Origin of the sequence: Streptomyces lateritius, from assembly GCF_014649715.1 — a bacterium.
GTDB classification, from domain to species: domain Bacteria; phylum Actinomycetota; class Actinomycetes; order Streptomycetales; family Streptomycetaceae; genus Streptomyces; species Streptomyces lateritius.
Window position 1 is genome coordinate 445525 of sequence record NZ_BMTO01000003.1, and the last position, 57671, is coordinate 503195.

General features: G+C 72.1%; 43 protein-coding genes, 1 pseudogene and 1 riboswitch (1 of these 45 running past the window's edge). Of the genes and pseudogenes, 22 read left to right on the forward strand and 22 right to left on the reverse strand.

The features are described 5' to 3' along the window. Positions 1-686: cation transporting ATPase C-terminal domain-containing protein (locus IE136_RS35460; RefSeq protein ID WP_229818714.1), on the forward strand; the 686-nt coding region annotated here is incomplete at its 5' end. 613 nt (positions 687-1299) lie between these two features. Here IE136_RS35460 and IE136_RS08390 read toward each other — a convergent pair. After that, entirely contained in the window at positions 1300-2097 is a 798-nt protein-coding gene (locus tag IE136_RS08390; RefSeq protein WP_158992874.1) for a VOC family protein, read from the reverse strand. A 100-nt stretch (positions 2098-2197) separates the two neighbouring features. Further along, positions 2198-3163, reverse strand: coding sequence for an RNA polymerase sigma factor SigJ (sigJ, locus tag IE136_RS08395; protein WP_189599963.1), 966 nt, complete (start codon positions 3161-3163; stop codon positions 2198-2200). Between the two features lie 495 nt (positions 3164-3658). Here sigJ and IE136_RS08400 point away from each other — a divergent pair, with 495 nt between their 5' ends. The 3 genes from IE136_RS08400 to IE136_RS08410 all read left to right on the forward strand — a co-directional run bounded on the left by IE136_RS08400 (position 3659) and on the right by IE136_RS08410 (position 7677). Then, positions 3659-4348, forward strand: a complete 690-nt coding sequence (locus tag IE136_RS08400) for a helix-turn-helix transcriptional regulator (protein WP_189599964.1) — start codon at positions 3659-3661, stop codon at positions 4346-4348. A gap of 32 nt (positions 4349-4380) precedes the next feature. Then, positions 4381-4890 (forward strand): DUF3291 domain-containing protein, encoded by a 510-nt coding sequence (locus IE136_RS08405; RefSeq protein ID WP_158992880.1) that lies wholly within the window; start codon positions 4381-4383, stop codon positions 4888-4890. A gap of 933 nt (positions 4891-5823) precedes the next feature. Continuing rightward, entirely contained in the window at positions 5824-7677 is a 1854-nt protein-coding gene (locus IE136_RS08410) for an ATP-binding SpoIIE family protein phosphatase (RefSeq protein ID WP_189599965.1), read from the forward strand. Positions 7678-7692: 15 nt separating this feature from the next. Here IE136_RS08410 and IE136_RS08415 read toward each other — a convergent pair whose 3' ends face one another. Further along, a complete protein-coding gene (locus IE136_RS08415; protein ID WP_158992884.1) occupies positions 7693-7998 on the reverse strand; it encodes a YkvA family protein in 306 nt (101 codons plus the stop codon). Positions 7999-8153: 155 nt separating this feature from the next. Between IE136_RS08415 and IE136_RS08420 the strand changes: the two genes are divergently transcribed. The 3 genes and pseudogenes from IE136_RS08420 to IE136_RS36960 all read left to right on the forward strand — a co-directional run. Then, positions 8154-8837: a DUF4230 domain-containing protein gene (locus IE136_RS08420; RefSeq protein ID WP_158992886.1), complete on the forward strand. Its 684-nt coding sequence runs from the start codon at positions 8154-8156 to the stop codon at positions 8835-8837. Positions 8838-9031: 194 nt separating this feature from the next. Continuing rightward, the gene (locus tag IE136_RS08425) at positions 9032-10090 is read left to right on the forward strand and encodes a hypothetical protein (RefSeq protein ID WP_158992888.1); all 1059 of its coding nucleotides are present in this window, start codon (positions 9032-9034) and stop codon (positions 10088-10090) included. A gap of 324 nt (positions 10091-10414) precedes the next feature. Continuing rightward, positions 10415-10597, forward strand: a pseudogene (locus IE136_RS36960) (IS5/IS1182 family transposase); the annotation flags it as partial. Positions 10598-10662: 65 nt separating this feature from the next. Here IE136_RS36960 and IE136_RS08435 read toward each other — a convergent pair. The 3 genes from IE136_RS08435 to IE136_RS08445 all read right to left on the reverse strand — a co-directional run bounded on the left by IE136_RS08435 (position 10663) and on the right by IE136_RS08445 (position 13557). Further along, a complete protein-coding gene (locus tag IE136_RS08435) occupies positions 10663-11403 on the reverse strand; it encodes a class I SAM-dependent methyltransferase (RefSeq protein WP_158992890.1) in 741 nt (246 codons plus the stop codon). 112 nt (positions 11404-11515) lie between these two features. After that, positions 11516-11920, reverse strand: a complete 405-nt coding sequence (locus IE136_RS08440) for an FKBP-type peptidyl-prolyl cis-trans isomerase (protein WP_158992892.1) — start codon at positions 11918-11920, stop codon at positions 11516-11518. A gap of 287 nt (positions 11921-12207) precedes the next feature. Next, positions 12208-13557 (reverse strand): M64 family metallopeptidase, encoded by a 1350-nt coding sequence (locus IE136_RS08445; RefSeq protein ID WP_189599966.1) that lies wholly within the window; start codon positions 13555-13557, stop codon positions 12208-12210. 137 nt (positions 13558-13694) lie between these two features. On the opposite strand from IE136_RS08445, the gene IE136_RS08450 reads away from it, so the two are divergent. Both IE136_RS08450 and IE136_RS08455 read left to right on the forward strand, forming a co-directional pair. After that, positions 13695-15035, forward strand: coding sequence for a helix-turn-helix domain-containing protein (locus IE136_RS08450; RefSeq protein WP_158992894.1), 1341 nt, complete (start codon positions 13695-13697; stop codon positions 15033-15035). 997 nt (positions 15036-16032) lie between these two features. Next, a complete protein-coding gene (locus IE136_RS08455) occupies positions 16033-17115 on the forward strand; it encodes a ferritin-like domain-containing protein (RefSeq protein WP_158992896.1) in 1083 nt (360 codons plus the stop codon). A gap of 190 nt (positions 17116-17305) precedes the next feature. On the opposite strand, the gene IE136_RS08460 is transcribed toward IE136_RS08455, so the two are convergent. The 6 genes from IE136_RS08460 to IE136_RS08485 are packed head-to-tail and all read right to left on the reverse strand — an operon-like array spanning position 17306 to position 32289. After that, positions 17306-18619, reverse strand: a complete 1314-nt coding sequence (locus IE136_RS08460) for an Ig-like domain-containing protein (RefSeq protein WP_189599967.1) — start codon at positions 18617-18619, stop codon at positions 17306-17308. 47 nt (positions 18620-18666) lie between these two features. Then, positions 18667-19746 (reverse strand): WD40 repeat domain-containing protein, encoded by a 1080-nt coding sequence (locus IE136_RS08465; RefSeq protein ID WP_229818715.1) that lies wholly within the window; start codon positions 19744-19746, stop codon positions 18667-18669. Further along, the gene (locus IE136_RS08470) at positions 19743-21467 is read right to left on the reverse strand and encodes a hypothetical protein (RefSeq protein WP_158992898.1); all 1725 of its coding nucleotides are present in this window, start codon (positions 21465-21467) and stop codon (positions 19743-19745) included. The genes IE136_RS08465 and IE136_RS08470 overlap by 4 nt, the downstream gene beginning before the upstream one ends. Before the next feature lie 2 nt (positions 21468-21469). After that, positions 21470-26077, reverse strand: a complete 4608-nt coding sequence (locus IE136_RS08475) for a hypothetical protein (protein WP_189599968.1) — start codon at positions 26075-26077, stop codon at positions 21470-21472. Between the two features lie 12 nt (positions 26078-26089). Continuing rightward, positions 26090-29620: a hypothetical protein gene (locus IE136_RS08480; RefSeq protein ID WP_189599969.1), complete on the reverse strand. Its 3531-nt coding sequence runs from the start codon at positions 29618-29620 to the stop codon at positions 26090-26092. Next, positions 29617-32289, reverse strand: a complete 2673-nt coding sequence (locus tag IE136_RS08485; RefSeq protein ID WP_158992904.1) for a DUF6603 domain-containing protein — start codon at positions 32287-32289, stop codon at positions 29617-29619. The genes IE136_RS08480 and IE136_RS08485 overlap by 4 nt, the downstream gene beginning before the upstream one ends. 393 nt (positions 32290-32682) lie before the next feature. Between IE136_RS08485 and IE136_RS08490 the strand changes: the two genes are divergently transcribed. The 3 genes from IE136_RS08490 (at position 32683) to IE136_RS35470 (ending at position 34225) form a co-directional block, all read left to right on the forward strand. Next, positions 32683-33384: a trypsin-like serine peptidase gene (locus tag IE136_RS08490; protein ID WP_189599970.1), complete on the forward strand. Its 702-nt coding sequence runs from the start codon at positions 32683-32685 to the stop codon at positions 33382-33384. After that, a complete protein-coding gene (locus IE136_RS08495; RefSeq protein ID WP_189599971.1) occupies positions 33381-33929 on the forward strand; it encodes a hypothetical protein in 549 nt (182 codons plus the stop codon). Before IE136_RS08490 ends, IE136_RS08495 begins: the two co-directional genes overlap by 4 nt. Before the next feature lie 62 nt (positions 33930-33991). Next, entirely contained in the window at positions 33992-34225 is a 234-nt protein-coding gene (locus IE136_RS35470) for an alpha/beta hydrolase-fold protein (protein WP_229818716.1), read from the forward strand. A gap of 9 nt (positions 34226-34234) precedes the next feature. Here the strand turns inward: IE136_RS35470 and IE136_RS08505 are convergent, their stop codons facing one another. The 4 genes from IE136_RS08505 to IE136_RS08520 all read right to left on the reverse strand — a co-directional run bounded on the left by IE136_RS08505 (position 34235) and on the right by IE136_RS08520 (position 39883). Beyond that, the gene (locus IE136_RS08505; protein WP_158992906.1) at positions 34235-35317 is read right to left on the reverse strand and encodes a hypothetical protein; all 1083 of its coding nucleotides are present in this window, start codon (positions 35315-35317) and stop codon (positions 34235-34237) included. A 215-nt stretch (positions 35318-35532) separates the two neighbouring features. Further along, positions 35533-36138 (reverse strand): hypothetical protein, encoded by a 606-nt coding sequence (locus IE136_RS08510; protein WP_158992908.1) that lies wholly within the window; start codon positions 36136-36138, stop codon positions 35533-35535. An 871-nt stretch (positions 36139-37009) separates the two neighbouring features. Next, on the reverse strand, positions 37010-38533 hold the full coding sequence (exaC, locus tag IE136_RS08515; RefSeq protein ID WP_189599973.1) for an acetaldehyde dehydrogenase ExaC: 1524 nt from the start codon (positions 38531-38533) through the stop codon (positions 37010-37012). Between the two features lie 45 nt (positions 38534-38578). Next, entirely contained in the window at positions 38579-39883 is a 1305-nt protein-coding gene (locus IE136_RS08520; RefSeq protein ID WP_189599974.1) for a GAF domain-containing protein, read from the reverse strand. 202 nt (positions 39884-40085) lie between these two features. Then, a riboswitch (ZMP/ZTP riboswitch) is annotated at positions 40086-40191 on the forward strand. 29 nt (positions 40192-40220) lie between these two features. On the opposite strand from IE136_RS08520, the gene IE136_RS08525 reads away from it, so the two are divergent. Together IE136_RS08525 and IE136_RS08530 are read left to right on the forward strand one after the other, a co-directional pair. Then, the gene (locus IE136_RS08525) at positions 40221-41075 is read left to right on the forward strand and encodes a bifunctional 5,10-methylenetetrahydrofolate dehydrogenase/5,10-methenyltetrahydrofolate cyclohydrolase (protein WP_158992914.1); all 855 of its coding nucleotides are present in this window, start codon (positions 40221-40223) and stop codon (positions 41073-41075) included. Positions 41076-41209: 134 nt separating this feature from the next. Beyond that, complete coding sequence (locus IE136_RS08530; protein WP_158992916.1) at positions 41210-41971, forward strand: hypothetical protein; 762 nt, start codon at positions 41210-41212, stop codon at positions 41969-41971. Here IE136_RS08530 and IE136_RS08535 read toward each other — a convergent pair. After that, positions 41952-43370: an SWF or SNF family helicase gene (locus IE136_RS08535; protein WP_373309025.1), complete on the reverse strand. Its 1419-nt coding sequence runs from the start codon at positions 43368-43370 to the stop codon at positions 41952-41954. The two genes, IE136_RS08530 and IE136_RS08535, sit on opposite strands and share 20 nt — an antisense overlap. Continuing rightward, complete coding sequence (locus IE136_RS08540; RefSeq protein WP_229818717.1) at positions 43367-46330, reverse strand: SCO1167/SCO6262 family helicase; 2964 nt, start codon at positions 46328-46330, stop codon at positions 43367-43369. The genes IE136_RS08535 and IE136_RS08540 overlap by 4 nt, the downstream gene beginning before the upstream one ends. A gap of 277 nt (positions 46331-46607) precedes the next feature. Here IE136_RS08540 and IE136_RS08545 point away from each other — a divergent pair, with 277 nt between their 5' ends. The 3 genes from IE136_RS08545 (at position 46608) to IE136_RS08555 (ending at position 48548) form a co-directional block, all read left to right on the forward strand. Further along, the gene (locus tag IE136_RS08545) at positions 46608-47687 is read left to right on the forward strand and encodes a fatty acid desaturase family protein (protein WP_189599976.1); all 1080 of its coding nucleotides are present in this window, start codon (positions 46608-46610) and stop codon (positions 47685-47687) included. A gap of 37 nt (positions 47688-47724) precedes the next feature. Next, complete coding sequence (locus IE136_RS08550; RefSeq protein WP_189599977.1) at positions 47725-47907, forward strand: tail-anchor membrane protein; 183 nt, start codon at positions 47725-47727, stop codon at positions 47905-47907. 80 nt (positions 47908-47987) lie between these two features. After that, positions 47988-48548, forward strand: coding sequence for an MOSC domain-containing protein (locus IE136_RS08555; protein ID WP_189599978.1), 561 nt, complete (start codon positions 47988-47990; stop codon positions 48546-48548). A gap of 49 nt (positions 48549-48597) precedes the next feature. On the opposite strand, the gene IE136_RS08560 is transcribed toward IE136_RS08555, so the two are convergent. From IE136_RS08560 to IE136_RS08575, 4 genes are all read right to left on the reverse strand, one after another. After that, positions 48598-49980, reverse strand: a complete 1383-nt coding sequence (locus IE136_RS08560) for a tannase/feruloyl esterase family alpha/beta hydrolase (protein WP_189599979.1) — start codon at positions 49978-49980, stop codon at positions 48598-48600. Between the two features lie 181 nt (positions 49981-50161). Further along, on the reverse strand, positions 50162-51058 hold the full coding sequence (locus tag IE136_RS08565; protein WP_158992928.1) for a hypothetical protein: 897 nt from the start codon (positions 51056-51058) through the stop codon (positions 50162-50164). A 97-nt stretch (positions 51059-51155) separates the two neighbouring features. Beyond that, entirely contained in the window at positions 51156-51500 is a 345-nt protein-coding gene (locus tag IE136_RS08570; RefSeq protein WP_373309026.1) for a hypothetical protein, read from the reverse strand. A gap of 105 nt (positions 51501-51605) precedes the next feature. Continuing rightward, positions 51606-52205: a class I SAM-dependent methyltransferase gene (locus tag IE136_RS08575; RefSeq protein ID WP_158992930.1), complete on the reverse strand. Its 600-nt coding sequence runs from the start codon at positions 52203-52205 to the stop codon at positions 51606-51608. Positions 52206-52356: 151 nt separating this feature from the next. Here IE136_RS08575 and IE136_RS08580 point away from each other — a divergent pair, with 151 nt between their 5' ends. From IE136_RS08580 to IE136_RS08600, 5 genes are all read left to right on the forward strand, one after another. Beyond that, positions 52357-53205 carry an MHYT domain-containing protein gene (locus IE136_RS08580; RefSeq protein WP_189599980.1) on the forward strand — a complete coding sequence of 283 codons (849 nt, stop codon included), beginning with the start codon at positions 52357-52359 and terminating at the stop codon, positions 53203-53205. A 299-nt stretch (positions 53206-53504) separates the two neighbouring features. Next, on the forward strand, positions 53505-56252 hold the full coding sequence (locus IE136_RS08585) for a sensor histidine kinase (protein WP_189599981.1): 2748 nt from the start codon (positions 53505-53507) through the stop codon (positions 56250-56252). Further along, positions 56249-56683, forward strand: coding sequence for a roadblock/LC7 domain-containing protein (locus IE136_RS08590; RefSeq protein WP_158992936.1), 435 nt, complete (start codon positions 56249-56251; stop codon positions 56681-56683). The genes IE136_RS08585 and IE136_RS08590 overlap by 4 nt, the downstream gene beginning before the upstream one ends. 21 nt (positions 56684-56704) lie before the next feature. Then, complete coding sequence (locus tag IE136_RS08595; RefSeq protein WP_158994967.1) at positions 56705-57121, forward strand: DUF742 domain-containing protein; 417 nt, start codon at positions 56705-56707, stop codon at positions 57119-57121. Further along, positions 57102-57671 carry the 5' portion of a GTP-binding protein gene (locus tag IE136_RS08600; protein WP_158992938.1) on the forward strand. 48 nt of this gene lie beyond the right edge of the window, so only the first 570 of its 618 coding nucleotides appear in the window; it begins with the start codon at positions 57102-57104; its stop codon lies off the right edge, out of view. Before IE136_RS08595 ends, IE136_RS08600 begins: the two co-directional genes overlap by 20 nt.

The following is a 57671-nucleotide window of genomic DNA, read 5'->3' on the forward strand; positions in this document are numbered from 1 at the left end:
CCGCCCTCATGGAGGGGCGCGCCATGTGGGCGTCCGTGCGGGCCGCACTCGCGATCCTCATCGGCGGCAACCTCGGCGAGGTCACCTTCAGCGTCCTGGCCGCCGGCATCACCGGCACCACGCCCCTGAACGCCCGTCAGATCATGCTGGTCAACCTCCTCACCGACCTCGCCCCCTCCCTCGCCATCGCCATCCGCGAACCCTCCAGCCAGACGGGCGAACGCCTCCTCCAGGAAGGCCCGCACCGCTCCCTGGGCACCGCACTCACCGACGAGATGCTCCTGCGCGGCCTCATCACCGCGCTGGGCGCCGTCCTGGCCTGGGCCGCCGCCCGGCTGACCGGTCGCGGACGCCGGGCCGGCACGGTCGCCCTGGCCGCCGTCGTCGGCACGCAGCTCGCCCAGACGCTGACCGCCGGCGGTCTCGACCGAAACGTCCTGATCGCGGGACTCGGCTCCGCGGCCGTCCTCGTCGCCATCATCCAGACCCCCGGCGTCAGCCAGTTCTTCGGCTGCACCCCGCTCGGCCCCGTGGCCTGGGGCATCACGCTCGGCGCCATGGCCACCGCACTCCTCCTCGGACACTCCCTGGCGCCTCTCCTCACCGCCCTCACCCGCGCGAAGGGCGAAGCCGGTGCGGACGCCGAGCCGCGCGCGGACGCCGAGTCCCCCGCCGGTCAGGCGTAGTGGGGCGGACCGGCCTACTTCGCCACGCAGGCCGGCTTGGGGCTGCCTTCCGCCTCCACGGTGAAGGCCGGCTCCATCTGGCACGGGGCGCCGTCGGGGGTGCGGCGGCAGGCAGGAGGTCCCAGCGGGTGTCTTCGTAAGGCGTGGTGGGCGGCCCGTCCGGCCCGTCCGGCAGAGGAAGAGGCGGCCGGAGGCCGGTGCCGGGGCGGGCGTCTTCCCGGCCGCGTTCCTTCGCGCCACCGTGATCACCAGGACGTCGAGGTCGGCGCCCGCCAAGGCACAGCCGGAGACATGGGGTGCGGGCGCGTCGACGGCGGTGGCGAGGCTGCCGTCCGGTGTGTACGCGCGGACCGGACCGGTGCCCGGGCCGCGACCCGTACCCGACCGCCCGCGTCGACGGTCAGGCCGTGGGGTTCGGCCTCGTCGAAGTGGCCGAAGGCCCGGGCGGTCGGCCGCCGGCCGGCAGTCTCCCGCTCGGGGCGGCCTTCGCCCGGTTGCGCTTCCCCCGCACGGGCACCAACAGCGCCATCTGGACGATCGGCCAGGTCATTCTCGCGTTCCGGACCCCGAGGGCATCCGGGGCCCCGGAGGGAACACGATGGCTCCCGGGCCCTCAGGTTCGGGCGGGAGTGAGGACCACGAAGTCGGCGTTCGACGGGTCGAGGCAGACGGCGAGCCGGCCGACGCCTTCCACATCCTCCGGTCCCATCTGTGCGCTGCCGCCGTTCCCGGTGACCTTGGCGACCGCGGCGTCGCAGTCGTCCACCGCGAAGACGGGGTGCCAGTACGGCCGCCCGTTCGTCAGCGTGAGGTCCTCCTCACGCAGCTGCATGAGACCGCCGTGCATCCGCTCCTCCGGAAGCCCGGCGGGAGTGATGAGGGAGTACGCGCCCCCGCCGCCGGGCAACTCCATGTCGCCGAACTGCCAGCCGAAGACGGAGCCGTAGAACTCCTTCGCGGCCGCGGCGTCGCTCGTGTACAGCTCGGTCCAGGACAGTGAGCCCGGGTCGTCCACCAGCTCGACACCCTTGTTCGTTCCCGGCTGCCAGACGGCGAACTGTCCCCCCAGAGGGTCGCTGTACTGCGCCATCCGGCCCCACTCGTCCAGGTCCATCGGCGCCACCCGCACCGTGCCGCCCGCGCGCTCCACCGCCTGGGTGGTGGCCTCCGCGTCGGGGACGCAGTAGTAGATCATCCAGGCGGAGCGCGCGCCTTCCTCGGTGAGCTTGCCGAGCCCGGCGACGATCTTTCCGTCCTTCCGGAACATCCCGCCTTCCATGTCCTGTCCCTCGCCCATGGGCTCGTACTCCCAGCCGAGCACGGTGCCGTAGAAGGCGGCGGCGGCCCGGACGTCGGGGGCGCCGAGGTCCAGCCAACAGGGGGAGCCCGGTACGAAGTCGGTGGTGATCATGGTGATTGCCTTTCGCAGATCCTGTACGACTTCAGCCTGGCACCGGCCATTGGCCCCCGCCCGTCGACCGCTCGCGGTCAGGTCCCCCCGTCGCGCCGGTTCAGCTCCGTCCGTTCTCGTTCCACGGACGGAGCTTCTCCGGGTTGCGGACCGCCCAGATGCGGGTGATGCGGTCGTCGGCGAGGCTGAACGCCGCCACGGTCACGGTGACGCCGGTGTGCTGGGCGACCAGTCCGGGCCGGCCGTTGACCGTCCGCTCCAGGAGGGTCAGCCCCGGGGCTCTGCTCGCGATGTGGATGAGGTACTCGGCGATGCGCTCGCTGCCCTCGACCGGGTGGAGGACGGTGCCGACCAGGCCGCCGCCGTCGGCGATCATCGTGGCGTCGGGGTCGAGGAGGCCGACGAGGGCTTCGATGTCCCTGGCCTCCCACGCCTCCTTGAAGTCACGTACCAGCCCGGCCTGTCCGGCCGCCGCAACCGCCGGAGCGTGGGTGGCGCGCATGCGCCGACGGGCCGAGGACGCCAGCTGCCGGCAGGCCGCGGGCGTACGGCCGACGATCTCGGCGACCTCGGCGAAGGGGTACCGGAAGACGTCGTGCAGGATGAACGCCACGCGTTCGGCCGGCGTCATCGACTCCAGTACGACGAGGAAGGCCATGTTCACCGACTCGTCGAGGGTCACCCGGTCGGCGGGGTCGGCCGACTCGGCACCGCTGCCGCCGATCTGTCCGGTGAACCACTCGGTACGGTCGGGCAGTGGCTCGGGTATCCATGTTCCGACGTAGCGCTCGCGCCGGACCCGTGCCGAGCCGAGCATGTCGAGGCAGACGCGGCCGGCGACCGTCGTCAGCCAGGCGCCCGGCGACTCGATCGCCTTCTGCTGTTGCCGGGACATCGCGTACCAGCGGGTGTACGTCTCCTGAACGGCGTCCTCGGCCTCGGCAAGCGAACCGAGCAGCCGGTAGGCGAGGTTGATCAACCGGCGCCGCTCGCCGACGACCGCGCTCAGCTCCGGCTCGGACCGGCCAGACCCCGACTGGTGCCCCGGCAGGGACGGCGTGCTCATGTTCGCGACCGCTCCTCATCATTCTCGTCCGCTTCCGCTCTCCACGTGTCGACGAAACACCGCGTCGAAGTGTGAGGTCGGCGCTTCACGCACATCTCCCGGGCCTTCGTCCGTCGTCGGACTGCCGAGACCCTACCGATCCGTCGCCGGGGAGCAGATGAGAGGACCACGTCATGGCTCTGCGGGTGGCGATCGCCCCCAGGCCTTGACCCGCGAGAGCCACGCCCATCACGAGCGAACGGCAGGGTGTAGCGCGTGGGCCCCATGGCGAAGATGAACCCGGCGGCGTCTTCCGCGTCGGCGCCGAAGGCCATGGGCGCCTCGGCGGAGGCGATGTCGATGCCGGTGAAGCCGGCGGCGATCAATTGTCGACCGAAGACACGCGCTGAGGCGCACGCGCGGTCGGTGGGCGCTCCGTCGTTCACGACGTTACCGAAGGGCGCCGTAGGGCCCGCGTGTTCTATCTCCGACCTGTGTTGTTCCTAGAATGGCCAGGTGAAGGACATCGACGTGATCGCACTGCTGCAGGATCCGATGCGGCGCCGCCTCTACGAGTATGTGGCGGCGCAGGGCCGCGAGGTCGGCCGCAATGAGGCCGCCGAGGCGGTCGGCGTGGCGCGCACGCTCGCCGCGCACCACCTGGACAGGCTGGCCGAAGCCGGGCTGCTGGAGAGCGGTAGTCGCCGCCTGACGGGCCGCTCGGGGCCGGGTGCCGGCCGCCCCGCCAAGGTGTACACGCGTGCGCCGGTCGAGCGGTCGGTGTCGCTGCCCGCCCGCGATTACCGTACCGTCGCCGAGCTGCTGGCCGAGGCCGCCGAGCAGGCTGGTCTGGACGCCGGGCTCTGCGCCGCCGCGCGTCGGCGGGGCGAGGCCCTGCGCGGCCCGGCCGCGCCCTGTGGCGGCCTCGAAGAGGCCATGGAGATGCTGGCCGCGCGCGGTTACGAACCGCACCTGGAGGGTGCCGAAGGCGCCGAGGGTTCGGCCGCACCCGTCGTCCGTATGCGCAACTGTCCCTTTCACGCCGTCGCCGAGCGATTCCCACCGCTCGTCTGCGGCATGAATCTCGCGCTGCTGGAGGGGCTGCTCGGCGCGGACGGTCCTGTCCGCGCTCGCATGGACGCCCGGCCGGGGGAGTGCTGCGTAGTGGTCGAACCTTCTAAACCTTCTAAAAACGATGAGCATTGACATAGAAGCAGGGGCCGTGTTGGGATGAGGCCATGACCGCATCCGCGCGCGCCGCCCACCTCGCCCAACTCAACGTCGCCACGCTCCGTCACCCCCTCGACGACCCGCGCGTGGCGCCGTTCGTCGAGATGCTCGATCCGGTCAACGCCGCCGCCGACGCCGCGCCCGGCTTCGTGTGGCGGCTCGTGGAAGAGGGAGCGGCCGACGCCACCGGCCTGCGCCCGGCGGGCGAGGATGTCATCGTCAACCTGTCGGTGTGGGAGACCCAGGAGGCTCTGTGGGACTTCGCCTACCGCAGCGGCCACTTGGAGGTGATGCGGCGGCGCCGCGAGTGGTTCGAACGGCACGTCGAGGCGCACCTGGTGCTCTGGTGGGTCCCCGCCGGGCACCTCCCGACCGTCGCCGAGGCATTGGAGCGCCTGGCGGACCTGCGGGAGCAGGGGCCCTCCCCGCGCGCGTTCACCTTCGCCTCCTCCTACACAGCCGCCGAGGCCGCCCTGCACCCTCAGGCCGTGCCGCAGGGGGCTACTCGCCCGGCTTGACCTTCACGACCTCGGCGTCTGTCGCTCCGTCACCCGCGGCCCGGCAGCGTTCAGAACGCTGCTCCATCAGGATTCGCCAGACCCCCCTCCGACGGGGCGTGAGCCGGCCACGTCTGTGACCCGTCCGACGGAACCGCCTTTTCCCTGTGCCTCATCGGTAACGGAACTGTCAGGCCACGTGCGTTGATATCGATCGCTGGTCAAGACTCTGCCTGAAGACGAGAGTCGAGAACGGGCCACGTACGGCCGACCAGGGGCGACACACCATGAATACTCCTGCCTGCCAGAACCGGAAGAGCCCAAGGGGCTGGAAGTCCCCCGGTGAAACCGGCAGCGGAAGACGAGTCCGCGTCGGTGGGACGTTCCATGGCATGTGCTCAGTGCTCTCGGTTCCGACGGGACGGCACCTCTGTGAACGTGACAAGGAGGTGACGGGGCGGGGAGTGACGGCGCCCGCCCGCCGGCGCTGAGGGCCACCGACCGCACCGGCCTCCACGAGACCGGCTCCGGGAGCGGGCCGAGTGGGCCGGGGGAGGCGTCGGACGCAGGTGCCGGTCCGGGGGGGCGGGGCGCGGCGTCCTCGAGGAAGACCCGGGCGGTGGCGTCGGCGACCCCTACGTGTCGTTGGAAGAACCCCAGCTTCTTGGGCGAGTATGAGACGAGGAGGTTCTTCATGTGCTGGTGGTGCGCGAGCCGCATGCCGCTCGACCAGGGGACCGGTCCGGATCTCGGTCACCGCGAGCTGGAGCCTGGGGACCGGAAGACCCGTTCCCGTGGCCGCGCCTCCACGCCGAGGACCGCGGCGTTCTCGCCCACCGCGCCGCACCGGCCGCATTCCTGGCCGGCTGCCCGGCCGGCATCGACCCCATCGGCCGGGAAGAGGTGCATGCTGGGCACCAACAGCGGTCGAGTTCCTGTCTGGAGGTCGAAAGATTGAACGGCGGCAAGGGGAGACGGCGTCTGGCCGGCCGCGCCTCGGCCGGGAGGGGTGCTGTAGCGCACCGCGTGGCCGGCGCCCGAATGCGGCTCGGCCGGAGCGGCGGCGAGGTCCCTCTCGACCGGATCACCACGCGCGGCCGGCTCGCCTGGCTGAACGCCGCCGGCTCCAGGATCGGCACCACCCTCGACCTGGAGCGCACGGCGCAGGAGCTGGCCGAGTTCACCGTGCCCGGCTTCGCCGACGGCGCCGCCGTCGACATCCTGGAGAGTGTCCTGCGGGGCGACGAGGGCTCACGGTGGACGGGTACGGGCGTCCCGCTCATGCGGGCCACCGCGCTGTGCGCCGTCGAGGAACTGGCCTCCCTCGAGCCCACTCCCGTGGGCGAGACCTTCGTCCGCGCCGAAGAGGCGCACGAGACGCTGCTGCACCGCTACTGCCTGCGACAGGGCAGGCCGGTGCTGGTGAGCCGCATGAGGAACGACGACTTCATCAAGGTCGCGCCGACGGAGAGCGCCGCGGCGAAGATGCGGGCCGCCGGAGTGCACAGCTATCTCGCGGTGCCACTGATCGCCCGCGGGCTGCTGCTCGGCAGCGCGGACTTCGTCCGTGGCCCCGGAAGACCCCCGTTCTCCACCACCGACCTCGCCCTGGCGGAACAGCTGGCCTCCCAGGCCGCTGTCTACATCGACAACGCTCGGCTGTACGGGCGTGAGCGCGAGCACGTCGTCTCGTTGCAACGCACCCTGCTGCCGCGCGTGACCCCGGTGACGCCCGGGCTGCGTGTGCACGCCGAGTACGCGCCCTCGACGGCCCACCACGGAGTCGGCGGGGACTGGTACGACGTCATGGCCCTGCCCGGCGGACGTACGGCCCTCATGGTGGGTGACGTCATGGGCCACGGGCTGCCCGCGGCCGCCACCATGGGGCGTCTGCGGACGGTGGCCCGCACCCTGATGACCCTGGACATGGCTCCGGAGCGCGTCCTGGCCCGGCTCGACCTCGCCACGCGTGACCTGGAGGACGAGCAGGTCGCCACCTTCCTCTGCGCCGTGTTCGACCCGGCCGACTCCACCTACACACTGGCCAGCGCCGGGCACCTGCCACCGCTGCTTCTCGACGGACAGGGCTCCGCCGAGTTCGCGGACGTACCCGTCGGCGCGCCGCTCGGCGCGGGAGTGATTCCGTACGACCCCATCCGTCTGAAAATGCCGGCGGGCGGCAATCTGGTCATGTATACGGACGGCCTCGTCAAGTCCCGGGACTCGGCCCTGGACCACCAGTTGGAGTGTCTGCGCTCGGCGGCGCGCGGCCTGACACCCGAGGCGCTCGAAGGCGGCGGGCTGATCGAGTGCGCCCCTGCCGACGCGTCCCGCTTCGACGAGGCCGTGCTCCTCGTCGCGACGACCGCCTCGAAGGCCCCGACCGTCTCGAAGGACTCGACCGCATCGACCGCATCGACCGCCTCGGCCGTCCCTGCGGACCTGCGCGAGTGGCAGTTGCCGCAGGAAGGACGCGCGGCGTCCGTCGCCCGGCGGCTGGTCACGGACCAGCTCGCCGCGTGGGATCTGACGGAGCTCGCCGATGTCTGCGAACTCGTCGTCTCGGAACTCGTGGGCAACGCCCTGCGGTACGGCAACGGCCCCGGCCGGCTCCGGCTGCTGCGCGGCGAGCGCCTCGTCGTGGAGGTCTCGGACACGGGCCCCGACCTGCCCCAGATCCAGCACGCGGATCTCAGCGACGAGGGCGGCCGGGGCCTCCAGCTCATCAACATGCTGTGCCGCCGATGGGGCTCGTGCCGCACCGTCACGGGCAAGGTGGTCTGGGCCGAACAGAACCTGCCCTCCTGATTGCGGCCGGGTACGTCACTGAGGCGGCGGCACTCCCAGCCCCTTGGAGTCCGCACCGCTCCTGGCGGCCGCGGAGTGCAGCGCCCGCAGGGCGACCAGGAGCACGCCGATGTCGTCCAGGTAGACCGGGTCCGGAATCAGGTCGATCGGCGAGACCGTGTAGACCACCGCTGCCCAGAACAGGGCCTTGGACTGGAGTGGAACGCCGGCGTCCAGCAGCAGCCTGCGAGCCCGGAAGACGCGTACGAGCAGAACGGCCGCGAATCCCGCCACCACGAGCACGAGAACCACGGCCACGATGAGCCAGAGGGCGCTGTCCATACTGCTCTCCTACCCCGTAACGTCCCGGCCGCGCCGGTCGTCCGCGGCGACTACCAGGCTACGACGCCAGGCGCGCTGTCCTGCCGATCGGCCGCGCCCGTCGGCGCTCGTTGCCGGTTGGGAGTGGCGACCCGCTCGTGGGGCACCAGGAACACATGCGAGAAGACGCAGAAGACGAGCCTGCGCGCAGAACGCCGAGACGCGAACGGGCTCCGCGCAGGTGGCCTGCCGTCGCCGTCGTGCTCATCGGGCTGTCCCTGGCCCTCTTCCTCCTGGGGCGGTTCCTCCACGTGCCAGGCCTGGACGACGTGTTCGGCGTCGACACCCACGACCGTTCCGGCCCGGCGGTGCTGAAGTCCATCCAGGACATGCACCGGTACGAGGGCGCCGCCGGGAACTACCAGGTCGTGGTCGACCTGGAGAAGGACGCCCGGCTGCTGCCCGACTCGATCCGCGGCACTCGTACCCTCTTCGTCGCGAGCGGCAGCGTGGCCGCGTACGTCGACTTCGGCAGCGTCGGCCAGGGCAGCGTGACCGTCGACGAGAAGCGCACCACCGCCACTATCCGTCTGCCGCACGCTCAGCTCGCCGAGCCGGCCATGGACCCCAAGCGCTCCTACACCGTTTCGAAGCAGCGCGGGCTGATCGACCGGCTGGGCGACCTGTTCTCCGACAACCCGGCCGACGAGCGCGCCGTCCACATCCTCGCCGCCGACCGCATCGGCGACGCCGCCGAGGAGAGCGACCTGACGCTGCGTGCCGAGAAGAACACCACGTCGATGCTCCAAGGCCTGCTCCGCGCCCTCGGCTTCGAGCAGGTCACCGTCACGTACGCCTGACAGGACCGGTGGTGCCCGGCAGCGGTGGTCGGGGAGGACCCGTACCCGACAGTCGCCATGATGGGCTCTCGCCCGGGGAGTCGCGCGCCGAACGGATGTCCGGGCCTCGGGCTTCCCCGCGAAGGTCCCCGGGGGGCGGGGCACGCCCCACCCCGCCGCAAGGGGGCCGGCCGGGGATGCGGCACGATGGCCGGATGAACGCGCAACGGGGAAGTACGGAAGAGGAATCCATCGGAGAGCTCGCCCGGCGACTCGTCGCCGCGGACACCGACGGCTGGACGCCGGAAGGGCTGAGGGCGGTGGCGGACGAGCTGGGATGGGCCTGGGGCGGCACGTCGGACACTCCTGTGCTGATCACTGGCCGGTCCTCGGGCGATGCCCGCCTGCGCCCGGTCGGCGACTACGAGAAGCGCTATGTCGCCGGTGAGTCGTACGTGGAGATCGCCGTCCCGGTGTCGGCTCCCGCGCCGGACGCAGCAGCGCAGGCAGCGGCCTTCCTCGCCGCCAAGGAGGAAGTGACGGCGGCGCTGGGCGAACCCTCCATCATGGGCTCGCACGGCGACATGGGCCCCTTCTACGACGGCCAACCGCACTGGGGTGCGCCCTTTTTGCGCTGGCGCGGCAGGCCGGACACTCTCGAACTGCGCGCCGGGAGGTCGGGGCCGGAGCTGGTCCTGCAGCCCACCGACCCGGCGGAGGACTGGTTCTGGCGTCAAGGCGTCGGCGAAGAGCACTCGATCAGCGGCTTCTTCGGCAGCAACCGCGACCAGGCCAACGTCGGCCTCGGCTTCCCAGGCGGCTGGACAGCGCGTAGCTGGGAGACCGTCACCCGGTCGCTGGGGGACTTCCTCGGAGCACTGCCCGCCGAGACCACCGCTCTGGGCGTCCGGATCGGGATGCCGTTCTACGGGCGCAACGCCGACAGCGCGCCCCTCCTGTTCGACGTGGCGTGCGGCGACCGGCTCACGATCGGCTGCTTCGCCCCGGACGACGTCGATCTGGCCGCACTCGGCTGGGGCACGGTCACCGAGCACCCGCACACGGCGTCGGTCTTCAGCGACGACGATCCGGTGTGGCGCGTGGACGCGGGCGGCCCCGGGGAGCCGAAGGGCCGCGCACTCGCCGAGATGCTCGTGGCGACGGCCAGGGCGGCGGGGGTGAGCGAGCCCACCGGCCTGATCGTCGGCGGTGAGGCGGGGTACGTGGACGGCTACCACGTCACCTACTACGGGCTGGGCCTGCCGACCGGCTGACCTCTCCCAGGCCCGCGCCGCCGCGCGTCCCCCTTTCTGACGCCTGCCCGCCGGTCACCGGGGCCGCGTGGCCCCGCGCCTGTCCGGCGACCGTTCGTGGGTTGGCACGGTCGTGGGGCGGGGAGATCTCACGAATGAGGAGTGGGCCCGACTGAAGCCGCGTCTGAGCCCGGGCGGCGGGAGGTCGTTGCGTCAGTCATCGCAGGATCATCAACGGGATCCTGTATGGACAGCGCACTGGGGTTCCCTGGCGGGATCTGCCGGTGCGTTTCGGTCCGTGGAAGACCGTCTACGAGCGGCACCGGCGCGGTCCCGGCGACCGGCGGCAGCAGGGGCGGACGGCCCGCCGGCTTCGACAAGGCGATCTGCAAACGCAGGAACGAAGTGGAGCGGACGATCAATGCGTTGAAGAACTTCCGGGCCGTGGCCACACGCTTCGGCAAACGCGCCTACGTCTTCCAGGGGACCGTCACCCTCGCCCCGATCCGGCTCTGGCTCCGCCCATGATCAGCCGGGCAGGCCCTTAGGCCTGCCCGGCGAGGGGATGCCTGCACGTCTCGGCGCGGCGGAACTTACGGTTTGTGGGTTACCCAGAGCAGTTCCGCCGGCCAGCGGTGTGCCCAGTCGGGTGGGTCGGTTTCGTTGTAGCCGTTGGGTGTTCCGAGTTCGGGCCGCGGCTCGATGAGGTCGTCGATGATGAGACCCGCGCCGCGCAGGACCTTGACCCAGTCGCCGTAGGTGAGCTGATAGCTGGTCGCGCCGTCGCCTTCGGCGATGGTGTTCAGCCCGAAGTAGTCCCGCTGCAGCGTCGTGGTCACGCGGCTGGCGGCTTCGTCGTAGCAAGCTTCGAACCATGGGCTGGCGACGTTGAACACCAGGCGCCCGCCTCGGCCCAAGACGCGTGCGGCCTGCGGGACGGCCAGGTGCGGGGGCGCCCAGCTGAGCCCACCGAAGTCGCAGAACACCAGGTCGAAGCTGTCGGCGGCGAAGGGGAGCTGTTCGGCGGCGCCTTGCACTAGCGGGTAGCGGGTCGCTCCCATCGCGCGGGACGCTGCGGTGAGTTGGGCTTCGGACAGGTCGAGCCCGACCACGGTGGCGCCCTCGGCGGCGAGCGCCCTGGACCACTGGCCGGCGCCGCAGCCGAGTTCGAGGACGCGCTTGCCGGTGACGTCGCCCAGGGCGTGCAGGTGCGCGTCGGGGATGGAGTACATGCCCCACAGCCGGGGTGTGGCGCCGATCTGCGGGTCGTGCTCGTGCTGGTAGGCGCTGCTGATCTGGTTCCAGAGCCGCCGGTTGGCGGGGATGCTGTCCACGTGCCGACTCCAGCACTGCCTGCCGGGGGCGGTCAACACGATGAGGGCACTGGCCGGCCCTCGCCTCGGTCCGGCCCTGGCTCGGCCCATGATCCGCCGGACGAGCCCGTGTCTAGGCGTTGCTCCACCCGGCTGTGCTGGAGAACGAGTCAAGCAGGTCCACCACGAAAACCAGGGTCGAGCCCGGCGGGATCAACGGCGAGGGTGACTGATCGCCGTAGCCGAGACGCGGGGGAACGATGATCTCGCGCCGACCGCCGACCTTCATCCCCCTCACCCCCCGGTCCCAGCCCTTGATGACCTTGCCACTGCCCAGGGCGAACTTGAACGGCTGGCCCCGGTCCCAGGAGGCATCGAACTGCTTCCCGGACTCGAAGGTCACCCCGACATAGTGGACCCTGACCACCATGCCAGGCTTCACCTCAGCCCCGTCCCCGACGACCAGGTCCCGGATGGTCAGCTCGGTAGGAGCGTCGCCCTCCGGAACGTCGACCTCGGGCTTCGTCAGTTCACTCATTGTCGCCTCATCACTTTCCGTCGGAAGCCCTCGCACGGGCCAGCCGGACGCATGGACACTCCATGCGGCAGATGGTCACGCTACCGAGAATGCCGATCCCCGGAGCCCACCCCGGCCACACGTGATGATCTTTCGCACAGCCGCTACCGAGCGGCTGTGGGCGGGCCGCGTCCGCAATCACCGCCGACGCTTTGGGCCGCCCGAGCCGCATCGACCGCCACGGCGTCACATTCCTCGACGGCGTCCTCGAGCTGGCGACGAACCGCGACGCATGCCCGCCGGAGCCGTCAGAGCCGGACCGTCCACCTGACCGTCGACCTCATCGTCCGGGCGATCGCGCGGTCCCGCACCGAGGGCGTACGGTCCTCGGCGGTGAGGGACAGTGTGTGCGTCCGCAGATCGAGCAGCCGCAGGGCCAGATCGGACACTCGTACCTCGGTGCGGCCCGCGAGAGACTTCATCTCCCGCCCGTCCAGATACCAGCGGATGGTGAGTTGACGCCCGTCCGCCCCCGTCAGCCGGGGTACGAGGGCTTTGGCGGTGTCGTTCGTGCGGAGGGTGCGATCGGTGGCCGTGACGGGGGAGGCGATGCGCGCCTCGCGGTAGAAGCCGGCGATCATCGCCTCCACGCCGGGCAGATTGAAGGGCTTGCCGAGGGAGCGCATCAGGGAGTTCTCGGTGGGGCGCCGCAGCCCGGTGACGTAGTAGCCGCCGCCCTCGTACGCGCCGACGGTGCCGCCGTCGGGAGACTGCTCACCGAGCCAGCGGTGCCACTTGGCACCCCGGTCAGCCAGCTCGTCGGCGGTGAAGGTGGTGATGTTGGAGTCGGCGGGTTCGGGGCCCACGTACCGCTCGTAGCCGGGGTAGTCGGGGTAGAAGTACTCGTCGGCGAGCTTGCCCAGGGAATGGCCGGTCTCGTGGATCGCGACCTGGCCGGACTTCTCGTTGCCCGCCGAGGCTGTTGATATGCCCTCGTAGCCGAGGGTCTTGCTGGGCTCGTTGTAGCCCGCGCCGCCGTACTTGGTGCTGTTGGCGAGGACGAGCACCAGGTCGGCCTCGGGGGCCTTCGCCACGTATCCGTCGACCTTGTCCTGGTCGACGCAGAGCAGCCGCTCGATGTCGTCGCACCAGAAGTACGAGCCGAGGGCCGTGTCCCGGAGGGTGCCGGGAGAGGGGTCGCCGGAGACGCCGGACTGGTTCGAGACGGCGTCGACGGTCCAGACGTTGAAGAGGTTGCGGTAGGTGGTGTACGGCTCGACGGCCGTCAGCTCGGCCCATTTCTGCTGGGCGTCGGCGTGAAAACCGGGCAGTTCGGCGACGGTGTAGCCGTCTCCGACGACGACGATGTCGAGCCGGTCGGCGGTGGGGCCGTTGTCGACCATCTTGGTCACCTCGCCGTCGGCGACCGCCTCGGCCGCCGTCAGGCGGGAGGCAGGCTGGTTCCGGCCCTCCGGCGGCACATGCGTGTGGCCGGATCCGGCGAGCGTCCCGTGTTCCGGCCCGGGTATCTCGACCTCGACTCCGGCCGTGGGGGGTGCCGTCGGGTCCGCGGCAGCGCTGCCGGGTGCGGCGGCGAGTACGGCCGCGAGGGCGACGGCCACTCCGGCCGCCACGGCTCCGCGTCGTGCTGAACGCATGAAATCAGCCCCTTGTCAGGCGAGTTAAGCGCGTCAGTAAATGTGGTGAACGAGTCGCTTAACCTAGAGGGAAGGCGAGGGGTGCGCAATGCCTACCGCTTCTGGATACTGGGGAGTTCACGAACCAGGGGGTCCGCATGGACGATCCGGCCACGATCGGCCGTCGAGTACAGCGGCTGCGCACGCAACGCGGGCTGACGCAAAGACAGTTGGCCGAGCCTTCGTACACCCCCGCATACGTCTCGACGCTGGAGTCGGGCAAGGTCAGGCCCTCGGAGACCGCACTGCGCTTCCTTGCGGAGCGGCTCGGTACGTCGTACGAGGAGCTGGCAACCGGCCGCCCCGCGCACCTCGCCACCGAGCTGCGGCTCGCTCTCACCGACGCCCACCAGCAGCTGGCCACCGGGACGGCGGACGAGGCCGCCGTGCGCTACCACCGGGTCCTCGCCGACGCGGAGCACCTCGGACTCGTTCCCGAGCAGGCCGAGGCGTTGCTCGGGCTCGGCGACTGTGCCCTGGAGACCGGTCAACTGGTAGACGCGGGCCACCACTTCCAGGCCGCCGAGCGGCTCCTCGCCGAGGAGCCGCTGCCCCGCCGCGCACGCGCGATCCGGGGCCGTGCCGTCGCACACCTCCTGGCCGGGGAGCTGCGCTACGCCTGCTACCTCCTCGAATCCACCATCGACGAGCTCGGTGCGAGCGGCCTGGCCGACCCCGAGGCGCTGGTCATCCTGTACGCCGCCGTGATCGGCCCGTACATCGACATGGGCGCACACGCCCGTGCCGCGCACGCCGCCGAGCTCGCCCTGGCGCTGGCTCCGCAGGTCGACGACCCGGCGTTGGTGGCGGGCATGCACCGGCAGGTGGCTCGCACCTTCCTCGCCGAGGGGCGCACGGCCGACGCCGACGCCTCACTGGCCAAGGCGCAGGCGATCTACCAGCAGCTGAGCCTGTGTACCGATCTCGCGCACTGCCACTGGATGCGCGGCTACGTCCACGCTCAGAACGGTGAACTGGCGGCAGCCGAACAGGAGTTGCGCGCCGCCCGGGACATGCTGAACGCCAGACGCGCGGCGCTGTTCACCGCGCAGGTGGAAGTGGAGTTGGCCGATGTCCTCCGGCGGCTCGGACGGCACGGCGAGGCGTCGGATCTGCTCTCCGCATTTCTTGAGCTGGGTGACCGGCACGGCGCGGTGCACGCGGGGGGTGCGCACAGGCTTCTCGGGCTGATCGCCGAGGAGCGGGGGGACAACGAGACCGCCGAGGAGCACTACGTCATGGCGCTGGGGCTGCTGGAGCGCAGCGGCGTGAGCGGCGACCTCGCCGATCTGTGCCGTCTGCTGGGCGATCTTCTGCGCCGCGGCGGCCGCACCGAGGCCGCGCTGGACGCGTACCGCACGGGGCTTGGCCATCGGTCGCCCCCTGGCACGACGACGCTGGGGCCGGCTCCGACGGCACTGGCGTTCCCGCGGCACTGACCGAGCAGCCGACAGTGCGCTTCCAGCATGGTCCGGGCGGCCTGTAGGTCGTCAGCCCCCAGGGGCCGAGCCGCCCTACGGCATCGCATGGTGGAACGACGACACAACGCAGCCGAACGGATCCAAAGCGGGCTCGGCGAACTCCTCGGCTGCAACGAACGTCTGCGTCCCGCAGATGATTGCCGAAGCGTGCAGTCTGGACCGAGACTGGTCCCGGAGGGACGCCTGGAACCAGCAATGCGCCACAAACGGTTGCCGCGCCTTGTCGAGACCTGTCCGGACGGCGGGGGTGCATGGCGGGGCAGTCTCTTCTCCAGGGACGCGACTTCGTCCGCTAGAAGAACCCGAGTTTCTCGGGGGAGTAGCTGGTCAGTATGTTCTTCGTCTTCTGGTGGTACGCGCCTCGCAAGGCCGCTGACCTGTGGAAACGGCGGCCATTCGGTCAAGCCACAGGCAGCTGGTCCGTGTATGGCCCGGATCTTGGCCGGTCGTCGGTGAGGGCCCAGGAGGGGCGGTTCCCACGACAGGCCCCCGGACGCTCCCCGCCCTATGATGGGCGGGGCGGTGGAAACCGGGACTCGCGTTCGGGCTCGTTCACAGTGTTCAGGGACGGCATGTGAATCCCTCCCCCTCACCTCCACGGCAGTGCGGCGACGCCCAGCGTCTCCTGGCCTTCGTCGGGCTCCGGCGGGAGATCCGTCGTTCCGTCGCCGCGGAGACCCTTGCCGGGATCGCGCTCGACGCCGTCCGCGGCCGCGGGCCGCTCCGCGTGGATCTCGCGCTGACGGGACTCCTGGACCAGGGTGATCCGGTGCCCGACTCGGACGACGACAACCGCATCGAATCTGGTCGAGGCCCTCCGGCACTGCGAGGCCTTCCGGCACGCGATGAACGGTGGTGAGGAACGGATGAACCGCTGAGACGACGGCAATGACGGTGGGGTGGCGGCATGGTCTGATGATCGACTCCGGGGGACTCGTCCGTAAGGAGGCCGGTGGTGAAAGCCGTTGAGTACACGCGGAGCAACCGGATCGTCGAGCTGATGCGGCGGCCCGCGGAGCAGCGTGACGCAGAGTGGGTGAAGGACGCGGTACAACAGGCGGTCCTGCTGGAACTCGCCACGCTCCCGCCGTACCTGTGCGGCATGTGGTCGATCGACACCACGGGCGGAGGAGACACCCAGGTCTTCCGCGCCCTGCGCACCATCGTGTTCGACGAGATGTCGCACCTCGGCCTCGCCTGCAATCTGCTCACCACCGTCGGCGGTTCCCCTCGTCTCGCGGACGAGGCGCTGGTGCCGGCGTACCCGGGCCCGCTGCCCGGCGGTGTACGGCCCGAACTCACCGTCTTCCTGAGCGGCCTGACGAAGGAGTCGGTCGCCATGTACGCGAGCATCGAGGAGCCCGACGACCCGATCGTGCGGGCGGTTCCGGCGTACACCTCGATCGGAGCCTTCTACAGCGCGATCCTCGACGCCCTGCGCGCGAGCTCGCACCTGATCACCGGCGGCCGGCAGGTGATCAGGGACATGTCGCACCACGGCTCGGGGAACAGCCTCGTGGCTCTCACCACGCTCGGCGCCGTCGAGACGGCCGTCGCGATCATCAAGGAACAAGGCGAGGGGACGTCCGTGTCGCCCCAGAACCCGCACCCGAACGAGGCGGCATCGGGCGAGCTGGCCCACTACTACGCCTTCTTGGAGGTCTTGCACGGACGCAAACTGATCCACCCGCCCGGCCATCCTGATGTGTGGGACTTCCAGGGCCCGCCCGTCCCGATGCCTCCTGCCCTCCCTATGGGGATCGTGCCGCAGGGGGGCTGGCCGCGGACGGGCCCCGGCGCGCCCGCCGCCGACGTGACGGTTCTCCTCGACAAGTGCAATCGCGTCTACAGCGACATGCTGCGACTCCTCGAACAGGTGTGGCAGCAAGGCGACCCTGCCCAGGCCGCGGACCTGCTGGACGACGCGGTGGTGAAGATGTTCGGGCTGAAGTCGCCCGCCCGCGAGTTGATGAAGCGTACGCTGCCCGACGGCAGCGGCAAGACTTACGGACCGGAGTTCCGTTTCGTGACGCCTTGAGCCCGGGCTCCCCGTGATCGGCGAATCCGTGACGGTGGACACCCACGTGCTCGCCGATACGGCGCTGCGGGTGGCGCGGTCGTAGGGTGTGCCGCGCGGTGTCGTGTCAGACGGAAACGTGTCTCCGGGCCTGTTCGGACAGCGGACCCCACCCTGCTGTTGTCCCCCCCCGGTCCTGCCCTGTCGCTCCTCAGGGTGTGTGCGCGCCTCCACGGACGTGCAGCGTCGTCATGCTCGGGCGGTGCGCGTCGTCCCCTTCGTAGGCGACGACGATCTCCTGATCGCCCTTCGGCGGGGCCGCCGTGCGCAGCGTCGCCAGGCCCAGCTCGTCCAGGAGGACCGTGCCGAGGGACACCCCGTCTGCGGTGAACGTGACCCTGCCCCGGGGCGGGGCTCCGCCCGGGACGGCCCGGGCGATGCGGACCGTGAGGGCCGCAAATCCAGCGATCGCGGTCGCGGGGGAGCCCTTCGGGGTCGAGGAGTACGAGCGGGTGCCCGGTGGAGCGACGAGGGTGCCGTCGCGCGTGACCCGGAAGCCGCTGCACACGCCGTGCGCGGTCCGTGGCTGGTAGCCGCTCGCGGGAGCGAGGACGGCGGTCAGTTCGCGGGGGTTATGTAGCAGGCCGTCGAGGGCCGCGATGCCGACGAGGTCGCTGTCCGCTTCGGCGGCGCCGAGTGCCACGGGGAACCCGCTCACGACGAGAGTGCGTGTGCCGCGCCCGGTCAGGAAAGTGTCGCAGGACGGGTCGTAGTCGACGTTCCCGTCGGCGCGGACGGTGTACGAGAAGTCGGCGGGCAGACCGGGTGCGGTGTGGAAGGTGTATCCGGCGGCCGGAAGCATCGTGAGCCGGTGCACGGTGTCCGGGGACAGGAATTGGCTTATGCCCGCGTCCGGCACGCCGACCGGCAGCAGGCCGTGGGAGAGCGACCGGCCGTCGACCGTGACCGTGCGTCCCTGGATCGTGAGGGTGCTTCCGGTGGCCTCGGCGACACCGGCTTCCGCGGCCTTCAGGGCGAGCTGGACCTGCCCGTCGGGTGCGACGGAGAAGGCGAGGGCGCCGACGGAGGTGCCCGCCTCGACCAGCAGCCGGTAGGTCGTGGAGGGCAGCAGGAGCAACTCGTGGACGCGGTCCGAGGACAGCGGACCGGCGCCCGGCAGCTCCGGCGTGAGCGGGTGGTCCAGAGCTCTGGCATCGATGGTGACCGGCACCCCTCGCACGGTGAGGTGGTGTCCGCCGCGGCCGTCGAGGAACGCGTCGTGCGCGGGTGCGAAGTCGAGGGTTCCGTCCTCGCGTACGTCGAAGGTGACGGCGGCCGTCGTGCCGTCGCCCAGACGCAGCCGATAGCCTGTGCCCGCGGGTAGCGCCACCTCCGGCGGCGGTACGGCGGCCCCGTCGACGAGGCCGTCCCAGGGGCTGTTCCCGGCCCCGGCCCCGGAGTCGTCCCGGGAGACCGAGACGAGGGGGAACGTCAGCTGTGAGGTGTCGATGGTGATGGAAGGCATCGGCTCTCCCGAGAAGGGGCGAACGGGTCAGGGCATCCGAAAGCCGCTCAGAACGGTGTGGTTCCCTGGATCTCCAGGCGCGGCACGGTCTCGATCCGGGTCGGCGTGCGGGCGGGCCGCAGCGGCACGCCGGTGATCCGCTCCCACCGCAGGATCCGCCGGTCCCAGCCGCCCGTCAGGAGCTCGGACCCGTCCCGTGTCGTCGTCATGGACCAGATGGCGGTCGCGTGCGCGGGCAGCGCCGCACCGATACGCTGCCCGGTCCGGTCCCAGCGGTGCAGAGTGCCGTTCGAGCAGGCCGCCGTGATCTCGCCGTCCCCCGTGAGCAGCACGCACCGCACCGGCGCCCCCGCCATGAGCGGCGCCCCAGCGGGCCGGTCCGCACCGCGGTCCCACCGGCGCACCGTGCCGTCCAGGCCGCCGGAGGCGAACTCCCGTCCCTCGGGGCCGATCGCGAGCGACTGCACCGGACCGTCGTGTCCGCGCAGCGGCTCGCCGAGCGGCGTGCCGGCCGTACGGTTCCAGCGCCGTACGGTGCCGTCCTGGCCGGCTGTGACGATCAGGTCGTCGTCGGGGGTGAGGGCCACCGCTCGCACCGCGCCGAAGGGTCCGCGCAGTGGTTCGCCGAGGGGGCTCCAGGTCGTCCGCTCCCAGCGGCGGACCGTGCCGTCCCGGGAAGCGGTCACCAGTTCGTGGCCGTCGCGGGTGCGGGCCAGGCCGAGGACCGGTGCCGCATGGGCGGCGAAGCGGGCGGCGAAGGCCGTGCCGGTCGTCCGCTCCCAGCGCCCCAGCGTGCCGTCGGCGCCCCCGGTGACGACCTCCAGGTCATCGGGCGTCAGCACCATTCCCCAGATGGTCCGTTTGGCGTGCAGAGCGAACGGACCGGCCAGTTGCAGCCCGGTCAGCCTCTCCCAGCGGAACATCCTTCCGTAACAGTCCGTGCCGACGATCTCCGCGTCGTCGGAGGTCAGGGCGATCACCGACACATCCGTGCGGATGTCGAACCCGGACCCATCGATCCGGGACGCCTCGGTCCCGAACCGCGTCATCCCGAGTGCCTCGGTTCCCGCGGCCTCGGTGCGGATCCGTCCCAGCCGGGGGGGTGGGCTGCCCCGCCCCGCGTTCACCGCTGCTCCTTCGGCGGTACGGCTCCGTCGAACGCGAGGGCGCTGGAGGCCTCGCCCTTCCCAGCACGCACACGGCGGCCTACCCACTGGAAGACCCGGCCGTCCTCACCGCGTGCCACCACCGGCACGCGGGTGACGGTCACTCCCGACCGGGGGATCTCCTCGTCGCGGAAAGACACCCGCTTCACCTCCGGCTCCAGGATCCGTCCGGCCGCCTTGACCTGCGGCAGCCGCGTACCGTTCGCCGCGAAGCGGGGAATCTGCCCGCGTCGCAGACAGACGGCGGCCGATCCCGCCTCAAGGGGCACCGGCACGAGCGGGATCCAGTGCGCTGGCACGGGGGTGAGCAGTCGGTAGGCGAGCGCCGCCGGATCGGTCGGTGGCACCTGCGGATCCGCGTCCGATGGCTCGTCGGCGCGTACCCGTGGCCTGCCGGTGGCGCTCTGCACGACCCGTTCGATCGCGAAGCCCAGGTTGGCCATCTCGTCGCGGGCGAACAGCACCTCCTCGACGGCCGTGCCCTCCAGCCGAGCCGAAGCGGTCGGCAACAGCGGCAGCAACGGCGGCCCGGCCTTGCCGTCCTGGGCGTTCGTCAGCCGGAACACCGACCAGGCGTCGTGCTCGGCCGGTCCGACCACCGTGGTGTCCTCGAAGGTGTCGACGACCGTGAGCCCGGAGATCCGGTGGAGCGCGCTCGTGGCCAGTTCCAGCGGGATCATCCAGTGGTCGTTGCCGTAGATGTTCGCGAACTCGACGACGAGGAGCCGGGCCAGGTCCGGCACCCCCGCCCCGACGGCGGGCAGATTGACCCGCGCGTCCTCGAACTCCCACCAGCGGTCCGCCGGCATGCCCGGATACGTGACCCGGGTGGGCAGTACGCCCTTCGCCGTGCCACCGGTCGGCGCGGGCAGCGGCGTCGTACCGGCGTCGAGGTCGAAGTGGTACGCGTCGGCGGCGCCCCCGGTGAACTCGGGGGCCGTCAGTGTCACCGCCCGGCCGCCCGGCTCGGCCGTGACGGCGAACCGGTGCTCGAGCCGCTCCCGGGCCCAACTCGACGGCACCGGTGCCCCGTACCGCTCGGCAAACCACTCCAGCCAGAGCTCGGCCGCCTTGTCGAACGCGGTCTGCTCCGCCCCGGAGAGCCCCGGAGGCCGCCAGCCGTCGTCCAGGTGCCCGGCCAGCGCGACCCCGTCGGGCGCCCGGCCCGCGAGCACCGCGCGCAACGCCCGCCCGCCGGGGTCGCGCCGGAGCGGATCCTCCTCCGGTTGCGCGGGCGCCCGGGATAGCGGCGCCTTCGCCAGCACCGCGGCGTCGACCTGCTCCAGGACGGTGTCCGACAGGCTCTGGGTGCGCAGCGTGTCGAGGAAGCGCCGGCCGGCCCGGGCGGAGGCGCGCAGGGGCAGCGCCTTCACGGTCTCGCCGGGCGTGCCACCCGCCTCAGCGAGGAACTCCAGCGGAACCCCCTTCGGCAGGGGGACTTCCGCACCGGTACCCGACGGCCGGAACGCGCCGAGCGGCGTGCTCTCGGCGGCGATCTCGCACCACACCGGCGAGCCGCCGTCCTCGCCCGCGAACTCCGCCAGCTGCCACTGCCGGGCGAGCATGAACAACGGGTCGGCCACCCGGGCGGCCAGTGACTCGTCGAGCTGCCCGCCGGTGCCGCTCGGCCGTACCACCGGCTCCAGGCGGTGGTACTGGTTGAAGGCCATGACGTCGAACATCGTCAGGACTCCTTCTTGATCAGTTGCTCCATCACGGCGGCTAGGTCCGGCCGTTTCATGATGTTGAGGAGGTGCACCGAGGGCTGCGTCCCCATCGCCCCCTCGGGCAGATACGCGGCCGGCAGGTAACGCCCCAGCCAGCCCAGCGCGTCCAGGTCCACGAGCCGTAGTTTCGCCAGGTCGAACGCCTCGTCGACGGTGGCGGCCAGCACGTCCGGAGTCCACGGCACACCGACCACCGGCGGCACCGCGACCAGCACCGCCTGCGGAGCCCGCGCCCCGGGCGCGTCGTAGTGGAACGTGGCGCCCGCCGTGTGCCGCTGAGCAGGGATCAGCTCTGCCCACGCGTCGACGACGAGCACGGCGGCCTTGCCCGATCCGAGCGGCTGCGCCGGGCCGTGCACCAGCAGACCGGTGGCCGGCTCGTCCTCGTCGGTGGGTTTGCGCAGGGCGCCCACCCAGCGGTCGCCCGGCGTGAAGGGCACCTGCCCGATCCGCAGGGCGTAGCCGGTTCCCGTCGCCGCGGCACCGGTGTACAGCAGCAGATCCGCCAGGGCGCCGGTGCCTGGCCGCACCGAGCCCATCAGCTCCGCCCAGTCGCCCGGCACCAGCCGCGTGTCGCCGCCGCGGTCGAGCCCCGAGCCGAATGAGGCGTCGAACGCACCGGTGGCGGGCGCGGCCGACCGGCCCACGGCCCGGAACCCGGGTCCGAACACCGCCTCCAGGACTTCGGCGGCGGCCGTCGGTCCACCCTCCGCCGTCTCCTGCTCGGCGATCCGAATCCGCTCCTTCGCCTCGCGCAGGGCGGCGGCCAGCTGGTCGGCCTGCTCCCCGGCCGGTCCGGCGGGCGGCCCGGTCACCCCGTAGGAGGCGAGCTTCTCCAGGTCCGCCGCGGCCACCGCGGCCCGCAGGCCGGCGAGGGCCCGCTGCGCGCGGCCTGTGAACTCCGGGTCCGTGGCCGCTGGAGGTGCGTTGTCCGCGGGCGCCAGGTCGGCCGTGGTGCCGGGCCGGGCGGCCGCGAGCACCGCGGCGGCCGCCGCGCCGAGCGCCTCCAGCTGGTCGATGTCCACGGCGGTACGGGCCCAGCCCGAGCCCCGGCCTGCGAGCAGGACGGGGACGGCGTCGTCGGGCACGGTCGACGGCTGTTCCGGCAGCAGCGCGCGCTCCAGCACGGTCCGCAGCCTGCCCGCGGCGGCGAGCGCCACCACGTCCAGGGCGCAGTGCCGCGTGAGCGGCCACGTGTGCTCGGTGACCGTGGCCGTGCCCGTGCCGACCTCCTGGCCCGGCCGCAGCCACTCGGCGCGCAGCCTGATCCGCTGGGTGGCCCCCAGCTGGTGGCCGGCCCAGGTGTCGAGCAGCGGTTCGGCGTCGGCCCTCGGCCGTGCGGTCTGCTCGGCGCCGTCCCAGCCCGCCGCACGGGGCGAGCCCTCCGGGACGACGACGAGGACCCGGTGGTTCACCGGGATGCCGCGTCGCGGGGTGTCGAGCACCTGGGGACGCGGCGGCGGCTGCCCGCCCGCGGCGAGGGAATCGAGGGTGGCACCGGCACGGTCCGGATTGCCCTGGGTCAACTGGTGGACGCTCTCGGCGAGGAGCAGGTCCCCGACCGCGTCGAGGTCGTCGCGGAGTGCGGCCAGGTGGCGCCGTACGGCTGTCGCCTCGGCCCCGGTCGCATTCAGATACGAGACGACGTCGTCGGCGGGCACCTCGGCGAGCCGTGCGCCGTCCGTGACGTCATGGACGCCGATGAACTCCTTCGCTTCCGTGCCCGGGTGCTGGACGGTCTGCACCGACCACTTGGCACGGAGCGGGGCGATGAAACGGTCCAACTCCAGTGGTGTGTGGGCGAGTTCCCGTTCGTCGTGCAGCCGCCGTTCGAGCCGGTAGCCGAGCAGGGCCCCCAGTGACTGGCCCTGGGCGACCCCGTCGAGGACGGTCATGGCCACCCGCATCCGCCGCGAGGACAGGTCGACCGCGAAGGCACCGGCGTCGCCGGGGTGAGACAGGTTGCCGCTGTGCAGCACCGCCGCGGTGGCGGCCTGCGGCAGCGACGGCGCGAGCACCCAGCCCCGGCTGCGCGGCGCGCTGAGGGGCGTCAGGTTCTCCACCCAGCCGTACGCGCCGAGTTGCACCCCGGTCGGGCGGCGACCGCGCAGTGCGTGGAGCCGGGCGGTGGCGAGGGAGCCGATCCAGGCGTCGAGCCGGTGGGAGACGAGATCGAGGCACTCGCCGAGCAGCCGTTCCATGGCGGCGAAGGGATCCTGCCCGCGGCCCTGCCAGGTCTTCACCCGGCCTGCCAGGTACTGCAGAGCGGCGTCGATCTCCGCGAGGCGCACGCTCCAGGGCCGCTCCGTGCCCAGCAGGCCGAGCACGCCGTTGCGCCGGGTCGCCGCCTCAAGGACCTGACCCGCCATGGAGGTGCGGGCGTCGAGGATGGTCCGGAACACGGTCGTGCCCCTGTCGGTGTCTCGGTCCGCGTCGGCCCCGGGCGCGGGCAGCGCCATGATCTTGCCGAGGGTGAAGGGACGGGCGAGCAGCTTGGCGCTGGTGAGGGTGTTCAGCTCGTGCGCGGGGTTGAGCAGGGCGTCGGCGAACCGCAGCCGGGGCCAGAGCGCGTCCGGGTCGCGGACTCCGGACGCGGCCCGCCCGTACTCCAGGTTCGCGGTGTGCCGCAGTAGAGCCTCCAGGAGGGTGTGCGCCTCCTCCTTGCGGACCGTGAGCTTGAGCAGTTCGAAGCGTTCGACGACCGCGTTGAGAAAATCGATCAGGTGGCCCTCCGGGGTGGTCCCTTCGGACAGTGTCGCCGGACGGACGTACGGCAGCCACAGCCGGGTGGCCGCGCCGTTGATCTGGTGGCTGATCTGCGGCCGGTAGCCGATGCCGAGCGCGGCGTTGAGGGCTTGGGAGTGCCGGTCCTCCGGTGTGTCGCCGACGCAATGGCCGGTGCTGCTGAAGCTGATGCCGCTCATGCTGAGTGAGGCGTCCTTGAAGCAGGCCAGGAGCCCGCCCTGGACGGAACGCACCGACACCGTCCGCGACACCGGCGCCATCCCGAGGGCGCGCAGCACGTCACGTTCCGGCTTGGGCAGCGTGAGGGTCTCCCCGGGCTGGTCGGGGCCGCCGACCCGGGGCAGGGTGCCGACACCGACCTCCCAGAACGGGCGCAGCACGCCGAGGACGTGGTGCAGCCCCTTCAGGCCCGACGGCTCGTGCCCGTCGGGCTGCCAGTGTGCGGTGGCGGTGACGGGGAGCACCCCGTACGGCTGTCTGCCCACCCGCAGCACCGGCAGCGGACCCCGGGCCCGCACGTTCTCGTAGTAGTGGCGGCGCAGCCAGGACCGGTCGACGGCGAGCTCCGCACCGCCGCGGTCCTGCTGGAGGAGTTCGTCGAGGTAGAAGTCCCCGGTGGCGCTCCACAGGGCCATCTGCAGGGCACGCGCGTCGGCCTGCTCGGGCTCGTCGGCCCCGGGCAGGGTCGTGAGCGCGGACACCGGAAGGCCGAACGCGGCCGCGGCGCGGGAGCAGTTCGCCCACTGATCGGGCGGTGCGGCGGGGCCGGAGGCACCGAGCAGCCGGTCCACGTCCGGGGGCGCCGGTGCGGAGCCGCCGTCGTCCCGGGTGTTGTTGGTCGCCGTGCCCTGAGGTACGAACGCCGCCTCGCCGTCCCCGTCCCGGCCGGACAGGAGCTGGGAGAGCCGCTCTGCCGAGGCCTCGGGGCCGAGGGAACCGGACACTCCGAACGCGACCACCCGGGTCAGCAGGGGTTGCAGCGTGGGTTCGTAACCGTCCCGGTCCAGCGGCACGGTGACGGCGAGCCCCTTCGTCTCTGCCTCGGAGAACTTCGTCAGCCAGCGCAGCTCCGGGTCGAGGTGCGGTTCGCCCTCCTCGGGAGTCGCGTCCGGGTCGGGCCCGACCTGCACGACGTCCGGGACCGGCTCGCCCTCCTTCTCACCGACCAGCACATCGCCCTGGTACGCCCGTACGACGAAGAGGTCCGGCAGTGTCGAGGCGGTCGCCGCCCGGTTCCAGCCCCGCCCGCGGACCGGCACCTCGGGCCAGGCCGGCTCCGGATCCGGAGCGGAGTCGGGCAGCGGCGACGGCGGCCGGGTGTCCGTGACGGGGGCGAGCAGCCGTACGAGCCAGCGGGCCCGCTGCGCACCGAGGGCGCCCGACAGCTGTCCCCAGGCGGCGAGGAGCAGCCGGGCCCGGTCCCCGTCCGCGTTGTCGCTGCGGCCGGCCCGCCACACCGTCCGCCAGTAGCGGCGGCCCTGCTGCACCTCACCGGCGGTGGGATGCGGTTCGTGCGACTCGACGTGAATGTCGTCGGGGAAGATCCGCACGAGCAGCTTGTCCTGGCCCTCGTCCCTCCGTACCCGGGTCTCCAGCCGCACGGGCAGGAGCAGCAGGGGCACTTCGGGGTCCAGGCCGGCGAGCAGCGGGGCGAACCCCGTCCCGGCGAAGGCGCGTACGCCCTCGTCCAGGGCGCCCCGGGCGGTGCCGAGGCGGGTGAAGGCGTGCTGCCGGTCGGTGGCGGTGGCCCGGGCGCCGAGGAGCGCACGGTGCTCCTCGGCCTCGGCCACGGCCCGGCGCAGTGCGCCGAGATCGGTCATGTGTCGTTCTCCTCAAGGGGACAGGAGTCGTGCGGCCGGCAGCACGACCCTGACGGGCTGCTGGAAGCACTGGCGGGCGGTCCCGGCGGCGCTCGCGCCCCACACGAGACCGTCGTGGGCGACGTTGGGCCGCTGGTTCCCCGGGGCGTGGGTCGCGGCCAGATAGGCCTCCTTGGAGTCGAAGAGGTGACTCCAGTCGAGGTTGTTCCAGTCGTCCGCCGTGCTGGGGGTGTTGGGCGGTGGGCTGTAGGGGCGGCCCCAGATACCGGGCGTCGGAGGGTCGGTGAGCGCGTTGTCGGGCGGGTCGTCGAGCCCGAACCGCGGCTCGGTCGGCTGTTCCGCGATCACGAAGCACCAGGGCGAGGCGAGGAGTTCGGTCTTGGTGAGGTCGAAACCGATCATGGCCGTGTCGGGATCCAGGCCGCCCCGGAAGATCGGATGGCGGGCGTCGGCATCCTTCGGCTCGGTGCCGAGCAGCGGAGCCGCGTAGACGATCGCGCCGGGGTAGCGGCGCAGCAGGGCGCTGCGCAGCACCAGCACGACCCGGTCGGGCGGCGCGGTCACATGCGTCCCGAGCGTCAGGTCGCGCTTCCATGTGTGCAGGGGCGGCAGATCCGTCGCCTGCCCCCAGAACGAGGCGAAGTACGTGCCGCGTTGGTCGGTGGGGTACTCGCGCCAGCGCAGCTCGCGCGCGAACTCGTGGTTGGCCCCGACCATGTACGCGGCGACGAAGGGGGCGTTGGTGAGGGCGAGCACCACCGTGTCGGCCGGAACGTGCTCGAGACCGGCGAACATCCACTCGTTGGACTGCGCGGACAGCGGGGGCCACATGGGGTCGGCGAAGACCGGCGCCCACTGCACCGGAACCTCCGGATCGGTGCCCGCGGGCCGCTCGACGAGGGTGTCGACCACGGCGGGCACGGTGACCGCCGGGTCCGTCAGATCCACGATCTTCTGCTGCGCCTGCTGAGCCGGGAACGGGTCCCGCGGCGGGACCGGCGGTGCGTGCGACGGGCCGAGCACTCTGTCGTGCGCCTGGACCACCATGTCCCTGACGTCCTCGGGGCGGGTGTCGAGCACGGCCGGGGCGGGCAGCAGCTCGCCCTGCTTCGCCAGCGGGCCCGGGTGGGTGAACGCGCCGAGGCCGAGGCTACCCGTCTCGTACCACTCGTCGACGAGGCCCTTGAGGCCGTCGGCCGTCCAGGGTTCCTGCTCGGGGCCCGGGCCCTCGCCGGTGACCCGCAGCACGCCGGAGCAGTCCGCCCACCACAGCTCGGTCGTCGGATCGGCGTCGCACCAGTCCCAGCTGCCCGGGCAGCCGCCCCGGAACGTGCCGTGGCGGTCGGCGGACTGCCAGGTTCCGGTGAAGACGCCGTCGGAGCTGATGTTCTCCGGGTTCCAGGTGCCGGTGCACACCCCCCGCCAGGTGCCGTGCTCCGTGCCGGACTCCCAGGTGCCGGTGTACAAGGCGATCCAGGTGGGGTCACCGCCGTCCTGCCCGGAGGCGTTGCTCCAGTTGCCCGCGTAGTCGCCCTTCCAGACGCCCGATCGCCCGGCGCCCATGTCCCAGCTGCCGGTGCACTTTCCATGCCACTCTCCCGCGGGATCGCCCGCTTCCTCCCCGGTCCACAGCCCGTCGAACGCGCCGGTGAACCGTCCCGGGGCCGGGACGGTGGTGTCCCCGGTGAACAGACCCAGTCCGGCCGGACCGCTCCGGCCACTGGGGAAGACCAGGTCGCCGTGCGGGGTGACCTTCGTCCGCGCCAGGAAGTCCGCGGGAGCCTCGATCTCGGGCAGCGCCGACAGCCGGAACGCGCGGTTGAGCGCGCCGGCGGCCAGCGGGCGTGTGGCGGCGAGCTGCTCGGTGGTGACCGCGCGCTGCACGGAACGCTGGGTCGCCTCGCTCGCCACCCGCCGCCAGGCGTCCGGCGCCCCGTCCTCGGGCGCGAAGACCTCGCGTACCGCGGAGAGACGCTCCGGGGCCACGACCCGCTCCGGTGCGACGGCGAACGCCACCGCGCCGTCCGGATCCCGCCGGGGCACGGAGAGGCCGGTGGGGGAACCGGCGACGGAGACGAGCACCGTGGCGAACGGCGGCTGCGGCGCGTCCGTCGACCGCCCGGCGATGAGCCCCACCCGCCGGCTGAGCACGCCCATCGGGCGCATCGCGCGGTGGAACTCCATGGTGGCCATGGCGTTCGGCAGCAGACTCGTCCGGATCGACGACCACAGCGTGGTGTCCGCGGTCAGCGCGAGACGGCTCTGCAGGGGTGTGGCCAGGCGCAGGACCTCGTCGGTGGAGAGCGGCCGTACGTGCCGCAGGTGCAGCCGCCCGGCGACCAGCCGGGCGAACCGGGCCAGTTCGAGCAGCCGGTTGGCGGCCCGTACGTCGGCGAGCTGCCGCCACGCCGAGGCCATGAGCCGCTCCTGGTCGGCCTGCACGGCCCGCGCGCCGAGCCCGGCGGCCACCCGCCAACGGGGGTCGAGGTTCAAGGTGTCGAGCCAGCCCGACGACGCCGGGGCGGCCCCCTTCGACAGCGCGTGGAAACCGCCGTACAGCGGGGGCAGGACATCGGGATCCTCGTCGCCCGTGCCGTCCGCCACCGGCACCAGCGCCTTCGCGAGCCGCTGCTGCCACTCGGCGCTCGGCTCGCCGACCGGCCACGGGTCGCGTGCCGGGGCGTTCGGGTCGCGCAGGGCGCTCTCCACCTCCTGGACGACGGGCCCGGGACCGGTCGCGAAGAGCCCGGGGCGGCTCACGTCGAGCGGCCGCCGGCCGGCCTTCGGCGGCAGCGGGCGGGCCCGCAGCCGGTCGGCCAGCGCCTCGAAGTCGCCGCCCTCGCCGGTGGAGAACGTCCAGGAGAAGTAGACCGGCAGCTCGCAGCGGGCCCCCGGAGTCCAGGCGGGCGCGAGATTCCCGCCGGCGACGTCCTTGCCGAGCCCGGCCAGCCGCCCCACCTCGAAGGAGGGGACCAGACAGGCGGTGTAGGCGGTGTGCGCCAGCAGCCGGCGAGGAGCGAGCAGCCGGGAGACCGACCGGCGGGGGTCGGTCTCGTGCCCCGGGAGGGTCTGTGCGTGGGCCCACAGGTGCAGTGAGGCCGGATCGGGCAGTTCGGTCCCGTCGACCCGCAGCACGGGCAGTTGGATGCCTGGCTCCCGCTGCGGCCGGCCCGCCGCGAACGGAACGCAGACCAGCGCGAGCCAGGGCCGCAGGGCGCCCGTCGGACCCGGCGCCAACGGGGTGAACAGCCAGGGAAGTTCGGCCCGTTCGAACTCCACCATCGGGAACTTGGTGGTCTCCGCGTCCGGTGTGCCGGGCAGCGGGAAGAGCCGCACGATCTCCTTGGGGTCGAGCGCCCGCACGTCGCCCGGCCCGTACAGCTGCAGTGCGGGGACCGGAACAGGCTGCGCGGGGCGGTCGTTCACCGAGGCGGTGGCCGCCAGCGAGCCCCGTACGGGCAGGGTGTTGACCAGGGTGTCGGGGTCGGCGAGCGAAGCGGCGGCCCCGACCCGCTGCCAGGACGCGAAGGTGTACGTGGTCATGACCTCACCTCGTGTGCGGGCACGACCTGGTACAGCGCGGACCGGCCCGACACGGTCCTCAGCTGGGCGGTGGCCTCGGTGAACGTGGCCGTCCGGACGAACCCGCCGGCCTCCTTGAGCGTGCCGGTCCCCACGATCGCGTACGTCCGCTCCTTCAGGACCGACGTGATCGGCGCAGTGGCGTACCGGCTGCGCAGTTCGTGCACGAGACTGCGGCCGACGGCCCCGAGGGGCAGTGCGGCCGTCAGCGCGGCGTCGGAGAGCACCCAGTGCGCGCCCGGGGTGATGACCGTGCCGCCGAGCCATTTGGTCTCGTACTCGACCGGCACCGAGTAACGGGGGGCAGCCGCCGAGGACGCGGGCGGGGTCAGCTCGCTGCCCGAGCGCAACCGCTCGAAGGCCGGCTGGGTGAGCTTCTCGTCGTCGGTCAGATCGAAGAAGTCGGCCCGTGCGAAGTCCTCCTCGACGGGCTTCACGTCGCCCGCCCCGGCGGAGAACGCGACCTTCACACCGAACTTCGCCGGCGTCGGCAGCCGGCCCGGTCCGAACCGGACCACCTCGGTGTCCAGGGGAACCGTGCGCTGGCTGAAGCGGAGCCGCCCGAGAGGGTGCAGCAGACGCCCCCCTGCGGCGGCGTCGTCGGAACGCAGCGACACCATCGTGCGTGCCCCCTCCGGGAGGACCGGTTCCCAGCTCCGGGGGTCCTTCAGGGCCTGTTCGAGGAGTCGGCCGACGTCCGGGGGCGGCGGGGCCTTGGCCTCGCCGGTGCAGTTCCAGCGTTCGTCGAAGGGGAAACTGACGTCGAAGAAGAGGATGGACACGCTGGCCCGGCCGGCGACGTGCCAGCAGGGCGTCGGCCCCTCCACGTGGACGCGCAGCCCGACCGAACACAGGGTTTCCCCGGCGAAGCGCAGCGCGAAGGAGCCGGCGAGGTCGAGCATGACGCCGAAGCTGGGCTCCCAGCGCACCAGGGCGTCGAAGGAGAGCCGCCCGGACACCCCGGTGCGGCTGGAACCGATGACCGCGGAGAGCTCGGCGCCCGCCTGGACGGTGCCGGGGGTGAGGGCGAAGTAGCCGCTGAAGACGATCCGCAGCAGCGGGCTGTCCGCGATCGGGATCGTGAGGCGCTTGGGCGTCGCAAAGCCCGCGGGCGGGGTGAACCGGGGGTGGAAGCCGCCGGCGCTCAGGATGAACGTAGCGTCCTGCCCGCTCTTGGCCCGCAGCGCGAGACCGCCCTCGATCGAGGCGGTCAGCAGCCGGGAACCCGCCAGGTTGGCGTTGATCTCGACCAGCCCGTTCGCCGCGTCCACGACCCCCGCGACCGAGGCGCGCAGATCGAGGATCGGAGCCTGCGGGGCGGGCAGCGCGACCCTGAGCCGGCCGAGGATCCCCACCACACCGCTGGGCAGCTCGAGGACCACCCCGACATCCGCGGTGAGGAAGGAGACCGGACGGCCCCAGCCGACCCGGAACATCGGGCCCACGACGGTGCTTCCCGAGCGGGCCGGGAACACCGCGCCCAGCGAGGCCAGGATGCGAGGCGCCGCGGCAGCCGCGTCCGCGGGGAAGAGCAGGTCGTCCAGGTGACCGGACTGGACGACCTCAGCGAGGCCCGCCCGGTCGAGCGCGCGGCCGATGCCGAGAAGACCACCGACGGCGTTCAGCGTGAAGGCGAGGCCCAGTTCGATGGCCGGAGTGAACTCGGCGCTCATCGCGACCAGGACCGACACCGGCCGGGTGTCCAGGATCCCGAAGGCCTGCACCTCGACGACGCCGAGGCTGAGCGACAGCGCCCCCCGGTACTGACCGTCGTGCTCGGCGAGGAACCCGCCGCCCTTGGCGGGGCCGACGGCGAGGGTCAGCCCGAGGCCCTTCGGCGGAACCAGAGCCGCCGTGTACCCCGTGCCCGCCGGGCGGACCTCAAGACCCGCGCCGTCCACCGCCGCGTCCGCGAGACCGAGCAGCGACGCCCGGAAGGACGCGTCGAGCCGCAGTCCGCCGTTCTGGGCGGACACGTACAGCGAGGGCGCGCGCACCCCGGAGGGCGCCCCGCTCAGGGGGACCGCGATACCCCTGCCGCTGCCGCCGCCGTCCAGGCGCAGTCCCCCCTTGCCGAGCGTGGCGCCCAGTCGGCCCTTGAGGACGAGGCCGCCGGGGACGAGGAGCTTCAGCAGCGCGTGGTCGGTGAGCGCGAAGTCGACACCGTCGGCCCGGAAGGTCAGCGAGGAGGTGTCGGGCGCGGCGGACGGCAGGGAGAGCACGAGACTGACCCCGTCGCGTACGGCCAGGCCGGGTACGAGAGGGAGCACGCCGGTGAGGACGAGGGAAAGGTCGATCTTAGGGGGCAGGGCCCCGACAAGGGGGTTTTCCACGCCACCCGGCCCAGCTGTGAGGACCTGGTCGATAGCCAGCGCCCATCCCGGCGGGGACTGTCTGACGGCCGTCCGCAGCAGGTCGACGAGGACCGGCCACACGTCGCCCGAGGCCCCCACGTGTGGCAGGGCGAACCGTACGAGCAGCGCGTCCGCCGTCAGCGCGTCACTGGGCAGCCCGAGCGCCTGCGCGAGCCGCTTCCTGCGGTCGGCCGGGGACAGACCGGAGAGGAGCGGGAGCACCGGGTCGAGTCCCGCGCGCAGTTCAGCCGCCAACTGCGGCAGTGGGCTTGCCATCAGCGGGCCGTGGGGAGATGAGGGACGTTCATCTGATCGGCACCGTTCTCCGCCCACGGATCACCGGGTGGCTCTGGCACGGGGGCGGATGGGGGATCGGGAACGCCCCGACGCTATCCCCGTCCGAGGACCGGCGCGCGGCCACGAATCGCGGGACGCCCCCGGACCGGTACGGAATTCACCCGACCAGCAGAAGCCTGCCCCGGACCGCCGTTGGCCCGGCGCTGTAGTGGGGGCGCCGCGCCTGAACGCGGCGAGCGAGACGGTCTCCTGGGAGATTCGGTCGAGCGACTCCGGGATCAGGACCCGTACCGGCTGGTAGCTTCGTTCGGGCTCTCTTTCTATCCGAGGAGTAGTACGCCATGAAGATAGCGTCAGTCAGTCCACCGTCGGATGTCCGTGCTGGCCGCTGCGCTGGCCGCGGTCACCGCGACCACCCTGGGTAGCGCCCCGGCTGCGCAGGCCGCCGGACCCGTCGATCTTCGCCTCGTCCCGCTCGGTGCCGGCTACGAGGCCGGGCTCCAGCAGCAGGTCGGGTACTGGAATCTGAACCGGCTGTCAGCCGCGTCGCTCAACGGCGACGGGTCCGAGGCCGTCGCTCCGGCAGCCGGATGGGACGACACCGCCCGGCCCTGGACCGGCGGCGGGAAGACCGCCAAGACGGTCGGCAAGCTGGTGATGCGCATGCGCAAGGCCGACGGCACGACGACGACCGATGCTCTCTCGGCCTGCACCGCCACAGTGGTCCAGAGTCAGAACAAGAGTGTCGCGGTCACCGCGGCGCACTGCCTGCGCGTCAACTGGGGCCTGAATGCTCCGCTGGACCTGAACCAGATCGCCACGAACGTGCTGTTCATCCCCGACTTCCGGGGCGAGAACCTGCCGCGCGTCGCTCCGGGCACCGACCTGGAGCAGGGCCCCGCGATCGGCCCCGACGTCGCACCGTACGGGGTGTGGGCGGTGACGCGGGCCTGGTTGACCGAAGGCTGGGCGGCACAGGCCAACCACTTCAACAACAACGGCATGGTCGCGATGGTCGTTGACAACCCGGCCGACGACCGCCTGGTCGAAGACACTTCGGCTACCCGACCGTGAACTTCAAGAGCTACAGCGGCCCCAACTTCTCCAGCACCGGTGCAGCGGTGATCAACGGCCCCCCGAACGTCAACAACGTCCCCGCCGCACAACAGCGCATCTACGACGGACGCTCCCTGATGTTCAGCCAGGGGCCGTCCTGGATCAACCGCGAGTGGTGGTGGGACACCAACAGCGACCTGATGAAGACCCAGCTCAGCCCCGGCTCCAGCGGCGGCCCCTGGTTCAAGGACTTCAACCAGGCTACGGGGGAGGGCGTCCTGGTCGGCGTCACCTCGCACCTCGCCCAGTCCAGCACCGGCGGACTCGACGCGATCGCCGAAGCCGAGGGCCGCGCCCCCAGCCCCGTACATGGCCGGGACGAACTTCGGCGACCAGGAGAAGGCCGCCTTCGAGACGGCCCAGTCCGTCACCCCCGGAGCCTGACCGTGGCGGATTCCGCCAAGTGTGTCGTGAGCGTGCTGGTCGCGGCCGTCCCGCTGTTGCTGCCCGCCCCCGCCGCGTACGCCTTATCGAGGCCTGCGCCGGCCGACGGGTCGGGCTGACTCAGGTCACGAGCGCCGCAAGCTCGGCTCCGACCAACACCGACGCCAACTTCGTGATCACGGTGAAATCCGCAGAAGTCCACGGCGAGCAGAACATCCGGATCATCCTGCCGAGCGACTACGCGGCCAACCCCGGCAAGCGGTACCCGGTCCTGTACTTCCTGCACGGCTCGCCGGACGACCCGTCCATGCCCTTCTACGGCAACACGGCGCTCACCGGGGCGTCCGGCATGATCACCATCGTGCCGGACGGCGGCAACCGCGGCTCAAGAAGATCCACTCTTCGTGGCTGCTGACGCGTACCCTCACACGGTTGGCTGGAAGCCGTTGATGGTGGCCTCGACCATGCGGGAGACCCGCTCGAGTTCGGCTCTGGTCGGATCGGCGGGGACCTTGAGGTTCTGCCACACGACCACGAAATCGAGGTTCCGGTTGTTGTCGTGGACCTTCAGCGCCTCCGAGACCACCTTTTCGACGACACCGGCGCTGTTGGGCTTGAGCGGGCCGATGCCGATCTTCGCGTGGGTGGCGGAAAGCCCGCCGTTCGGCCACAGGAGTTCGCGGTGGAACCAGCTGCGGCCGCCACCCAGGAGCATCTGGACGAGATCCGTCGGGCTGCCACTCTCCAGACTGCCGTCGAACATCCGGGTGACGAGTCTCGCCATGTCCACGGCTGTGGTCGCCTGGGCGACCTGCCCGTCGTTCGTGGACGCGATCCGCACCGGGGTCCATTGCCCCAGGTAGTCACCGGCAAGCCAGATGCCCTGCTGGGTCGGCTTCCGGAAGAAGCCGTCGTCTCCGGCCTTGGCGTTCATGAAGCCGAACGCGACGCCATGGATGCTGGCCGCAGCGCCCGGGTTCTGCTGCTGGAGGAGCATCCCCCTGAGCTGGGTGCGGTAGTCGAAGGTGAACTCGACGTTGATCGGCCGCCCTGTCGCGTCGAGTTGCGGGTCGAGAACCGTCCGGTAGGCCGGCACGATCTTGGTGGCGTCGCTCCCGTGCTGGGCGGTGATGGTGCTCGGGGTCGCGGTCGTGATCTGGTGGTCGAAGTCGGACGAGAGGGCGAGGAAGAACGCGTCCGACGACGACGGCTGCTGTTCCAGGAGCAGTTGACGGGAGAAGAAGCGGAGTGTGTGTGCCGCGTACATGGCGAGGAGTTTGACCAGGCTGCCCGAGAAGTGGACCTCGTTCTGCCGGTGGCCCGCCCACGCTCGCTCGTCAGTGGCTTCCAGAGCCACCACGGTGAGGGCGACCCGTTCGAGTGCGGTGCGGTCGGCTCCGGACAGCCCGTTCATGAAACCGTTGAGCGCGTTCTGCATGCTCCGGTTACGGTCGGCTGCCCCCTCGGCTTGGAGATTGTCGCCGTACGCTCCAGTGAACAACTCCATGTCGATCGACCCTCCTTGCGCACGAAGGAGATGGACGCCGCGAGGACTGCGGCGCTACCGATGAGCATGTACCTCCCTCCATTCTCGTACGTCACTCCGCCGGCTTCAATCGGTGTCCGCGTCGGCGCAGCAGCCGTGAGCACGGGCACCGCGAAGGGGGGTGATGGCGGTGATCCGGCCAGCCCGGGCAGCGCGCCCGGATGACAAGCTCGGTGTCATCGGAGGCGACGAGCAGGTCCCATACCAAACGGAGGCACTTTTACCATCCCGCCGATCTGGAAGTGCACGCCGTCGTGTCCTTCGCCGCCCGTGCCCCTCGGATTCAGAGTGAACGCAATAGAGCGGAAGAGGCCTTGGAGGCGCACGCTGCCGTCGGAATCCGTGGGCTCGGTCGACCCTGGGGGTGGTTGGTACGCCTCGCCCATGACCTTGTTGCCGTCGACGATGAAGTCGGTGTCGCCGCTGAGCTTGATGACCTGCGTACCCACCGGGAGATCCAGAAACTCCATGGTCGAGGCGAACGATCCTAGATGAAGGACGGGATCCTTCACCTCGGCGTCGAAAGCGACTTTGAACGAACTCCCGCCCTTGAGACCCACGATTTCCACCAGGTCCGAGGCGGGGAGCGGCGGGGTGAACGCCGCCGTTTGAAAGCCCGGGAACGTCCCGTCGAGGAAAGCGGCGCCCAAGGGGGGCCGGTCCGTCGTCACGTTGCCCTGCCCGGTGAGCGTCACCATATGCCCCCCCAGGGTTCCGACGGCCTGGGTCTTCTCATGGTTACAGAACGTCCAGTCGACGAACGCAAGCCGACGTGTCGCCATGTGTCTCGGCCTTCCTGACGATCTGGCTCATGTGCGCCACTGGGTTCGCTCGGAAGCTCCCGTTACGCGCCCCAAGACCGGCTCCACAGGGGCACTTGTGGCCTTGTCAATGGCAGCCTCGCGGCGCTAAACCTCTCAGGAAGGACGGCCGCCACATAGCCGGGGGCTCGCTGGTGGGGACGTGTCTACCAGCACGGCGTCACGCTCACCGAAGATCAACGTCGCAGTGTTGACCACCCACTGGAGCTCTTTCGGAGTGCCAGGCGGCAGGTCGCGGGTCAGACCCGACCGGCGCATGCACAAGGTTTCGTACTGCAGCGCTGATGTGGCTTCCGGCATGTCGTGGTTCCCTTCCACTCTCGTTGAGATCCAGGCCGACCCACTGGGCTTGGCCGGTCGCAAGGTTGGCCTCGGAGCCCAAGAGACTAGGGACTCGACGAGCCGCCGCCGACCACGAGTAATCCTGCTCGCCCACATCCGATCCGCAACACGACGCCGTGCCCGCCGTCACGCACCCATCCCCCGCTGCCAAGCCGCCCCACCGCATGGCCAGAAAGAAACCGGACCCTGGGGCTGCACGCCGAATGGGGTCCTCTTCCGGCACTACGCCCGGTTCCTGGACGGCGTGCGGGAGCAGGCCAACCGCCTCATCGAGCAGTCCATGGAGGAGTGGGACCGCGTCAGCCGAGGTGAGGCCCCTGCGGACTGAGCCGGAGTTTTGGTCCGTGACTGGTCCGGAATGGCTGGTCAGAAGTGGGATACCGATGGGATGAACTGGGAGTTTCGGCGTAAACGCGACCCCTCCCTACGCTTGGCGAGCGAGAGGCGCCTGACGGGTAAAAGCCCAGGTCAGGCGCCTCCTTTTGTGCCCCTAGAAGAACCCGAGCCTCTTCGGTGAGTAGCTGACCAGCAGGTTCTTCGTCTGCTGGTAGTGGTCCAGCATCATCTTGTGGGTCTCGCGGCCGATGCCCGACTGCTTGTAGCCCCCGAAGGCCGCGTGGGCCGGGTAGGCGTGGTAGCAGTTCGTCCAGACGCGGCCCGCCTGGATCGCGCGGCCCGCGCGGTAGGCGGTGGTGGCGTCGCGGGTCCAGACACCCGCCCCCAGGCCGTAGAGGGTGTCGTTCGCCGTGCGGACGGCGTCGTCGAAGTCGGTGAACGAGGTGACCGCCACGACCGGGCCGAAGATCTCCTCCTGGAAGATCCGCATGCGGTTGTCGCCCTCGAAGATGGTCGGCTGGACGTAGTAGCCACCCGCCAGCTCACCGTCGTACTCGATCCGTCGGCCTCCCGTCAGGACCTTCGCCCCCTCCTGCTGCCCGATGTCCAGATACGAAAGGATCTTCCGGAGCTGGTCGCCGGAGGCCTGGGCGCCGATCATCGTGGACGTGTCCAGGGGGTGGCCGGCCACGATCCGTTCCGTGCGGGCGACCGCAGCCTCCAGGAACTCGTGGTAATGGCCGCGCTGGATCAGGGCGCGCGACGGGCAGGTGCAGACCTCGCCCTGGTTGAGCGCGAACATGGTGAACCCTTCGAGGGCCTTGTCGCGGAAGTCGTCGTCCGCCGCCCATACGTCGTCGAAGAAGACGTTCGGCGACTTGCCGCCGAGCTCCAGCGTGACCGGCCTGATGTTCTCGGCGGCGTACCGCATGATCAGCCGCCCGGTCGTCGTCTCGCCCGTGAAGGCGATCTTCGCGACCCGTGGTGAGGACGCCAGCGGCTTGCCCGCCTCCTCCCCGAAGCCGTTGACGATGTTGACCACGCCCGGAGGCAACAGGTCGCCGACCAGACTCATCCAGAAGTGGATGGACACCGGGGCCTGTTCGGCCGGCTTGAGGACCACCACGTTGCCCGCCGCGAGCGCCGGGGCCAGTTTCCAGACCGCCATCAGGATCGGGAAGTTCCACGGGATGATCTGGGCGACCACGCCCAACGGCTCGTGGAAGTGATATGCGACGGTGTCGTCGTCCAGTTCGCTCAGCGAGCCCTCCTGACCGCGCAGCGCCCCCGCGAAGTAGCGGAAGTGGTCGATCGCGAGGGGGATGTCGGCGGCCAGCGTCTCCCGGACCGGCTTGCCGTTCTCCCAGCTCTCGGCGACAGCCAGCTCCTCCAGGTGCGCCTCCATCCGGTCCGCGATCAGCAGGAGAGTCCGGGAGCGTTCGGCGGCGGGCCTGCGGCCCCACGCCGGCGCCGCCGCGTGGGCCGCGTCCAGGGCGCGCTCGACGTCCTCCGCCGTGCCGCGGGCGACCTCCGTGAACGGCCGCCCGTCGACCGGACTGGGGTTCTCGAAGTACCGGCCCCGGGCCGGGGCCACGTACTCACCGCCGATCCAGTGGTCGTAGCGGGGCTGGTACGACAGGAGAGCGCCCTCGGTACCGGGTGCGGCGTAACGGGTCATGAGCATGGCCTCCCTCGGCTCGCGCCGGCCGTCCCTGACCGGCCCTCACCGCCGAGGGTGGTCTCCGGGACGTTGCAACCCCGTTGCGCCCGCCGACAGTTCCGCGTCGAGGGCGTTCAGCCGCGCCAGCACGGCGGGCAGCCGCTCCGCCGGGGCCACCTTCGACGACGCCCGCCACAGCTCCACGTCGTCCTCGCCCCACGCGCTGTACGTCCAGTCGGCCAGCAGCCCCGGATCACCCCGGTCCACCAGCGCCGCCCGCAGTCCGTCCGCCAGCCGCGCGCGCAGCCGTACCACCCCCGGCGCCCGCGAGCCGGGCAGCAGCGGGCCCGCGTACGCGCGCATCGCAGCGGACAGCGCTCCCGACCCGAGCCGGCGCTCCACGGTGGCGAAGTCCGCGTCGACCGGGGCGGCGAGACGGTACGGGCGCGAGCGCAGCAGCTCCGCTCCCAGCAGTCCCCGCAGCCGGGACAGTTCCGCCCGCAACGTGACCGGGGTGACCGACTCGTCCTCGTACAGCAGGGTGATCAGTTCGTCGCCCCTCACCCCCTCGGGGCGGTGCGCGAGGACGACGAGGATCTCGCTGTGCCGACGGCTCAACCGCAGCCGGCGGCCCGCCACGGTCAGCAGCGCCTCGTCCCGGCCGAGCGCGGTCAGCCGCAGCCGTTCGAGCGAGGGCTCGGGCGCGAGCAGCGCCAGCTGCGACTCCGCGGCCCGCGCCACCGCCTGCACGAACGCGAGACTGTGCGGATGGGCGAGCCGGTCCCCGCCCGTGATGTCCACCGCGCCGATCAGCCGCCCGCTGTGCGGATCGTGCACGGGCGCGGCGGCGCAGGTCCATGCCTGGACCGGCCGCCGGAAGTGCTCCGCGCCGAAGACCTGCACCGGACGGTCCACGGCGATCGCCGTGCCGGGAGCGTTGGTCCCGGCCACCGACTCCGACCAGCGCGCCCCCGCCACGAAGTTCATGGCACGGGCCCGCCGCAGCGTTCCAGGGTGCCCCTCCACCCAGAGCATGCGGCCCGCCGCGTCGCAGACCGCGAGCAGGTGCTCGCCGTCCCTCGCGTAGGCGCCCATCAGCTCCCGGATCACCGGCATCGCGGCGGACAACGGATGTTCCTCCCGGTGTCCGGTGAGTTCCTCGTCGGCCAGCTCCACGCAGGCCGCGCCGTCCGGGCTGACCCGGGCCCGGGCCGAGCGCCGCCACGAGTCGGCGACCAGCCGCCGTACCGGAGGAAGCCGCCGCGCACCGCCCGCCGCCCCCGCAAGCCGACCGCCGCTGAGGAACGCCTCGCGTGCCCGGCGCAGCGCTCCCGGGTCCTGCTCCGCCGCCGGCCACGCCTCGTGCAACTCGGCCTCCCCGCGTGGTCGTCGGTCGCGTCGACCGTTCGTCCGGCGCCTGTGCGCGAGTAGCCCGTTCGGCGTCGGTCGAGGCGGTCCGGTCGTGCTGTGGAGGTCATCGTGGTGCGCTCGGCGGCCGTCGACAAGCGTCCGGACGCCTCGGCATACGCACCCTGTCCGGACAGCGCTCCCAGGTCCTCACGTAGAGTGGGGCTCGGGCCGTGACTGGCGCTTGAGGTGGATCACCACCGGGGAGCGGTCCCGCGGAAGCCGCGCACCGCGCGGCCCCGTCGCTGCCGTGCGCCTGGGCGATCACCCTGTTCTCCACGACGCCCAGGAGTGGCCCATGTCCACCAGCACCGCCTCCCTCATGGACGGCACCGCCCTCGCCCGCCGCACCGTTGAGGAGACCGCCGTCCGCGCGGCCGAGATCACCCGCCGCACCGGTGTCACCCCCTGCCTCGCCACGGTGCTCGTCGGCGCCGACCCGGCCTCCGTCACGTACGTGAAGATGAAGCAGAACCGCTGCGCGAAGGCCGGAATCCGCTCCCGCCACGTCGAGCTGCCCGCCTCGACGACGACCGAGGAGCTCGTCGCCGCGATCACCGCGCTCTCCGAGGACCCCGAGGTCCACGGCATCCTCCTCCAGCACCCGGTCGGTCCGCACATCGACGAGCGCGCCGCCTTCGAGGCGATCGCCCCGGCCAAGGACGTCGACGGCGTCACGATGGCCTCCTTCGCCGCCATGGGCTTCGGGCTGCCCGGCTTCGTCTCGTGCACGCCCGGCGGCATCATGCGCCTGCTCGACGAGTACCGCGTCGAGCTCAGCGGCAAGCGGGCCGTCGTCGTCGGCCGTTCCGCGATCCTCGGCAAGCCCGCCGGCCTGCTGCTGCTCGGCCGCGACGCCACCGTGACGTACTGCCACTCCCGCACCACCGAACTCTCCTCCATCGTCCAGGAGGCCGACATCCTCGTGGCGGCCGTGGGCAAGCCCCGCTTCATCAAGGGCGAGGACATCAAGCCCGGCGCCGTCGTGATCGACGCGGGTTACAACCCCGGAAACGTCGGGGACGTCGACTTCGAGACGGCCGCGGAGCGAGCCTGTCTGATCACACCCGTACCGGGTGGCGTGGGTCCCATGACGATCGCGGTGCTCCTCGCTCAGACCGTCGACGGCGCGGAACGCCAGCTCGGCCTCTAGCACGGCAGGGAGAGAGTGAGCGACGGGTGGGCGGACGAACTCTGTCACAGTTCTGTACGGGCCGTGCTGCAACTTGCCCTCAATGCAACGCCGTCGGTCGTCCGGCCGGCTGTCGGCGGGTGACCCTGGTCACCATGTCCCCGCTCTCCGCCGACCTGTCGTCGTCCTTCCGGTACTTCGTCGTGCCGATGCTCCTGCTCGTGGCGGCCGTCGTGATCGTCGGCCGCCACGGGACCGGGGAGGAGCTGCGGCCGTCGGACGACCCGAAGCCGGTCCGTGCGGCCGCCGGCGCCGGGAACGCGCAGGCCGGCGCCCAACAGGCCGGGCCCCAGGGCGGGATCGACGTGCGCCGGCCCTCGCCCATCCCCACCGGGGCCGCCTCCGCGGCGTCCGTGCCCGCCGCACCGGTTCCGACGGGGCCCGGGCCCGGCTCAACGTCGACCCCGTCCACGTCACCGGCTCCCGCCGCGCCCGTTCCCACCTCGTCCCTTCCCGGCGCCGCCGGGACCACCGGGCCCGCCACCGGCCCGGCCGTCCCCTACCAGCGGCTCGTGGTGGGGGAGTGCTTCGACATCGACCGGGACGCTCCTGGCACCGTCGTCCGACGCGACTGTCACCGCGCGCACGACGCCCAGCTCGTCGCCGTCCTGCGGCTCACCGGCCAGCCGCGCACCGACGAGGACGTACGGGACGCGGCGGCGGAGCTGTGCCGGGCGCCGCTGCGTACCAAGGCCGCGGAGCAGCCGAGCGGCACGCGCTGGACCACGTTCGTCCAGTACCCGTACCGCAGCGGCTATCTCCTCGGGTCCGACACCGTGGCCTGCAGCCTCGCCGTGTACTCAGGCGGCGCCGCGCCGGGCGGCTCCGGACCGAAGCTCACGGCCCCGCTCCTGTGACGGTTCCGGCGCGCACGACCCCGGCCTCGTCACCCGCCCTGACGCCCGCCTCGTCCACGCCCTCCCCCTCCGAGAGACCCGCGAGCGCGGCGGCCGGGTCCGGGTCCGCCGGGCCGGCCGGCACCCAGGCGCCCCGTTCCTTGCGGTAGGGCCACCAGCGACCGTCCGCGCCCACCCGCAGCTGCGCGTCCGCGCCGACCACCGTCCAGCGCCCGGCCCCGGCCGGCCTCAGCACCGGCCGCTCGGCCTCCTCCCAGGCCTCCGCGAGCACCGCCCCCGCCCGGACCGTCGCCTCGCGGCCGGGCTTCCACTCCTCCTCCAGCACGGAGAGGGCGGCCGCACCTCCGAACCGCCACGCGCGCGTGGCGAGGTCCAGCTCCGCCCGACGCCGCCCGGAACCGGCGGCCAGCCGCTCGGCGATCCACGGCGGGGGCGCCCCCGCGGCCAGACGCACCGCGTCCTGATCGGCCCTCAGGGGCGTTTCGGCAGGCGCGTGGCCCGGAGCGAGGGCCTCGGCCAGCATCCGGTGCGCCCGGGCGGCCGCGTCCGCCGCCAGGAACCGCAGCGCCGCCGGATCGAGGCCGGGCTCCGGAGCCGTCTCGGTGTCGAGTGACGGCGGCTCGCCCGGGGCCGGCGGCAGCGTGGGCGGGAGGGGCAGCGGCGGCAGGATGTCCCGCGCGGCGAACGCCTCCTCGGCGCTCACCCCCTCCACAACGGATCCATTCCCCACGGACCCCTCTCCAGCGGCACGTTCCCGGGCGGCACGTTCCCCGGCGGCGCTGCGTTCCTGCAGCGCCGCCAGGAGCGCCCGCTCGCCGCGCCCCCGCATCAGCAGCAGCACGAACGGGTCCTCGTCGAGCAGCCGCGCCACCTCGTAGCAGAGCGCCGCCGTGTGCGGGCAGTGGTCCCAGGCCTCACAGCCGCACTCGGGCTCCAGGTCGCCGATGCCCGGCAGCAGTTCGAGCCCCGCGGCGGCCGCGTCCTCCACCAGGTGCGGTGGCATCTCATGGTCGAGCAGGGCCGCGATGTGCCCCGCGCTCTCCACCGCCAGGTCCAGGAGCCGGTCCCACTCCGCCTCCGACAGCTCCTGCAGCAGCACATCGCTGCGGTACGCGGTGCCGTCGCGGTCCTTGACGACCGCCGTGATCCGGCCCGGCCGTACCGAGACCGCACCCACCGCGCCCGCTCGCGCGTGCCGGCGCCCCTTCTTCAGCTGCTCGCCGTCGAGGGCGGTGTCCTCGAGCGCCTTCAGCCACGCACGGCCCCACCAGGTCCGGGCGAAGGCCGCGCCACGAGCGGGCGGCAGCGCGGCGAAAGTCCGCTCCTCGTCCCGCCCGTTACGCCCGTCCCTCCGCTCCTCGTTCCGCTCGTCGTCGTGCATGCCGTCGTACGCGCTCATCGGCCGGCCCCTCCATCCCCTCGCAGCTGGACCAGATCCGCCAGCTCGGCATCGGTCAGTTCGGTCAGTGCCGCCTCGCCTCCGCCGAGCACGGCGTCGGCCAACTCCCGCTTGCGCAGCAGCATGGCGGCGATCCGGTCCTCGATCGTGCCCTCGGCGATCAGCCGGTGGACCTGGACCGGCTGGGTCTGCCCGATGCGGTACGCCCGGTCGGTGGCCTGGGCCTCCACCGCCGGGTTCCACCAGCGGTCGTAGTGCACGACATGGCCGGCCCGGGTGAGGTTGAGACCGGTGCCCGCCGCCTTGAGCGAGAGCAGGAAGACCGGCACGTCGCCGTCCTGGAAGCGGGCGACCATCGCCTCGCGCTCGGCCACCGGCGTACCGCCGTGCAGGAACTGGGTCCGTACACCGCGCGCCGCCAGATGCCGTTCGAGCAGCCGCGCCATCCGCACGTACTGGGTGAAGACCAGCACGCTTCCGTCCTCCGCGAGGATCGTGTCGAGGAGCTCGTCGAGGAGTTCCAGCTTCTCCGAACGGCCCTCGATCCGCGGGCGTTCCTCCTTCAGGTACTGGGCGGGGTGGTTGCAGATCTGCTTGAGGCCGGTCAGCAGCTTCACCACCAGACCGCGGCGCTCCATGCCGCCGGCCTCGGCGATCGCCGCGAGGGTCTCCCGCACCACCGCCTCGTAGAGCGCCGTCTGCTCCTTCGTCAGGGAGACGGCACGGTCGGTCTCCGTCTTCGGCGGCAGTTCGGGTGCGATGCCGGGGTCCGACTTGCGGCGGCGCAGCAGGAACGGGCGGACGAGCGCGGACAGGCGTGCGGCGGCGGCCGGGTCCTCACCGCCCTCAACGGCCGAGGCGTGGCGGGAGCGGAAGGTGCCCAGCCGGCCGAGCAGGCCGGGCGTGGTCCAGTCGAGGATCGCCCACAGCTCGGAGAGGTTGTTCTCGACGGGCGTGCCGGTCAGGGCGACGCGCGCCTTGGCGCCGATGGTGCGCAGCTGCCGGGCCGTGGACGAGTACGGGTTCTTGACGTGCTGGGCCTCGTCCGCCACGACCATGCCCCACGGGATCCGCGCCAGTTTCTCCGTGTCGAGCCGCATGGTGCCGTACGTGGTGAGGACGAACTCTCCTTCCGCCAGGTCGTCCAGGGCACGGTCCGGTCCGTGGAAGCGGCGTACGGGCGTGTCGGGCGCGAACTTCTCGATCTCCCGCTGCCAGTTGCCCATGAGGGAGGTGGGGCAGACGACGAGGGTCGGACCCGCGGTGGAGGGATCGCCCTGCCGGTGCAGGTGGAGCGCGATGAGCGTGATCGTCTTGCCCAGGCCCATGTCGTCGGCGAGGCAGCCGCCGAGGCCCAGGGAGGTCATCCGGTGCAGCCAGTTCAGGCCGCGCAACTGGTAGTCGCGGAGCGTCGCGGCGAGCGCGGCGGGCGGGCCGACCTCCTGCGGGCCGCCCTCGGGGTCGGTGAGGCGGGCGCGCAGCCGTTCGAGCGCGCCCGTGGCCTGCACCTCGACCCGTCGGCCGTCGACCTCGGTCGTGCCGGTGAGGACGGCGCCGAGCGCGTCGACGGGCGTGAGCTTGCGGTCCTGGGCCTGGCGGGCACGGCGCACCTCGGCCGGGTCGACCAGCACCCACTGGTCGCGCAGCCGGACCACCGGCCGGTCGGCCTCGGCGAGCCGGTCCAGCTCAGCCCTCGTCAGCTCCTGGTCGCCGATGGCGAACCGCCAGTTGAAGGCGAGCAGCGCGTCGGCGGAGAGGAACGAGGGCAGCTCGGAGGAACGGTGATCGGTGGTGGGGCGTGTGTCGCCTTCACTCTCGGTGCGCCGGCCGGGGTCTTCGTACGAGCCGGCGTCCGGGTACGCCTCGGTGGAGGTTGCCTCCCTGGTCCGGGGGGTCCCTTCCTCGTCCGCGGGGCCGATCAGCACGCGGGACGTGAGCCGGTGCGCCAGGTCGCGCGGCCAGTGGACCTGCACGCCCGTGGCGCTCAGGGCCCGTGCCGCCGGGCCGAGCAGCTCCGTGATCTCCTCATCGGCCAGCTCGACGGCGTCGGGGACGGCCGCCGTGAGGAGCGGGGTCAGCGGTGGCCAGGCACGGGCGGCGCGGCGGAGGGCGAGCAGCGCGTCCATCCGGGCGCGGGGCCCGAACGCGCCGCCGACCGGACCGGATCCGGCCCACACGTCGGCCGCGTCCACGACCAGGGCCGGGTCGCTGACGCTGTGCATCTGGAGCACGGCACGGAAGGCCGGCGCCTCGCGCGCGGTCAGCCCCGGTAGTTCGACGCGCAGCGAGAGCCGTACGCCCGCGTCGTGGCCCGCCGCCACGTCCGCCGCCCACGCCCGCTGTCCGGGCAGCTCCTGCGGCGCGTCCGCGGCGAAGGCGGGCCCGCCCGCGGCGAGGGGCGCGGCCGGGGTGCGCGGCAGGCCGTCCACGACGGCGTCCACGAAGGCGCGCAGCAGCCCCTCGGGCTCGGGCAGCAGCAACTCCCCTTCGCCGGCGACGGGTACGGCGTGGGCCGACGGGGGCATCGAAGCGGCGAGCGTCCGCAGCTCTCCCAGTTCGTCGGGGCCCAGCGGCCCGGCACGCCACGCGTCGCGGTCGGTGGCGGTGAGACCGGGCAGGAGCAAGCCCTTCGCCACGAGCTGCAGGGCGAAGAGGGCGGCGGCGCCCCAGAAGGCGGTCGCGGGGGAGGAGTGCTCGGAGAAGCGGGCGCGCGTGAGGGCCGGCAGGGCGTCCCGTACGGGAAGCAGAAGCGCGGGGACGGTGTGGGGGCGGACGTCGTCGCCCACCACCGTCAGCTCTTCCGGCCCGGCCTCCGTCCACTGGTCCGGGCACTCGTCCGTCCACGGGCCTGTCGGCCGGTCCGTCCGCCGGTCCCTCGGCCAGAAGGCGATCCGGCCGGCGCGGGGCGGATCGGAGGGCAGGAAGACGGCGGAGCGGCGGACGAGTTCATCGAGTCTCAAAGACGGCGACAACACATTCCTCAAATTTGACTACTGGGCCGAGCGGCCGAGGGTACCTGACGAGACCCCCCTCCCGCCCCGCGAGCCGCCGTGACCTGGATCACCTCGCTCTTCCTCCGGCCCCGTCCGGGGGGAGCCAGCCCCACCCCCGCCCCTGGGCAAGCCCCCCGGAACCCCGGGGGATGACGCCATGGCCGCGCACGATCACCGATCCGTAGGTTCGAAGGAATCCGGGCGGACCGCGTCCGGGCCCCGCCCACGGACACCGGAGACCGCCATGCCACAGGCCCCCGCCACGCTCACGGCGCCCGATCGGAGCACCACCGTCAGGAGAGGGGGCGGCAGCGAGTTCGCCCCGCTCCTGCGCACCGTCAAGGAGCAGGGGCTCCTCGAGCGCCGGGCCGGCTGGTACGCACGCGGGATGGCCGTCAACTTCCTCGGCTTCGCCGCCGTCGTCGCCGCTCTGGTGCTGCTCGGTCCCTCCTGGTGGGCGCTCCTCCTCGCCGTCCCTCTCGCGCTGCTCTCCGCGCGCGCCGCCTTCGTCGGACACGACGCCGGCCACGCGCAGATCAGCGGCGACCGGAGGCGCAACCGGATCATCCAGCTCGTCCACGCCGACCTCCTGCTCGGCATGAGCCAGGAGTGGTGGAACGACAAGCACAACCGCCACCACGCCAACCCCAACCACCTGGAAAAGGACCCGGACGTGGCGGCCGACATCCTCGTGTTCGCCCAGCACCAGACCGCAGGCCGGACCGGGGTGCGCGGCTGGCTCACCCGCCACCAGGCGTGGCTGTTCTTCCCGCTGACCACCCTCGAGGGCATCGCTCTCAAGGTGTACGGATTCCAGGCCCTGTTCTCCAAGGGCGGGCCGTTCCGCACCCGGCGTGAGCGGCTCGTCGAGGGCGCCCTGCTGCTCGCCCACGTCGTCGGCTACGCGACCCTGCTTCTGGTCACCCTCACCGTCGGCCAGGCGCTCCTCTTCGCCCTCGTCCACCAGATGCTCCTCGGACTCCACCTGGGTCTGGCCTTCGCCCCCAACCACAAGGGCATGGAGATGCCGGGCGCACACCCGGACGGCGACAGCTGGGGCCACCTGCGCCGGCAGGTGCTCACCTCGCGCAACATCCGTGGCGGCGTCCTGACCGACTGGTTCCTGGGCGGCCTGAACTACCAGATCGAGCACCACCTCTTCCCGAGCATGCCCCGGCCTCATCTGCGCCTCGCCCAGCCCGCCGTGCGTGCGCACTGCCGCACACTGGGTATCCCGTACACGGAGACCGGCTTCATCGAGTCCTACCGGCAGGCGCTGGGCCACCTGCACGAGGTCGGCGAGCCGCTCCGTACGGCGGCCTGACGGCCCCGTACCCCCGCCCGAGAAGGAGGCGTCACCCATGACGGCACGGACCAAACTGGTGATCGGAGGAGTGGCCGTAGGCCTTCTCCTGATGCCCCTGATCGGGTTCTGGATGTCACTGCTGGTGATGCTCGGTGTGCCCGCCGTGGCCTACCTGGCCCTGGACCCGAGCCAGCGGCGCAGGCTGCGCAGGGTCTCGCGCAAGCAGATCGACCGCTGACGGAAGGGTTGATCCCGGGCGAGAGACCGTGTCGTAGGGTCGGAGGTGATCATCTGTTCGGGAGAGGGGAGCTGCGCGTCATGAGCACGGACCGAGGCGTGGGCGGTACGGTCACGGCGGTCAGCAGCAACGGCGTGTACTCGTTCACCAAGCCGAACCGGGACGGCATCACGCTGCTCGCCGGGCTCGGCGTGGAGGGGGACGTCCACGCGGGCGTCACGGTCAAGCACCGCTCTCGCGTGGCGAAGGACCCGACGGTGCCGAACCTGCGGCAGGTCCATCTCATCCACGCGGAGCTCTTCGACGAGGTCGCCGGTTCAGGCTTCGAGGTCACCCCCGGCGATCTCGGCGAGAACATCACGACCCGAGGCATCGACCTCCTCGCCCTGCCGACCGGCACCCGGCTGCGTCTCGGCGCCGAAGCGGTCGTGGAGGTCACAGGACTGCGCAACCCTTGCGCTCAGATCGACAAATTTCGGCACGGGCTGCTCAAGAAGGTCCTCGGTCGCGACGAGAACGGGCAGATCGTCCGCAAGGCCGGGATCATGAGCATCGTGCTCACCGGCGGAGTGGTGCGGCCCGGCGACCCGGTCGCGATCGAGCTCCCGGCCGGGCCGCACTGTCCCCTGGAGATGGTCTGAGCCTCGGCTCCGCCACCGCTCCTGCGTGCGGAGCTCAGCGTGCGGCGCCTCAGCTCCGCCCCTCCAGCGCGCAGGAGTTGACCACGTCACCGCCCGCCGGCCGTGCGATCGTGCGGTCCGCGGGCGGAGCCGTACCCTCCTCGACCCACTGGGTGAGTGCCGCGAAGGCCGAGCGATAGCAGGGCAGGATCGGCCGCAGCCGGTCCGGGTAGGTGTCGTACAGGCCGTCGGTGTGCGTGCCGTCCTGAACGGTGTAGTACCGGTGCAGGCCGCCCCGGCCGCGGTCGTCGATCATCCGCGCGTACACGTCGGAGTCGGTCGCGATGGGCAGCAGCGTGTCGAGGTCGCCGTGGAGCGTGATCAGCGGCTTGCCGATCCGGCCGGTCAACGCGACCTTCGCGACCGCCCGGTGCACGGACGCGGGTCGTGAGCCGTAGTCGTACGAGGCGTCCGAGGCGCACGCGGCGAGGATCCGCTCGACCGTCGAACCGGCTGTGGAGCCCGGACAGCCCGGGTCGTACGACGGGTCGAACTCGGCCCGGAAGATCTTCTGCGTCAGCCCCCAGTACGCCTTCTCGTGGTAAGGCCACAGGAAGCGTGAGCCCGGTGCGAAACCGGCGTCGATCAGGTCCTCGTCAGCCGCTTGCCCGAGGGACCGGGCGACGGTCACCGGCAGACTCGTCAGCAGGTTGGGCCCACGGGTCGTCCACAGGACCCCCTCCCAGTCGACCCCGCCGTCGTAGAGCTCGGGGCGGTTCTCCAGTTGCCAGCGGGTGAGATAGCCGGCGTTGGAGACGCCCGTCATGTACGTGCGCTGCGGGGCCCGGCCGTAGCGCTGCCGTACGACCTTCTTGGCCGCACGGGTCAGCTCGGTCACCCGGTGGTTCCACTCGGCGACCGCGTCGCCGGGCCGACGTCCGTCGGTGAAGAAGTCCGGTCCGGTGTTCCCTTTGTCGGTGGCGGCGTACGCGAAGCCCTGGGCGAGGACGTGGTCGGAGATGAGCGTGTCGGTGGAGTACTGCCGCCGGGTGCCGGGGGCGCCGGTGACGACCAGACCGCCGTTCCAGTTCTCGGGCAGCCGGATCACGAACTGGGCGTCGTGCGCCCAGCCGTGTGTGGCGTTGAGGTGTGACTCGTCGGGGAAGTAACCGTCGATCTGCAGACCTGGCACGCCGGACGGGTTCCTGGTGCCCTTCGCGGAGAGACCGGCCTGGTCGGCCATGTCGGTGTACGCAGTGCCCGCGAGGCCCGTCGTCGTCAGATCACCGAGACAGGCGGTCCGCTGGTGTTCCGCGCCGGGGACATCGATCCGGGGCAGCGCCGCACAGGGGCCCGGCGGGGCGGGCTCGGCCCCCGCCGGAGTGGCGGGGCCGACGGCGGTCAGCCCGGTCAGGAGCACGGCGAGCAACGGGACGCCTCGGAACAGGCGCATGGACGGCCTCCGGTGGACGAGGGAAAGGGGGTTCGCCGCACATCGTGCGGGGCACTCCTTCCGCGCGGCCATGGTCCCGGACCACACCTCGGGTCTCTGGCCCGTGTGGCTCGCGCGCTCGCTTGGCCGGTGTGGCTCGCTGGGCCCGGCGGGTGGTCCGTGTCGCCCTGCGGCGTCCGGGTCAGGAGGGGCGCACCGCCATCGCGTCCAGCGCCTCCAGGAGGGCGGGCAGCTTCGTACCACGAGCCACGGGGAGGACCTCGCGGGGCTCGTCGTCCAGGAGGACGAAGGCCATGTCGTCGGTCCGTGCCACCAGCGACCAGCCGGGGCCGTCCGCGCGGAGCATCCGCGCCCCGCCTGCGGCGAAGCTGGACCGCACCCGGCCGACCGGGGGTGGCTCTTCCAGATACCCGCGCAGTTCGGCGAGAGCGCGGCGGACACCGTCGTACGGGTCGTGCGGCTCCTGTGGGTCGTGCGGACGGTCCGAGCCTGCGTCTGTGCCTGCGTCTGTGCCTGTGCCCGGGCCTGCTTCCGTGTCGCTGTCGACGGTGCCCTCGTCGTCCATCTGGGACCGCCAGGCGGCCCACTGCAACGCGACCTCGTCGGCGCCGAGACGCCGCTGCGCGGGCCCCCAGGTGTCGGCGGACGGAGGGGCCAGCGGGGCGCGGTCGCCCTCCTCCGGCTCCGGGTCGTGCGGGGCGGGGAGGTCGGGGGCGGCCGAGGCCACCGCGAGCGGCCAGCCGGGGAGCGCGGCCACGACCGAGCGCTCGTCGGGGGAGAGCTCGTACTCCATCCCGCAGTCCCAGGAGGCGATGGCCACCGCGACGAGCGACACGTCGTCGACGATCACGGTCCACCGGGCGCCCGCGCCGTCCTGGCCGAGCACGAGCCCGTACCCCTCGGCGTACGGTTCCAGGTCCAGCGCCGCGCACGCCGCCGGATAGTCGTCGCCCAGGACGCTCGGGAACTGCGCGGGCGTCAGCAGCACCGCCGTCAGCACGTACAACGCGTCGTCGTCGGTGCCGTCGATGCCGCCGGCCTCTGCGGCGTTCTCGGCGGTACGGTCCGTCCCACCCACGGCAGCCTCCCCATCTGGTCGTCGGCGCACCTTAACCAGTGGGTAACCCACACGTCGAGAGTCTCCGGCCGTAAGTGGTGCGGCCGATTCCGTACGCTCAGGCCTCGGGGGCTTCTGAGCCCCCTGAGAATTCCGGGAGCCCGAGCAGCGACCGGGCCACGGTACGCGGGGACTGGTCACGCTCGCGTGCGAGCGCGATCACGGCCCGGCAGGCCAGCTCGTTGACGCCGAAGGAGAGCGCCTCCGGCTGGACCCAGGTGACGGCCTCGTCGATCTGGTCCTGGTCCTCCTCCACGCAGCCGACCACATAGGTCGCCGCCGCCTCGAAGATGTTGTGCGGCCGACGCCCCCGGGGAGCCTTCCGCGGCCGCGTACGGGACTGGTCCGGCGCTCGCCGTGCGGTCGGCAGGAGGGTGCGGAGTAGCGCTCGCATACGGGCCATGGCCTGCCGCCTCTCCCGGACACGGCTGCCCGGCACTTCCACGGTAGACACGGAAGTGCCGGGACAGAAGGGTGCGGCGGGCGTCTTGCTTGCGTTACTGCTGCTTCAGCCCTCTCGAACCGCGAGCACCAGGTAACGGTCGTCCTCGTCCACGTAACGGACCATCCGCCAGCCGGACGCGGCCAGAAGGGGGCGAAGGCGGGGTTCGGCGCGCAGGTCGTCCTCGGTGATCTGCCGTCCGTGGCGGGCGGCGAGGGCGGCCCGGCCGATCGGGTGGAAGAGGGCCAGTTGTCCACCGTGGCGCACGACCCGGGCCAGTTCGCGCAGGTTCTCGGCCGGGTCCGCCAGGTGGGAGATGAGCCCGGCCCCGAAGACGGAGTCGAGCGCGCCGTCGCGCAGCGGGAGCCTGGCGACGTCCGTCAGGAGCAGCGTCGCGGACCTGTCGCGCCCGGCCCGTACCGCCTCGTCGAGCATCTCGGGCGTCAGGTCGGCGCCGATGACGGTTCCTCCGTGCCCCACGGCCTCGCGCAGCGCCGGGAGTGCGCGCCCCGTGCCGCAGCCCGCGTCGAGCACGGTGCCGCCCGGACGCAGCCCGAGATCGGCGACCGCCGCGGCGTAGGCGGGACCGTCGTCGGGGAAGCGGGCGTCCCAGTCGGCGGCGCGGGAGCCGAAGAACTCCTGGACATGGGTGGGGTCATCGCTCATGCGTGCATGATGCCTCAGCCTCAGGGGTGAACGTTCTGCGCACACGTTCGAGCGCGGCACGATCGTTCTGGAACATCTCTGTGTCATATTCCATCAGCTTTCGAAATGCGCCCCTGATGCGCCCCCTTGTCCGGACTAGCGTCCCTGGGTCATGGGACACCTGGACCACGCCACCTTCGGCTGGCTGACACCTGTGCTGTCGTACGCGATGGCCTGCATAGGCGCGGCCCTCGGGCTGCGCTGCACCGTCCGCGCGCTCGATGCGAACGGACGATCACGACGCAACTGGCTGCTCACCGCCGCCTCCGCGATCGGCACCGGCATCTGGACGATGCACTTCGTCGCGATGCTCGGTTTCGGCGTCACCGGGACCGACATCCGCTACGACGTTCCCCTCACCATCCTCAGTCTGCTCATCGCCATGGCCGTCGTCGGGGCTGGCGTCTTCGCCGTCGGGTACGGCCGGGACCGGTTCCGCTCACTCCTGATCGGCGGGCTCACGACCGGGGTCGGCGTCGCGTCGATGCACTACATGGGCATGGCCGCGCTGCGGCTGCACGGCCAGGTGCGGTACGAACCCGTCCTCGTTGCGCTCTCCGTCGTCATCGCGGTCGTAGCCGCGACGGCCGCGCTGTGGGCCGCGCTCAACATCCACGCGCCGACCGCCGTCGCCACGGCCTCCCTGGTGATGGGAGCGGCCGTCAGCAGCATGCACTACACCGGCATGTTCGCCGTACGGGTCGATGTCGTCCCCGCAAACACGACGCTCTCCGGAGCCTCGGCGATGCAGTTCATCTTCCCCCTCGCCGTGGGCCTCGGCTCCTACCTCTTCATCACCTCGGCCTTCGTGGCGCTCTCTCCGACCGCCAAGGAACGCGCCGCCTACGCCTCGGCGGAACGGCTCACCGAGCCCGACGACCGTGCCGTGGACGTGGCTCCGCCCGGCTTCCACCAGACGCCGTCGGCACCGTCTGCACCACCGGCGGCACGTCCTGCCTAGGTCGTGTCCGGAAAGTAGCGCCGTCTGCCCGCAGGGCAGGGCCCGCGGCGTCCGGTGCGTGCGATCGAGAAGGCGGAGGGCCGCCCTCGTACGGGGCGTACTCGGGTGATCCCGACAACGCGGCGAGCGTGCGTGCCAGGCGTCGCGGGCCAGGCGGGACTTCACGGACACGGCCCAGGCGGGACTCCCCGTCCCCGAAGCAGTCGAACCGAGCACATCGCACGACACGGCACGCACCCGCACCACTCACCACGCACCCCGCACAGCACCAGGACAGACGCAGCCGGAACGAGGAGGCCATGCGAACTCCCCGCAGGACCCAGGACGCCGACACGACGGCGAGACCTCAGGCGGCGGCGCGCGGGCGGCGCGCGCACGCCGGGCCACCCGCGGACGAACCGCCGCGGTCCGGCGACGCGTCGCCACCCGTCCCCGAGGCCTCCCGGTCCGCCGGGGCCTCGGGAAGCCCGGAGGCCGGGACCCGCCGACGGGGCCTGCGGCCCCGTACCGTCCGTGCCAAGATCGTGTCGCTGCTGATGGTGCCCGTCGTGTCGCTGCTCGCCCTCTGGGGCTTCGCCACCGTCACCACCGCCCAGGACATCGCCCGCCTGCGCCAACTCCAGCGGGTGGACGCCGAGATACGCGAACCCGTCGCCGCCGCCGTCCGCGCCCTCCAAGCCGAACGCCGCGCCGCCGTCCGCCAGATCGCAGCGCCCGGCACGGGCCGCGCCACCCAGCTCAAGGAACAGGCACGCCGCACCGACGCCGCAGTCGCCCGGCTCCGCCTCGACGACCGGCACACCGTCGGCCACACCGGCGACCTCCCCCGAGAGGTCGCCGACCGCGTCGGACAGTTCGTCACCAAGGCCGAAGGTCTGAGCCGACTGCGTACCGCCGCTGCCGGCGGCAGGGCCGACTGGGACCAGGTGTACGCCGAATACACCACTGCCATCAGCGCCGCCTTCGCCGTCGGCGGCGCCCTGACCGGCATCCAGGACGCCGAGATCGGCTCCCACGCGCGCGTGCTCCTTGAATTCGGCCGGGCGGGCGAGATGCTCGCCCGCGAGGACGCCCTGCTGGGCTCCGCCCACCTCGGCGGCGAACTCACCCCCGAAAGGCTCCGGCAGTTCACCGGAGCCGTGGAGACCCGCCGTACCCTCCTCGAGTCCGCCACCACCGACCTGCGCGGGCCCGAGCGCGCCGCCTGGGAGAAGCTCACCACCCAGCGCGGCCACCGGCAGCTCACCGCGGCGGAGGACCGCGTCCGCGCCGCCACCCCCGGCCGCAAGGCCGTCCAAGCCGTGTCCGCCGCTTCCTGGGACGACGCCGTCGCCGTCGTGCGCGGTGGTCTCCACACGATCGAGACCGACGCCCGCCGGGCCGCCGCCGACCGCGCCGACCCGTTCGCCGGCGGTGTCCTGAGCGCGGGAGGCGCCGCGGTCCTGCTCGGCCTCGCCGCCGTCGCCGCCTCCCTCGTCATCTCGGTGCGCATCGGCCGCACCCTGGTCGTCGAACTGGTCAGGCTCCGCAACACGGCCCTCGCGATCGCCCGGCGCCAACTCCCCGCCGCCATGAGCCGACTGCGTGCGGGCGAGGAGATCGACGTCCTGGCCGAGGCCCCTCCGGGACCCGCCCCGCAGGACGAGATCGGCCAGGTCGGGGAGGCGCTCACCACCGTGCACCGCGCCGCGCTCTCCGCCGCCGTCGAACGCGCCGAGCTCGCCAGCGGGATCTCCGGCGTCTTCGTCAACCTCGCCCGCCGCAGCCAGGTCCTCGTCCACCGGCAGCTCAACCTGCTGGACAGCATGGAGCGCCGGGCCGACGACCCGAACGAGCTGGGCGACCTCTTCCGCCTCGACCACCTCACCACACGGATGCGACGCCACGCCGAGAGCCTGATCATCCTCTCCGGCGCCGCACCCGGCCGCGCCTGGCGCATGCCGGTCCCCCTGACCAACGTCGTACGGGCCGCCGTCTCCGAGATCGAGGACTACGCGCGCGTCGAGGTGCGCCGGCTCCCCGAGACGGCCGTCGTCGGCGGCGCCGTCGCCGACCTCACCCACCTCCTGGCCGAACTCGTCGAGAACGCCGCACAGTTCTCCCCGCCCCACACCAAGGTGCGGATCAGCGGCGAACCGGTAGGCAACGGCTACGCCCTGGAGATCGAGGACCGTGGCCTCGGCATGGGCAAGGAGAGCCTCGCCGAGGCCAATACGAGGATCGAGCAGTCCGAGGCCCTCGACCTCTTCGACAGCGACCGGCTCGGGCTGTTCGTGGTCAGCCGGCTCTCCGCCCGGCACGACATCAAGGTCCACCTGCGCACCTCGCCCTACGGCGGTACGACGGCGGTCGTCCTGCTGCCCACGGACCTCCTGCAGAGCGCACTCCCACCGGGACGGAGCGCACTCGACCCCCGACCGGTCGAGACCGCGTACACCGGCGCCGATGGCCACGGTGACGGCGACCGGGATCGGGGTGACCACGGGTACGGGTACGGGTACGCCTCCGGAGCGAGTCGGGAGCGGGAGCCGCAGCGAGCCGAGGAAGCCCCGCCGGCGCCGACGACGGCGCTCGCGCAGCACCGTCGGCAGCAGCCCGCCGCGGTGGCTCCCGTACCGTCCCAGCCGCTGCCGCGCCCGCCGCGCATCACCGCCCTGTCGGCGGAGCCGGACGGGCCGGAGTCCGCCTCCCCCGATCAGCCGCCGGCCGGAGTCACCTCGCTGCGGCAACGCGGCCGTTCGGCTCCGCTCAGCCCTGCGCCCCCGCCCCCGGCACACCCCTCCCCGCCTCCGTCGGCCCCCGTGGGGGACGGCGACCAGCTGCCCCGCAGGGTGCGCCAGGCCAGTCTCGTACCGCAGCTGCGCGAGGCGCCCCCGGCGGACCCACCCCCGACCGCGTCCGTCCAGGGCGCGGCCGAACGCACACCCGAGCAGGTAAGGGACCGCATGACCGCCTATCGCGACGGCTGGACCCGGGGCGGCGGCGCGGCCCCCGGTACCAGACGCCCCCTCGGTACCGGCTTCGACAGTGAAGGAGACCAGGAATGATCGACCACGAGAGGATCTCCCACCACCGCTCAGGCGAACTCGACTGGCTCCTCGACGACCTCGTCGTCCGGGTGCGGGAGGTCCGCCACACGGTCGTGCTGTCCAACGACGGTCTCGCCGTCGGCTCCTCCAGCGGCCTCAGCCGGGAGGACGCCGAGCACCTGGCGGCCATCGCCTCCGGTTTCCACAGCCTGGCCAAGGGCGCGGGCCGCCAGTTCCACACCGGGGGTGTGCGCCAGACGATGGTGGAGATGGACGACGGGTTCCTGTTCGTCGCGGCCGCCGGGGACGGCTCCTGTCTCGCCGTCCTCAGCTCGGTCAACGCCGACATCGGCCTCATCGCCTACGAGATGGCCCGTTTGGTGAAGCGGGTCGGAGAGCATCTGCACACCCCGCCGCGGATCACCGCCACCCCGCCTGCCGCCGGCTGACCGGTGACACCCGTGACGCTCATGAACGAGGACGGCACCGGCGACGGCCGGGCCGTGCCGGGCAGTCAGTGGTACGACGCCGATGCCGGGCCGCTCGTCCGGCCGTACGCCATGACGGGCGGCCGCACCAAGCCGGGCCCCAGCAATGTGCGGTTCGACCTCATCGCACTCGTCGTCGTCGAAGACGACCCGCCCGGCCCGGCCGAGGAGTCGCTCCTCGGCCCGGAACACCGGGCCCTGCTCACGCTGTGCCGGGCCGAGACCCAGTCGGTGGCGGAGCTCGCCGCCGACGCCGACCTGCCCGTCGGCGTCGTCCGCGTCCTCCTCGGCGATCTCCTCGAAGCGGGCTTCGTCAAGGTCAGCCGGCCCGTCCCGCCCGCACAACTGCCCGACGAACGGATCCTGAGGGAAGTCATCGATGGCCTACGAGCGCTCTGAGAACACCGGTGCGGGCGGCGGCGTGGACGCCACGGCCCTCGCCCTGAAGATCCTGGTCGCCGGCGGTTTCGGCGTCGGCAAGACCACCCTGGTGGGCGCGGTCAGCGAGATCCGTCCGCTGCGCACGGAAGAACGGCTCAGCAGGGCCGGGGAGGCGGTGGACGACACCGGAGGCGTCGCCCAGAAGACCACGACGACCGTGGCGATGGACTTCGGCCGCATCACGATCCGCTCCGGACTCTCCCTGTACCTCTTCGGCACGCCGGGGCAGGACCGTTTCTGGTTCCTCTGGGACGAGCTGTCCCAGGGGGCACTGGGGGCCGTCGTCCTGGCCGACACGCGGCGGCTGGAGGACTGTTTCCCGGCGGTGGACTACTTCGAGCACCGCAAGATCCCCTTCGTCGTCGCCGTCAACTGCTTCGCCGGTGCCCGGAACTACGGCGCGCACGAGGTCTCGCGCGCGCTGGATCTGGACCGTGGCACACCGGTGGTGCTGTGCGACGCGCGGGACCGGGACTCGGGCAAGGAGGTCCTGATCCGTCTCGTCGAG

Coding starts and splice junctions, on each gene's coding strand:
- IE136_RS08390 (WP_158992874.1), bottom strand. CDS start 2,097: ATGATCACCACCGACTTCGTACCGGGCTCCCCCTGTTGGCTGGACCTC.
- sigJ (WP_189599963.1), bottom strand. CDS start 3,163: ATGAGCACGCCGTCCCTGCCGGGGCACCAGTCGGGGTCTGGCCGGTCC.
- IE136_RS08405 (WP_158992880.1), top strand. CDS start 4,381: ATGACCGCATCCGCGCGCGCCGCCCACCTCGCCCAACTCAACGTCGCC.
- IE136_RS08415 (WP_158992884.1), bottom strand. CDS start 7,998: ATGGACAGCGCCCTCTGGCTCATCGTGGCCGTGGTTCTCGTGCTCGTG.
- IE136_RS08420 (WP_158992886.1), top strand. CDS start 8,154: ATGCGAGAAGACGCAGAAGACGAGCCTGCGCGCAGAACGCCGAGACGC.
- IE136_RS08425 (WP_158992888.1), top strand. CDS start 9,032: ATGAACGCGCAACGGGGAAGTACGGAAGAGGAATCCATCGGAGAGCTC.
- IE136_RS08440 (WP_158992892.1), bottom strand. CDS start 11,920: ATGAGTGAACTGACGAAGCCCGAGGTCGACGTTCCGGAGGGCGACGCT.
- IE136_RS08445 (WP_189599966.1), bottom strand. CDS start 13,557: ATGCGTTCAGCACGACGCGGAGCCGTGGCGGCCGGAGTGGCCGTCGCC.
- IE136_RS08450 (WP_158992894.1), top strand. CDS start 13,695: ATGGACGATCCGGCCACGATCGGCCGTCGAGTACAGCGGCTGCGCACG.
- IE136_RS08460 (WP_189599967.1), bottom strand. CDS start 18,619: ATGCCTTCCATCACCATCGACACCTCACAGCTGACGTTCCCCCTCGTC.
- IE136_RS08470 (WP_158992898.1), bottom strand. CDS start 21,467: ATGTTCGACGTCATGGCCTTCAACCAGTACCACCGCCTGGAGCCGGTG.
- IE136_RS08475 (WP_189599968.1), bottom strand. CDS start 26,077: ATGACCGATCTCGGCGCACTGCGCCGGGCCGTGGCCGAGGCCGAGGAG.
- IE136_RS08480 (WP_189599969.1), bottom strand. CDS start 29,620: ATGACCACGTACACCTTCGCGTCCTGGCAGCGGGTCGGGGCCGCCGCT.
- IE136_RS08485 (WP_158992904.1), bottom strand. CDS start 32,289: ATGGCAAGCCCACTGCCGCAGTTGGCGGCTGAACTGCGCGCGGGACTC.
- IE136_RS08490 (WP_189599970.1), top strand. CDS start 32,683: ATGTCCGTGCTGGCCGCTGCGCTGGCCGCGGTCACCGCGACCACCCTG.
- IE136_RS08505 (WP_158992906.1), bottom strand. CDS start 35,317: ATGGAGTTGTTCACTGGAGCGTACGGCGACAATCTCCAAGCCGAGGGG.
- IE136_RS08510 (WP_158992908.1), bottom strand. CDS start 36,138: ATGGCGACACGTCGGCTTGCGTTCGTCGACTGGACGTTCTGTAACCAT.
- exaC (WP_189599973.1), bottom strand. CDS start 38,533: ATGACCCGTTACGCCGCACCCGGTACCGAGGGCGCTCTCCTGTCGTAC.
- IE136_RS08525 (WP_158992914.1), top strand. CDS start 40,221: ATGTCCACCAGCACCGCCTCCCTCATGGACGGCACCGCCCTCGCCCGC.
- IE136_RS08530 (WP_158992916.1), top strand. CDS start 41,210: ATGTCCCCGCTCTCCGCCGACCTGTCGTCGTCCTTCCGGTACTTCGTC.
- IE136_RS08535 (WP_373309025.1), bottom strand. CDS start 43,370: ATGAGCGCGTACGACGGCATGCACGACGACGAGCGGAACGAGGAGCGG.
- IE136_RS08545 (WP_189599976.1), top strand. CDS start 46,608: ATGCCACAGGCCCCCGCCACGCTCACGGCGCCCGATCGGAGCACCACC.
- IE136_RS08550 (WP_189599977.1), top strand. CDS start 47,725: ATGACGGCACGGACCAAACTGGTGATCGGAGGAGTGGCCGTAGGCCTT.
- IE136_RS08555 (WP_189599978.1), top strand. CDS start 47,988: ATGAGCACGGACCGAGGCGTGGGCGGTACGGTCACGGCGGTCAGCAGC.
- IE136_RS08560 (WP_189599979.1), bottom strand. CDS start 49,980: ATGCGCCTGTTCCGAGGCGTCCCGTTGCTCGCCGTGCTCCTGACCGGG.
- IE136_RS08570 (WP_373309026.1), bottom strand. CDS start 51,500: ATGGCCCGTATGCGAGCGCTACTCCGCACCCTCCTGCCGACCGCACGG.
- IE136_RS08575 (WP_158992930.1), bottom strand. CDS start 52,205: ATGAGCGATGACCCCACCCATGTCCAGGAGTTCTTCGGCTCCCGCGCC.
- IE136_RS08580 (WP_189599980.1), top strand. CDS start 52,357: ATGGGACACCTGGACCACGCCACCTTCGGCTGGCTGACACCTGTGCTG.
- IE136_RS08585 (WP_189599981.1), top strand. CDS start 53,505: ATGCGAACTCCCCGCAGGACCCAGGACGCCGACACGACGGCGAGACCT.
- IE136_RS08590 (WP_158992936.1), top strand. CDS start 56,249: ATGATCGACCACGAGAGGATCTCCCACCACCGCTCAGGCGAACTCGAC.
- IE136_RS08595 (WP_158994967.1), top strand. CDS start 56,705: ATGAACGAGGACGGCACCGGCGACGGCCGGGCCGTGCCGGGCAGTCAG.